We start from the raw sequence: 57,671 nt of genomic DNA on the forward strand, positions 1-57,671 counted from the left end.
TATACCGACATCGTTAGAGATAACAATGTTTTGCAGTAAGTTGGGGATACCGCTTACTACGCTATTTGAACACACACCCGATTGGCTGTTTGACGGTGCCGATGAGGTTGACCCTAACAACTGGCTGATAAAAGGCCGCGGCGGGGCGATGTTTAAAGAAAAGTTATTGATCAGGAGCAGTCCGCTGAATTATATAATTGTCGACGACAGCAAACTGGTATCAAAATTGGGCACTAATTTCCCGGTGCCGGTGGAGGTTTATCCGCAGGCATTATTGCATGTAGAAGCCGAACTGAAAAAGTTGGGTGCCAACAGTATTGCTTTAAGGCCGGCAAAAGGCAAGGACGGCCCAATAGTAACCGAGAATAACAATTTGATATTGGATTGTTATTTTGATGAAGTAAAAGACAGCCTGGAGCACGATATAAAAAATATAACAGGCGTAATAGAGAGCGGCCTTTTTATAGGCTATAACTTGCAGATATTAACAGCGGAAAATGACTAATAATTTTTGACGTAAGCTTAACATAATAAGGAGATTAAGATTACACTATCCGGAGCATTAAAGCTGAGATTTGTGCAACAAAAACTAACACCCTGATCTCTCTGGAAGAGAGGGTTTTAAAAGTCTCCCCTTCCGGGGGAGATTTAAAGGGAGCTAAAACGAATTAAATATTAATACAATTAAAAACCACAATACATACATTTATCATGGCAAACAACGTAAAACAAATACATGATTTCGGCCAAAGCATCTGGCTTGATTTTATTGACCGCGAAATCATCGCATCAGGTAAATTACAAAAACTGATCGACGAGGATGGTGTAAGAGGCGTAACCTCAAACCCCGCGATATTTGAAAAAGCCATAACCAGCAGCTCTGATTATGACGCAGATATAAAAACACTTGGCGCAACCGCCAAAACTACCGAAGAGCTTTTCTTTGGCTTAGCGATCAAAGACATCCAAGCTGCTGCCGATCTGTTTAGTGGTGTATATAACGAAGGTATTAAAGGATCGGACGGTTACGTTAGCCTTGAAGTTTCTCCGTTTTTAGCTTTAGATGCCGAAGGCACTGCCAAACAAGCAGAGTTACTTTGGAAACAAGTCGACCGTAAAAATGTAATGATCAAAATTCCTGGTACTAAACCAGGTTTAAAAGCCATTCGCGAGTCTATTGCAAAAGGCATCAATATCAACGTTACTTTACTGTTCGGTTTAGAGCGTTACGAAGCCGTTACCGAAGCCTACATTTCAGGTTTAGAAGACCACTTAGCTGCAGGCCATAATATCGAACACATATCATCAGTAGCCAGCTTTTTCTTAAGTCGTATTGATGTGGTTATTGACCCGTTATTGCAGGAAAAAGGCGAGAACGGATTAGTTGGTGAAGTTGCCATCGCGTCAGCCAAAAAAGCTTACGAAATTTACAAAAGAGTATTCAGCACCGATCGTTGGAAAGCATTAGAAGCAAAGGGTGGTAAACCGCAACGTTTGCTTTGGGCAAGCACAGGCAGTAAAAATCCTGCATTTAAAGATACCAAATACGTTGAGGCCCTTATTGGCCCGGATACTGTTGATACCGTTCCATTGGAAACCATTGAGGCGTTCCGCGACCATGGTATCGCAGCTGATACGTTGATATTAGGCTTAGACCAGGCTACCGAAACTTTAGCCAGGTTAAAATCTTTAGGTATCGATTTGGATAAGATCACACAAGATCTTGAAGATGAAGGTATCGATAAATTTAACAAGCCTTTCGAAAAATTGCTTAAAGCTATCGAAGACCAAAAAGCTAAAGCATAACCCCTGTGGAAGCTACATCGGTAAAAGTCCTATTTTTTGATATCGGCGGTGTGTTGCTCACCAATGGCTGGGGCCATGAATCCCGGCAAGAGGCTGCCCGGCTGTTTGGGCTGGATTATAAAGAGCTAAGCGAGTTGCATACGTTTATATTTAATGTATACGAAGCCTCTGGTGTTGACCTTGACGAGTACCTGGACACCGTTATCTTTAATCATCCGCGCGATTTTACACGCGAGGACTTCAAAAACTTTATGTTCAAGCAGTCGAAAGAATTGCCTGATATGTTGAAGTGGTTAAAGGAATGGAAAAAAGATTGTGGTTTCCGCATCATAGCCATCAATAACGAGGGCAAGGAACTGAATGACTACCGTGTGAAGAAGTTTAAGCTGCATGAGGTTTTTGACGCTTTTGTGTCATCCTGTGAAGTAAAGATCCGGAAGCCGGACCCCGCCATATTTAAGCTTGCTATGGGCGTAGCCCTTGCTACCCCGCAGGAATGCGTGTATTTTGACGACCGGAAGATGTTTGCAATGGCCGCCGATAAATTAGGTATGGAGGCCCACCAGCATACCTCGTTTGAAGAAACAAAGGAAATATTAGAAAATTTAAAGAAAGAAAACCTTAAATAACATGAGCGCAACAACAGATAAATATGCTTTTGGCATGATAGGCTTAGGCGTGATGGGCCGCAGCTTATTACTCAACATGGCCGACCATGGTTTTGCAGTAGCAGGGCACGATAAAGATGCCGGCAAGGTAGATTCGCTGAATAAAGAAGGCGGCGACCTGAAGGTGAAAGGTTTTTTAGACGTTAAAGAATTTATACAAAGCCTTACCACACCACGCGCTATTATGATGCTGGTACCAGCCGGCAAACCGGTTGATAGTGTAATTGCAGAACTTTCTCCCCTTTTGGATAAGGGCGATATTTTAATAGATGGCGGTAACTCGCACTTTACAGATACCAACCGCCGTGTTGAAGAATTAGAGGCTAATGGCCTACACTTTTTCGGAATGGGCGTTTCTGGAGGTGAAGAAGGCGCGCGCCGCGGCCCAAGCATGATGCCGGGTGGCGATAAAGATGCCTACACGGTTATGAAGCCGATCTTTGAAGCTATTGCTGCTAAGGTTGATGGCGTGCCTTGTGTAACATATATAGGCCCCGGTGCATCTGGCCACTTTGTGAAGATGGTGCATAATGGTATCGAGTACGGTATTATGCAATTGCTTGCCGAGACCTACGAGATCATGAAAAAGGGCTTGAAGCTGGACGGTGATGCCATTGGTAAAATTTTTACCGACTGGAACAACGGCCGCCTACAATCGTTCCTTTTAGACATTACAAAGGATATTTTCGCCTTTAAAGCACCCGGAACCGACCATTTGCTTTTAGACGATATTAAAGACGAAGCCCGCGCGAAAGGTACCGGTAAATGGACCTCGCAAAGCGCGATGGACCTGCAGGCACCTATCCCAACAGTAGACACTGCCGTTGCCATGCGCGACCTATCTAAATACAAAGCCCTGCGTACGAAAGCTGCGGGCATCTACAGTAAAGATGAGAACCAAACTATCGAAGGCAGCGTTGATGAACTATTAACCGCTTTAGAACAGGCTTTCTACTTTACCATGATCATTAGCTACTCACAAGGTATGCAAATGTTATCACTTGCTTCTGCCGAGTACAAATACGATCTGAAGTTTGACGAGATAGCTAAGATCTGGAGAGGTGGATGTATCATCCGTTCTAAATTCCTGGAGAATATTTACGGCGCTTACGGTAAAGATAAAAACCTTGAGCACTTGTTATTGGACAGCGATGTAGCCGAAATAGTTAAAGGTACGCTTCCGGGCATCCGCAAGGTGGTATCATCTGCAGTTAATGCCGGTATTGCTATCCCTGCTTATGCGGCATCGTTAGAGTATTTTGATAACTTCCGTAACGAGCGCATGCCATCAAACTTAACCCAGGCACAACGCGACTACTTTGGCGCGCATACTTACGAACTGATAGGTAAAGAAGGCACGTTCCACACACAGTGGGCACCGGCCGGCGAATAATAGAGAGATACAAGACAACAAGATGCAAGAACCAGGACATTTAAAGAAGCTAATCTTGCTTCATGGCTCCTGAGTTCTTGCTTCAAAATATAAAACATTACTATCATGAGTAATAATAGCACAAAACCAGAACCAACCATATTCATCATATTTGGTGGTACGGGCGATCTAAATTCCCGCAAAATTGCGCCCGCCTTATACAATTTGTTTTTAGATGGATGGTTGCCAAAGCAATTCTCTATCATTGGCACGGGCCGTACAAAACTTACCGACGAGCAATTCAGGAGTAACCTACATAACGATATCAACCAGTTCTCGCGCAACGGTAAAGCCGACGCTAAGAAATGGGCCGAGTTTGAGAAAGGCATCTACTACCAGGTTTCTGACGCTACCGATGCTGAAACATACAAAGAGTTTGGCAAGCGGATAGATGCGCACAACGCCGAATGGAAAACCACCGCTAACGTGCTATTCTACCTTGCCGTAGCACCAAACTTCTTCCCGATAATCGCCTCAAACATATCTAAAGCCAAACTGGCCGAGGATAAACAAAAAGTAAGGATCATTATCGAGAAACCATTTGGTCACGATCTGGAAACTGCCAAAGAACTGAACGAATTGCTGAAAAGCATCTTTGATGAGTGCCAGATCTACCGTATCGACCATTACCTTGGTAAAGAGACCGTACAGAACATTATGGCCTTCCGCTTTGCCAACTCTATTATGGAGCCGCTATGGAACCGTAATTATATCGAACATGTGCAGATCTCGGTTACCGAGCAATTGGGTGTGGAAGAACGCGGCGACTACTACGACGGCTCTGGCGCAATGCGCGATATGATCCAGAACCACTTGCTGCAATTGCTTTGTACCATAGCCATGGAGCCACCGGTAAGCTTTAATGCTGATGAGGTGCGCGATCGTAAGGTTGACGTGCTGAAATCAATGCGCAAGTTTACTGCGGAGGATGTGCGCAACTCGGCCGTTAGGGGCCAGTACGGCAGCGGATGGATGAAAGGCCAGGAAGTGCCCGGCTACCGCGAAGAACCAAAGGTTGACCCACAATCTAACACCGAAACTTTTGCCGCCATCAAATTCTTTGTGGATAACTGGCGCTGGCAGGGTGTGCCGTTTTACCTGCGTACAGGTAAGCGCATGCACCAATCGTCATCGGTTATTACCATCCAGTTTAAGGATGTGCCGCACTTGGTATTCCCAGCCGAAGCTACCGAAAGCTGGCAGCAAAACAGGCTGATCATTAGCATCCAGCCCGAAATGAGCATTCGTTTACAGGTACAGGCCAAACGCCCGGGTATTGATATGGTGCTGAACGCCGTTGATATGGTGTTCGACTATAAAGGCACTTATACCAACCAGGCACCTGAAGCTTACGAAACCCTGATCCTTGACACCATGCTGGGAGACCAAACCCTGTTTATGCGTGGCGATCAGGTAGAAGCTGCGTGGGAACTGGTGATGCCAATATTAAACACCTGGCAAAACAAAAAGAGCCTGAACTTCCCTAACTATAGCGCCGACTCTTGGGGGCCTGAAGCTGCCGAGGCATTGATAGCCCGCGACGGTTACAACTGGTTCACCCTGCCGGTAAGTGGCAAAAAATAATATTGATTTGAAAATAAGATTGGCTCATTTTCAAATCTTCAAATAACCAAATCTTCAAATTGAAGTATGAAACTGAACATATTTGATACGGATACCGAAGTACTGGCCTCATTAGCCAAGTACTTTGCCGATTGCGCTAAAGAAGCCATTGAAGCCCGCGACCGCTTTACCGTGGCACTTAGCGGCGGCAGTTCGCCCAAAAAATTGCACGAGCTATTGGTAAGCGAATACCGCAAAACCATTGAATGGGATAAAGTATTTTTCTTTTTTGGTGACGAGCGCGATGTGCCCCTTACCGACTCGCAAAGCAATTACCTGATGGCCAAGCAAACCTTGTTTGAACCGCTGGGGATAGATCCATCGCATGTTTACGCGGTGCAAACCGCCTTGGGTGCCGAAGAAGCCGCTAAAGATTACACCCGCCACCTGATAGGTTTTTTCGATGGCGAGAACGCGAGTTTCGACCTGATCATATTAGGCCTTGGCGATAACTCGCACACGGCTTCCCTGTTCCCGCATACCTCGGTATTGACGGACGAAAGCGCATCAGTGCAGGCTTTGTATATAGACGAGGTAAAAATGAACCGCATTACCTTTACCGCACCGCTCATTAACAACGCACATCATATCGCGTTCCTGGTGTATGGCGCCGGCAAGGCAGAAGCTGTAAAACACATCCTCGAAGACCCGAAAAACATCCGGGAGTACCCTGCCCAACTCATCACAGGCACCGATCTCCAATGGTTTCTTGATGAACCGGCAGCAAGTAAACTGCAAAATAAATAACCAGAAAGCCTCCGCAATGCGGAGGCTTTCTGGTTAAAAAAAAGAAGTGTTACTACCCCAAATGTTCACGTTCACGCTGGTGAACACACGGCGGATATCTTCAACGCCTTAATAACTAACGTATTAAGAATTTAAGTACTGACAAAACTGCGCCACCATGCGTTATGTAAAAATTACAGTTGTTTTTACGCCCTTGAATGACTTTTAAACGACCTGCTTTCGCAGGGGAATAACTATTTGGTAAGCAAAATAGGGCAGCATAGAGGCCCACTACTTACGCGCTCTGAAATTATGTTTCCGGTTTGGGTTGGGTTGGAGATGTATTGCGTAACGCCACAAGCGGGACGCTTGCGGTAGCGGGGCAACTGTCACATACTTAGCTTAAAAAGCATAGCAGATGTTTTAGGTATGGATGTAAAAGATTATTTATAATTATAATTGATTATTTTAAATTTACTGACTTTTGAGAATAAATTTCTATTGCTATAAAATCTTTGCCATTTTCAGAACCCTTAGATACCGTTAGATTAGATAGTCGTATACCAGTAAATATTGCATATCTACCTTCAAAGTTTTTATATCCGTTGCTGAACATTTGATTATAAATTTGATCTGCAAATTTTAATGCCTCGGTATCTTGAACGGCTACCAAATATCTAATTGTGGTGTTTTTATCGAATAATGGATTTTCAACCAATACTTTAGATAGTCCTTTACTTAGTTCTAAAAAATTATCTTGGGAAAAAACCCTTGGAGGGGTTTCATAATTATTGTTAGTTACTGTTGGGTTTGTGCCAACGGCCGAACCGTTAATTTGCGCTCCTCTTAAATCAAATTGACTTTTAGGTATATCTGTTTTTTTCTGTTTATTGTCTACTAAAGTGGTAGCGGTTGATTTTGATTGGTTCCGCTTAAAACGTATCACTTCTTTTTTTGGAGAATCAACTTTTGTTTGTTGATTTTTTGACGTGACAGGGTTATCAACCTTTATATACACAACCTTAGGTTTAATATCTCCAAAATGAAACTTATTCCATGGCACATAGCATAACCCTACTATTAATACGGAAACTATCAATATTTTAAATTCTATGCTTTTACGAATATCCCGCAATTTCTGCCCTACTACCATATCATATAGGATTTTAAAAAACCCATAAGTACCGGCGATATAGCCGATGATAAGTACAACTTCGAGCATGATTTTTGATTTAGACCACTAATATAACAATCTAAACCACTCGGTGTGATTTTAGCTTTCATGGTCTAACACGTATATAGTCTCCTCTTGATCCAAAAGAAGCAAAAGATCAAGTCATAGCGATGCTTCCACCCGCCCTGCCGGTTCTTAACGCTTTTCTGGATGTCTTCGCTGCGCTCGCATCACGCGAAAAGCTAAACCGGCATTCCCGCCACCGCCGGCCCGCCTGCTCTGACGTTAGAGCCAACGCTTATTAATATTGGTAGCAACACCTTGCCACGAATAAATGCTCCTATTAATTAGTAGTTAATTAAAAACAGGTAGAAATACGTATTGGGCATTCCGGTCATTAATGCTAATTTTCCCTTTAATAAATTCGGATATAAGAATGGTAAGACGTCACACTTATGAAATAGTTCTAAAGTTCAAGAAAGAAGGAACCCCAACAACCTTTTTTATCGGAAATGTTTCGTACACAGGCTCTAGTATATATAAAGATCATGTAAAGATTGATAGCCACATGATTACTATAAGAGCTAATAGAAGTTCTAAAATCGATTTAAATAAAATATTTTATAATCATTCAAGTAGTATATATAAACAGATAATTAAAACCCTTATTTCCTACTACTCGCATTCAGGGAAGTTCACCGCACTATCTGTAATTGAAATTTCACGAAAGCGGGCTAACAAAACTTTAGATAAAAAAATACTTGGGGATAAAGAGTTCCAACAAATTTTAGATAAGTCATTTAAACTTAATTATACGATAGATGTAGTAAGCTTAAATGAAATGTTAGATAAATCAGAAAAAAGCCACGTGCTTTTACTGTCTATTTCATTTCTATTAAAGGCCAATTCTATTGACATACCAAGTTTGAGATTTGAGAGGTTGTGGAAAGCATTTAATGTTTTATACCGATTTATAGGTCAAAAATCAACAGAATCCGATTGTTTAAGAGAATTAAGAGTTTTTATTCTGCAGAATCATATTCGTTTTCCGCTATCATCTGGGTTTGTATCACCAATAACAAAGTTGAATCTGAGAAGTTCTATACGATGGCGCGACATGATATTAAATGATTTTGACACAGAAGCAAAAACTAGACATCTAAATGATTTTATTCTTAGGTATACAGATGTTCGAATAATGCAAATTGTAAAAGAAACTAATTTTCTATATAGAGAAGACTTTTTAAAAAGAGGCAACTTTTTTAATTCTGTTGAAGCGCATGTAGATGGGCATATCAGTTCTAACACTAAAAATGACGTTGAATTGGTAAGTGTTCTTGCGTTAAAATACATGTATTATTTAAGAAACAAAACATTTCATGGTGAACGCATTGATTCGGAATTCAGACTATTAGTCAACAAAGAAATTAAAGAGTTTGAATTCCTAAATAAGGTTTTAGAAATTTTAGTTATTGATCTAATAAATTGTAGCGATTTATATTAACGATTCTATATTTCTCTTGATATTCCCACCCAAACCCGATAGCAGCGGATACTGGCCCCGAGCCTAATGCTTGAGGGCGTATAAGTGCATAGTGGGGCTATCGGTTCCAAAGCACCACCACCATTGCTTTACAAAAACCGCAATTCATCAGCCTGCCGGTAAATTTCAAAGCATCGCAGGTAAAATAAACTAAATCGTTAATTTAGGCCGATAAGTTATGCAACCATAAAATTCACAACATTGTGCACATGTCAAAAACACTCCGGGTAATTATTTATGTAGCCATATACGCTTTCGTTTCTGCAGGCTTCTTGGTGATGAAAATATATTTCAAGCTTGAGGACGGCCATTCGTACAATATAAGCGAATTCAAAGCTGATATTCCCGGGGCGCTAACTATGGGTCTTACACCAGTGTTAATTCCAATAGTATTTTATTACTTAATGTTAAGAAGGAAGAAAACTACGGGAGAATCCGCATAGTAATTTTTTACAAAGAGAAAGCCGCCTTATAATAATGAGGCGGCTTTTTACATGTAAAGTTGGCAAGAGATCATACAATAAGGGGTAAGTTTTAAACCCTGCTTAATAGCAAGAAGCCTTTACTGTAGGCAAGAATGAAATTCGATAGCGAAAGAGTGCCCTTTGTGCTTTAACAGATAAAAAAATCTAAATCTTACGTTAGCATAAACAAGCCTAATGCGTCTGCCAACTTACTTTATGTTTAAAGGTCCTGCCCTTTATAGCCAACATTAAATTTTTAAGCAGGCAAACCTAAATAACCGCAAAATGTTAATTTAGGCAATTACTTGTTTAACAATTACATTATACATATTTACCAAACCATATGCTTACAGACGAACAAATGCGCTACCCTATTGGCAAATTCGTGCCGCCGGTATCTTATACCGACCAGGACATGCGCCAATGGATTCACGATATTGCTACCCTGCCGGGCCGCATCCGCGAAGCCATCATTGGCCTCACCTACGAACAGCTGGACACCCAATACCGCACCGGCGGGTGGTCGCTGCGCCAGGTGGTGCACCACGTTGCCGACAGCCACATGAACGCCCTATTCCGTTTTAAACTGGCCCTTACCGAGGATAACCCTACCATAAAGCCCTACGACGAAGCCGGTTGGGCCATTCAGCCAGATTACCGCCTGCCGGTAGAGCCGTCCCTCAAAATAATCGACGGCATCCACCAGCACCTCGTAGCCCTGTTCGAAAGCTTCACCGAAGACCAGTGGAACCGCACGTTTACCCATCCCGAAAGCGGCAGCGTGATCCCATTGAAAAAGAACCTGGCTACCTATGCATGGCACGGCAACCATCATTTAGCGCATTTAACAGAAACGGTGAAGAGGTTGAAGTAAGCCTAACGTAAACTGGTATGCAAGGAGACGCGAAGTATCGCGTCTCTACGAGTGGCTGTAATGTAGAGACGCGATACTTCGCGTCTTTCACCGGTAATTTGTCTGAACCTGCATTTATAGAATTAACATCCTACCTTTGCCATTATGGAAACCATAACCTGGAGCGATTTTGAAAAGGTGGAACTGCGTGCCGGTACCATTTTGGAAGTGGCCGATTTCCCGGGGGCGCGTAAACCCGCTTACAAGCTGACGGTAGATTTTGGCCCGCTGGGGGTAAAACAAAGCAGCGCGCAGATCACTAAGCACTATACCAAAGAAGAATTACCGGGCAAACAGATCTTGGGAGTAATTAACTTCCCCAAGAAACAAATAGCTAATTTTATGTCGGAGTTTTTAGTGACCGGCCTTGCGGATGAGCATGGCGACATTGTACTTACCGCTATTGACAAACCGGTACCAAACGGCAGCAAACTGATATGATATTTGTAAACTGGGTAGTGGGCCCGCACCTTATCGGTTTGATATTTATCCTGGCCGGGCTAATACAAAAACGCTATCCGCCCAAAGAGATCAACCCTATGTATGGCTACCGCACTAAACGGTCGATGAAAGACCAGCAAAACCGGGACGAGGGGAATAAGTATTCTACCCAATTGATCACTAAATGCGGGATGGTTTTATTCATAGTCGGGATCTTCATCACCATAGGTATGGCACTTTTACATATCACGCCAGAATTAAGGACGCTGATCAAAGTGATCATCATGCTGGCAGGGGCGGTCGGCACGGTTGTAGTGCTTTTTACGGCTACAGAAAGACATTTAAAACGAACATTTCCTGATACCATATAATGCGATATTACAATTTTGGCGATGAGCAGCCAGCCATTTCTCCTGATGAGCTTTTTATGAACGAAGCCCTGAAGGAAGCCCGCCAGGCCCTGGCCGAGGACGAGATCCCTATTGGTGCCGTGGTGGTTTGCAAGGGGCAGATCATCGGCCGCGGCCATAACCTTACCGAGCGCCTTAATGATGTTACCGCCCATGCCGAAATGCAGGCCCTTACCGCGGCAGTAAACTCGATGGGTGGCAAATACCTGCCCGAGTGTACGCTGTATGTTACCATGGAGCCCTGCGTAATGTGCGCCGGTGCAAGCTACTGGTTCCAGGTGGGCCGGATTGTTTTTGGCGCTTATGATGTGCAGCGCGGGTTTGGCAGGCTTAACCAAAGCATCACCCACCCCAAAACGTTAATTACCGGCGGCATCCACGAAAATGAGTGCTCGCAGCTGATGAAGGACTTTTTTAAATCAAAGAGGAGATAGTTAATAGATCATAGTGAACTTGGGCCATTATCCATGAACTATCAACCATGAACCAATCGCCACTTAACAAAAACTTGACATTGATATAGAACAAAAACATACCTCAACGCTTATATTTGTTCTATCACGAAACGTTTAACCTTTAATTTTAAATATTATGGCATTTACACTACCGGCGTTATCTTACGCTACCGATGCTCTGGAACCACACATTGATAAACTTACTATGGAAATTCACCATGGTAAACATCACCAGGCTTATGTTACCAATTTAAACAAAGCTTTGGAAGGTAAACCAGAGGCTGATGGTAAAATTGAGGATATTATCAAAAACATATCAAAGTTCCCTGCTGCTGTGCGTAACAACGGTGGCGGCCACTTTAACCACACCATGTTCTGGACGTTGCTTTCACCAAGCGGTGGCGGCGAGCCTACAGGCGCGTTGGCCGATGCTATCAAAAGCACATTCGGTTCGGTTGCTGATTTCAAAACTAAAGTGAACGAAGCAGGTGCAACCCGTTTCGGTTCTGGCTGGGCATGGCTTATTGTTACTGCCGATAAAAAACTGGCCGTTACATCAACCCCAAACCAGGATAACCCTTTAATGGATATCGCCGAAGTAAAAGGCACCCCAATTTTAGGTATTGACGTATGGGAACATGCTTACTACTTAAAATACCAGAACCTGCGCCCGGCATACCTAACCGCTATCTGGAATGTAATTAACTGGAACCATGTTTCAGAATTGTATACTAAAGCTATCGCTTAATTAGCCTCATCCAAACCTTCTCCAGGGGAGAAGGCTTAAAAATACAAAGCGGCAGATTGGAAACAATTTTGCCGCTTTTTTATTTTTACAAATACGATATACACCACGTCATTGCGAGGAGCGTAGCGACGTGGCAATCTTCGATAGAAAAGTGTACTACATACCTATCGAAGATTGCCACGCTATCGCTCGCAATGACGTTAACTAACACGCATTGCCCATGAAAGCCATCGTCCTCGAATCCGCAGAAAACCCTTTGGTTATAAAAGAAGTTGCCAAACCCATACCCGCCCCGGGCGAAGTATTAGTGCAAATAAAGGCCGCAGCCCTAAACCGCCGCGACTACTGGATAACTATAGGTAAGTACGCCGGCATAAAATACCCAACTATTTTAGGTTCCGATGGTGCAGGTATTGTTTCCGAAGCAGGCGAAGGCGCAAGCGAATGGCTAAACAAAGAGGTCATCATTAACCCATCCCATAACTGGGGCGAGCACCCGGAATTTCAGGGCAAAGAGTTTAAAATATTAGGCCTGCCCGATGATGGTACTATGGCCGAATATGTACTGGTTAAAGCCGAATATCTTTACCCCAAACCTGCCCACTTAACGTTTGAACAAGCCGCCGCTTTGCCTTTGGCAGGGATAACCGCTTATAGGGCCTTGTTCACCAAGGCGCATATCAAAAAAGGCGACAAGGTTTTGGTGGTTGGTGTTGGCGCGGGTACAGGTTCATTTACCTTGCAATTTGCCGTAGCAGCAGGCGCGCAGGTTTTTGTAACATCCGGCACGGGTGAAAAAATTGAACAGGCTAAACAACTTGGCGCATCTGCAGGGGTAAATTACAAAGCGCAGGACTGGGCGCAGGAGCTTAAACACCTTAGCGGAGGCGGTTTTGATATTGTGGTGGATAGCGCCCTCGGCCCCGATTTTAATAAGATCCCCGATCTGTGTAACCCCGGTGGGCGCATAGTTTTCTTTGGCGGCACGGCGGGCAATATTCCCGAGCTGAATGCAAGACCTTTATTTTGGAAACAGCTGCAGCTATTAGGCACCACCATGGGCACGCAGGTCGATTTTAAAGCCATGCTTGCCTTTGTAAACGAGCATAAGATTGTCCCTGTTGTTGATGAGGTATTCCCGCTGGCGGATGCTAAAAAGGCTTTTGATAAGATGGGCGCTGCAAAGCAGTTTGGGAAGATCGTGATAAGCCTCACCTAAATCCTCTCCAAAGTAGAGGACTATAAAATCTTTTGCCCCCTTTCCAAAGGAGGGGGCTGGGAAGAGGCTATAGTCATATAATACTCAAATTTCACACTCACACCACTATTAATTTAACTTTAAATAATAATCTACTAATTTTGTGGACTTTATTTAAGCATGATCAGAAAATCCATAGAACTTCTACTGAAAGAATCTGAAGAGGTAGGAGAAAACTCACTCAAACGTTCGCTTGGCCCCGTTAACCTTATCCTCATCGGGATCGGTATCATCATTGGTGCGGGCTTGTTCTCTTTAACCGGCATCGCCGCGGGCCAGCATTCGGGCCCGGCGGTTACCATATCTTTTTTAATTGCCGCCTTAGGGTGTACGTTCGCCGCGTTGTGTTATGCTGAGTTTTCGGCCATGATACCGGTTGCAGGCAGTGCCTACACGTATTCATACGCCACCATGGGCGAGCTTTTCGCCTGGATCATCGGCTGGGACCTAATGCTGGAATATGCGGTTGGCGCGGCAACGGTTGCCATCAGTTGGTCGCAGTATTTGACTAAGTTCTTATCATGGTTCGATCTTTACCTGCCTCCGCAGCTTATCCTGTCGCCGTTCGAAACTTCTAAAGCGGCCAATGGCGATGTGGTGCGCGGCATTATTAACCTGCCTGCGGCTTTAATTGTGGTGCTGGTTACCAGCATTATCATCCGTGGCACAAAAGGCTCTGCGCTCATTAACGCTATTATCGTAAGTTTAAAGGTTGGCGTGGTATTGGTATTCATAGCTGTGGGATGGTCATTCATTAACCCGGCAAACTATCACCCTTATATACCGCAAAATACGGGCGTGTGGGGCGATTACGGCTGGTCGGGCATATTGAGAGGGGCCGGGCTGGTATTCTTCGTGTTCATCGGCTTTGATGCCGTATCTACCGCCGCGCAGGAAGCTAAGAACCCGCAGCGCAATATGCCAATAGGTATTATAGGTTCATTGGTAATATGTACCATCCTGTTTGTGATCTTCGCCCACGTGATGACAGGGATGGCCAACTATAAAGAGTTCATCGGCTCGGGTGCGCCCGTTGCCATCGCTATCGAAAAAACGCATTACCAATGGTTAAGCAAAGCTATTGTATTGGCGATTTTGATTGGCTATACCTCGGTGATATTGGTTGATCTGTTGGGCCAGTCGCGGGTGTTCTTCTCCATGTCGAAAGATGGTTTGCTGCCTAAAGTGTTTTCGGAGATTCATCATAAATTCCGCACACCGTGGAAATCAAATATGCTACTTTGCGGGTTCATATCCATATTCGCGGCATTTGTGCCTATCCGCGTGGTTGGCGAAATGACCAGTATTGGCACTTTACTTGCTTTTGTGATGGTATGCGCCGGAGTGCTTATATTGCGCAAGCAACAGCCTAATGTACACCGCCCGTTTAAAACACCGCTGGTGCCTTTGGTGCCGATACTGGGTATTTTAACCTGCTTCGCCATGATGACGTTTTTGCCGGGCGATACCTGGTTAAGGCTCATTATTTGGCTGGCGATAGGTTTGGTAATTTACTTTACCTATGGCAAAAAGAACAGTGTACTGCGCAAAGCGATGGCTGCAAAAAAAGAATGATAATAAATGGCAGACTTACTGCAATTACGTGTTGATGAAATAAAATGGGAACTGCCCGACACGGCCACTTTTTATTTAGTGAGAGCCGTCGGCTACAAGCCGGTTTATAAAGCCGGGCAATTTATTACGCTGGTATTTGATCACCATAGCCAAGAAGTGAGGCGCTCTTACTCACTAAGCTCTTCGCCGGATGATGAGCGGCTTACCATTACCGTAAAACGCATCAGCAACGGTGAGATATCGCGCTTCCTGCTCACCAAAGTTAACGTAGGCGATATCCTGAATGTAGTAGAACCTGCCGGAGTTTTCACCGTTAAAGAGTACGAGGCCGAGAAAGACCTAATATTTTTTGCGGCAGGTAGTGGCATTACCCCGATATTTTCGCAGATAAAATATGTGCTTAACCGACCGGGCAAAAGCAAGCTTCACTTGATCTATAGCAGCCAGAACAAGCAAACCATTTTGTTTAATAATGAGCTGAACGAGTTGCTATCAAGCTATCCCGATAGGTTTGCGGTTACCCATTTACTAAGCAGCGAAGCCAACCGCCTCACCAATATCCGGGTAGAGCAGTTGGTAAATGAGCAATTAAACTTCGATAAAAGCGAAGCCGACCTTTATCTGTGCGGGCCATTCGTGTACATGCGCATGATCCGGCTTACGCTGATGTATATGGGGATCCACTCACAACAGATTCACAAAGAAAACTTTGTGTTGGAAACGGTACCCGTTACCGGTAGCCAAACCAATTATCCGCCCAAAAACATCCGCATCAATTTTGAGGGAGCGGTACATAATATTGTTGCAGGAGAAAATCAGTCTATCCTGCAAGCGGCCTTACAAAACAAGATTAAGCTGCCCTACAGCTGCCGAAGCGGCATCTGCTCGGCATGCGTGGCTTTCTGTAAAACCGGCAAAGTAGAAATGGCGAAGAACGAGGTGCTTACAGATGAAGATATCGCCAAAGGCTGGATATTGACCTGCACCGGGCACGCGTTGACAGATGATGTGGATGTGCAATACTTGTAGAGACGCAATACCTTGCGTTTCACGCTTGTATAAAGGAGCCCTTGCGCTTTTACCTGCCTAAGGGAAACGCGAAGTATCGCGTCTCTACGGTTGGCGGATGTTGTGTGGGCGTTAACACAACGGCCAAAAAAGAAATGTCATTTCAAACGATCGATAGCGAGGAGAAATCCTGTTGTTAAATGCATGTTGCCGACTTTGTTTATCTAACAAGATTTCTCCTCGTACCTTGTTCGAAATGCTTATACTAAGCACCCTGTACCGCACGCCTGTGCGTTTTATGATGAACGGCGCCGCGTACTTTGGTAGTTTTTGATTTGTTCTTTTTGCGTTTGCCCAACCAGATAATAAAGCCGGTGACAGGTAAACTGGCGCAGATCAAACTTACCAGAAACGCGATGATCTTGGTGGCGAGTCCGAAGATCTGCCCTACGTGGATATCGTAATTCATCTCGTTCAGCTTTAGGCCCGGGCTTTTCTTATCGTAAGCATAGGTTTTTAGTAGTTTGCCATTGTACTTGTCAAACTCGTAACCACTTGCACTGGCATAATGCATCGACTCAGGATACGCACCCACACCTATTGCACCCGAAACAGCCGGATCGTTATGGATCAAAAACATTTCGGCCTTTGGCGATTGCTGCCTGGCATGCGCGAATGCGATATCGATAACAGGCTGTTTGGCAAGTCCGGCTTTCTTAAGCGAATCCGACTTGGGTTCGCTTACTTCATCTTTGTATTTAATATTAGTGCCAACGTTTGCGGTGGCGTAAATGGCTTTACTTACCGGTTCAAATGCTATGGCAAGCCCGCTTATGGCTAATATCATCGCGATAGCGGTAGCATAAAAGCCCAGTACATTATGCAGATCGTAATTAACCCTCCGCCATCGGCCACCCCATTTAATGGTAAAGCTGCGCTTGCGGTCGGTTTTACGTTTGGGCCACCAAAGGATAAGCCCCGTAACCATAATCACCATAAAAATAATAACCGATACGCCTACTATCCACTTACCAATGGCCGGCGGCAGCAGCAGGTAAAGGTGAATGTATTCTACAATGATAAAAAAGTTGGTCTGTGGTTTTTCGTGGTAAGTGATCTTGCCAGTGTATGGGTCTAAAAAAACGTATTCATAACCTTCTTTACCCAAGTTAGCCAAAACACCGGCCGGGCGCCCGGCACCGTAATAATAAATAAAATCGGGGCTTGCCTTGGGGTAGGCCTTTTTAACCTCGTTTATCAGTTGCGATGGCTGTACGTATGGCTTGCCTGTATTTTGTACGGTACGGTAATCGTAAATGGCATCCTGGATCTCGTCCTGGAAACAGAAGATACAACCCGTTATGCTTACAATAAACACCACAAGCCCGGAAATTAACCCGAGCCAGCGATGGCAAAAAAGTAATGCTTTTTTAAATGGCGCCATGCTTATAACTTATACGATGCACTTAACACAAACTGGCGTAACCTTTGCGGATTAATGGTTGTGAAACCTGTGTAGTAATGTTTATCAGTAAGGTTATTGCCGCTTAAACCAAAGCGGTATTTAGGCCTATCCAAATATACCGATGCATTAAGCAATGTATATGAGGGCAATTCAAAACTACCCTGGCTAACGCTGTTGATCACTTTGTTAGCGCTTGCGTAGTTACCACCAAAGCCAACACCTAAACCTTTAACCAAGGTTTGTGGTAAACGGTAGCTTACATAAAGGTTAGCTAAGTATGGCGAACCTGCGGTGTTTGGGCGCAAGCCTAAAACGTCAGGGTCGCCGGCGGTGAATTTAGAATCGTTATATGAGAAACCGGCTACTATGTTAATAGCTGATACCGGGTTTGCAACAAACTCCGCCTCGAAACCTTTACTGGTTTGTGTACCATCCTGTATCGAACCAAATACCGGCGAGTTAGGAATAGAACGGATAGTGTTGATTACCTTAATGCGGTAAACACTTAAGGTACCGTTTAACTTACCATTAAACAGTGCCATTTTTACGCCACCTTCGGCCTGGTTTGCATTTTGTATCTTTGGTATAACAGCGGTACCGTTACCATCGGTAAATACATCAGGGTTTTTAAAGCCATTTTGGTAGTTAGCAAAAATAGAAAGGACTTCTTTTATTGGCTGATAGATCAACCCTAATTTTGGTGAAAAGCCTGTTTGGGCAAATGGTTTCACCGTTTGTAAACCATCAAGGTTGTATGTTCCTTTATTCTCAAAACGGTCTGCACGTGCACCAATAGAAGCAATTAACCTATCGGTGATGTTTATTACATCAGCCAGGTAAACACCGTAAGTATTTTTTTTGTAGATGTATGGGTAAGTGTTGGCAGATGTAAGCGGGTTAGCTGCGTTTGTTTGGTCTACCAACAATTTGTTAAATACGCTGTAATCATAACCGGGTTGGTTAATTGGCGCTATGCCGTAAGCATTACCGAAGAAGATCTGGTTTGAGTTTTGGCGTTGAAAATCTAAACCAAACACAAAGCGGTGGCGGATAGACCCTGTTTTGAAATCACCATTGATGTTTTCCTGGATCTCTGTAGCGCCAAATTTACTGTTAGAGGTCGATTGGTCGTTACGGAAGATGTAGTTGTTGTTGCCCGGAGGATCTTGTATGCCCGGTGCAATTGCCTGCGCGGTAGCATCGGTAATTAAGTAATAGTAAGGGCTTGGGCCGTTAGAGAAACTGTTTGAGTTAGAGAAGATTGTTTGTGAAGTAAACCTATCTGATATTTTGTACTTAGCCTCGGCAAAGTAGTTGATACTGCGTGAGTATGAAGTAATGTCGCCGGCTGAATATGCGTTCATGTAATCGATATTCAGATCGCTAACCTTGCTTACGCCCATAGTTTTTGGCGAATCGTAGAAGAAGAAAAATGGCTTAGCCGAGTTGCGGCCGTAAAACATTTCAGCCTCTACTAAGAACGACAATTTGTCGTTTGCTTTTATAGATAAACTTGGTGCGGCAGCAAACGTGCGGCTTTTACCATAGTTTTGGAAGCTGCCTTCGTAGTTGTAAGCCGTGTTTAAACGGAACGCCACCTTTGAACCAAGCGGGGTGTTCAGGTCAAGCGTGGTGCGGTTTAAATCATAGCTGCCTACTGTGTGGCCAATTTCGGCACCAAAGGTTTCGTAAGGTTTTTTGGTTACCCTGTTTATCAAGCCCCCAAATGAAGTTACCGCACCACCAAATAAGGTAGATGACGGGCCTTTTATTACTTCAACTTTATCAACGTTAACGGCATCGATACCGCTGGTAACAATACCGGCTACACCGTTACGTACACTTATTTGGGTTACAAAACCACGTTGGGTAAAGTAACCGCCACCATCGCCTGCGCGGCTGGTAGCATCCCACATTTTCTGGATGCCGGGGGCATTCCTTAATGCCTCGTCTACACTAAAGATCTGTTGTTCTTTAATAAGTTCGCTGCTTATGGTGGTATAGCTTTGCGCGTTTTCCAGGTTATCCAACGGGATCCTGCCAACGTCGGTACTAACCTTGCGGGCAAAACGGTTAGATCTGTTCGCGATAACGTTAACCTCATTTAATTGCGAAAGATTTGCGTTAATGATGATAGCAGGCACTGTAGTTACCTGGTTGGATACAACAGTTACAGGCACTTCAACACTTTGTACACCTACGTATGATATTACAATGGTGTAAGAACCTGCTGGTGCTTTAAAAGAGAAATCGCCGTTATCTAAAGTGCTGGTACCTATCCTGGTGCCGCTAAGCCCTATTGACACGTTGCCGGCGGCCTCGCCTTTATTGGTTGTAACTTTGCCTTGTATAGTTCCCCTGTTTTGCGCAAACAGGCTGGCGGGGTTTATCAGGGTGAGCAGCACGATGCCCGCTAAAAATATTTTAAATAGATTAGGTTGTGATTTCTTCATTCTTATTAAGACTAATTATAAATAATGGCGCAAATGTATAAGATAACATCATGCTACACAAGTTATTTAGAATAATTATAAACAACTTGCTGGTTTAAAGGGGCTATATTTGTGTATAATAGACACAATATGAAAAGAATAGCTATTGACATGGATGAGGTTGTTGCCGATGCCCACGCACGTTTTGCTGAATGGTACACACGTGATTATGGCATCCAATTTACGCCAGAACAACTTCACACCCACACCTTTGAAGGCCTGATAGACCCTATCCATCGCGGTATTTCCAAGAAATATGTTTTCCATGACGATTTTTTTAAAGACCTGGCTGTCATCCCCGGCTGTAAGGAAGTAATTAAAGACCTGCACGAGCAATACGAAATATTTTTCACCACAGCCGCTATGGAATTCCCCAACTCGCTGTTACCAAAACTGGCCTGGCTTGGCGAACATTTCCCTTATATCTCCTGGACCAATATTGTTTTTTGTGGCGATAAAAGCATCATAAATGCCGATTACCTGATAGATGATAACGTTAAGCATTTTAAACGTTTTATAGGGCAGGGCATTTTGTTTACAGCAGCGCATAACCACCATGTGGAGTGGGATGTACGGGTAAACAACTGGGATGAAATACGTAAGATGTTGCTGTAAATGATTTACAGATACGCGGATATTTATAAGCTATCTTAGGCCTAAACCACAATTAATAAATATGAAATATAAGCGATTAAAAGGTAACGAAATCGAAGGACATTTAGATATATGTATTAGCCATCAGGAAGACGAGTTCGAAGGAGAAATAGAAAAGTGGGACGAAGTATTGATCCATGGAAATCCGGAAGGATTAAGATCTTTTGCTAAATTATTAATCGAAATTGCAGACCTAAATCAGGAAAAAGTAAACGATAAATATTTACCAGTTGGAGCACGAGAACATTACCATTTAAGACGTGATATTGAGTTGTCAAATAGTTCTGTTTCGCAAGTAATTGTAGGAAGACTTGATGCAAAAGGTACAGGCGAATTTTATAAAGGGTGGATTCCAAAAGCTAAATAAAGCTCAAAATATTATTTACCCGCCCCTTTAACCACCCTGGTGCTGTTATCTTTCACAAAAGCTTCCCAGCCCGAGTGGCTTTTTTTGCTGGTTACTTTGCCACCACGTGCAACCTTTATCTTTTGGAATGAATGGCAAACGGCAACAGCCAAACCATCGGTAGCATCCAAAAATTCGGGCGTTTCGTTAAACCTCAGTATGGTTTGCAGCATGGCAGATACCTGCTCCTTAGTAGCGCTGCCATTCCCGGTGATGGATTGTTTTATCTTGCGGGGGGCATATTCGGTTATGATGATGTTTCGGGATAGTGCTGCGGCCATACACACCCCTTGTGCACGGCCAAGTTTGAGCATTACTTGTATGTTTTTACCGTAGAATGGTGCTTCAATAGCCAGGCAATCGGGTTTGTAATTATCTATTAGGGCAACGGTTTTCTCGAAAATACGCTGCAGTTTAAGCATGTGGTCGTCAATCTTGTCCATCTTCACTACACCCAGGCTTATCAGTTCAATCTTTGGGCCTTTCTCCAGCACCAGGCCGTAACCCATTACAGAAGTGCCGGGGTCGATACCTAATATGATCCGCTCTTTGTGGTTTGCCTGCTCTATCATCTCTATTTACAAAACTAATGTTTAGGCAATGGTTTTTTGCAGTATGGCAATATATTCTTCGCGGGGTATCATCCGGGCGCCCAAACTCTCCAAATGTTCGGTGTAAACCTGGCAATCTATCAGCAGGTGTTTTTTGGCGTTACAAAGGTGAATTAAAGCCGTTTTTGAGGCGTTGCTTGCCGTGCTAAACATGCTTTCGCCACAGAAAACTTCACCCACTTCCACACCGTATAATCCCCCCACCAATTTATCATTTTGCCAAACCTCTACTGAATGCGCATGACCTTCGTGGTGTAGTTTTGAGTAAGCGGCTTTCATATCATCGGTGATCCAGGTGCCATCCTGGCCTTCTCGCTTAACGGCAGAACAGGCTGCAACCACCTCGTCGAAGCAGGTATCGGTAGTAATCGTAAATATATCCGAACGCAAAACCTTAGCCATTGATTTAGAAACTCTTAACTCCTCAGGGTCCAACACAAAGCGCTCATGCGGCGAATACCACAGGATCGGTTCATCCTCGCTGTACCAGGGAAAAATACCGTTTTGGTAGGCCAATAACAATCGTTCGGTTGATAGGTCGCCGCCCATGGCTAATAACCCATCTTCCTCCGCAAGGGCGGGGTTAGGGAATAGCAAACGATCATCAAGCCTAAATATCATCGGGGGCAAAATTAAGGTTAAGCAGGCTTTGTTTCAGAAAAATATTAAACCATAGCTAAAAACACTTGTCATACTTAGGCTATGGATAACACAAACAGGATTAAGCATTTATATGCAAGGGCTGGTTTTGGCCTTCGCGTAGCAGATCTGCAGCAGGTGAAAGCCCTCACGGTTAAACACTCGGTGGAAGATGTTTTTAAGGCATCGGCCGAAATAAAGCCGCTTACCGTGGTTGCCACCAACGAAAATTATAAAGATGCGGCAAAGGCAGATTCGCTTACCAAAAAGATGTTTATGCAGCAGCAGCGTCAGTTTGAAAAAGACCTGAACATTAGCTGGATAACCCAGATGAGTACCGCTGACATGCAACTGCGCGAAAAGATGACCCTATTTTGGCATAACCACTTTGCGTGCCGTACGCAAAACGCCTTTTATGCCCAGCAGCTCAATAATATACAGCGTACAAACGCCCTAGGTAATTTTAAAACGTTGTTATTGGAAGTTTCTAAATCTCCGGCCATGCTGCAATTTTTAAATAACCAGCAGAACAAAAAGGGCCATCCTAACGAAAACTTTGCGCGCGAACTGATGGAGCTTTTTACCATTGGCCGCGGCAACTATACCGAGCAGGACGTAAAGGAATCGGCACGGGCGTTTACCGGCTGGGGTTTTAATAACGATGGCGTGTTTGTAGAACGCAAGGTTTTACATGACGAAGGGCAAAAGGCCTTCCTGGGTAAAACCGGGGCGTTTACCGGCGAGGGAATTATTGATATATTGTTAGATAAAAAAGAAACCGCCCAGTTTATTTGCACCAAGCTTTACAAGTACTTGGTGAACGAAACGCCGGATGCGGTAAACGTAAATACCATGGCCAATGTATTTTATAACAGCGGGTACGATATTAGTAAGCTTTTAAAATTTGTTTTTACTGCCGATTGGTTTTATGCCGATAAAAATATAGGCAACCTTATTAAATCGCCCGTTGATTTTATTGTGGGGCTTAACCGCCAGTTTTACATCGACTATAAAAACCCCGATGTAATAATGCAGTTTGAGCGCGCTCTTGGGCAGGTGCTGTTTTATCCCCCAAATGTTGCCGGCTGGCCCGGTGGCAAAAGCTGGATAGACAGTTCATCGCTGATGTTCCGCTTAAAAATCCCATCTACCGTTTTAAATGATGGCGTAATAGATTTTAAAGGCAAGGCCGACCCGGAAGATGAGGCCTTTTTGGCCATGAACATTAACAAACGCAAAGCTGTAAATACGCAAGTGCAATCGCAACCCAACTGGGATAAGTTTTTAAGCGGTATCCCGGCACATACATCCAAAGCAAGCATAGCAGGTGCAATATTGGCGCCCGCGCTAAATAGCAATATAATGGCCATAGTAAACCGCTCTACAGATATAAGATCGATGGTGATAGAGCTGGTTTCTACACCCGAATATCAATTATGCTAAATCAATAATTGACTTATGAAAAGAAGAGATTTTTTAAAAAGCACCACACTGGCATCAGGTGCGTTCCTGATCCCATCGTTTCTGAAACCGCTTGAAGCCATGGCCTCGGGGCAGTTAACAGGCTATAAAAATTTGGTGATCATCCAGTTATCCGGCGGTAACGATGGGTTAAACACTATTGTGCCTTACGGTAACGACATATATTACCAAAAACGGAATACCATCGCCATAAAACAGCCCGACATAATCAAACTGAACGACATGCAGGGGCTAAACCCCAATTTGTCATCGCTTAAAGAGATCTACGACCAGGGGTGGATGAGTGTGATCAATTCGGTGGGTTACCCCAACCCGGACAGGTCGCATTTCCGTTCGATGGATATCTGGCAAACCGGCAGCGAATCTAACCAGTTTTTAACCACGGGCTGGATTGGCCGATACCTGGATGCCAACTGCGCCATTAACAAAGACCCCTACACCGCGGTTGAAGTGGATGATACCCTTTCGCTTGCTATGAAAGGCGCTAAAATGAAAGGCATAGCGGTGCAAAACCCCGCAAAACTCTATCAATCTACCCGCGAGCCTTTCTTTAAAGAGTTAGTTAACGAGCATGATGCAGCACATCTGAGCGAGGACAACCTGGGCTACCTGTACAAAACCATGATCGAGACATCATCGTCTGCAAACTACATCCAGCAAACCAGCAAAACGTACAATACCAACGCGCAATACCCTCAATCAGCCTTTGCAGGGCAGTTAAAAAGTGTGGCTAAGTTTATTAATTCGGGGTTAAAAACAAGGGTTTATTATGTCTCATTAAGTGGCTTTGACACGCATACCCAACAGCAAAACCAACAAGGCCGCCAGCTTAAAATTTATGGCGATGCAGTAGCAGCCTTTGTTAAAGACCTGAAACAAACCGGCAAACTGGATGATACCCTGGTGATGACCTTCTCTGAATTTGGCCGCCGGGTAGAACAAAATGCCAGCAACGGTACCGACCATGGCACCGCTAATAACGTAATGATATTTGGTGGCAAGCTAAATAAGCCGGGCATTTATAACAACGCGCCAAACCTATCTGCCTTAGATAACGGCGACCTTAAGTACGAGGTGGATTTTAGGGATGTGTACGCCACCCTGCTTGATAGATGGCTTAACGTTAACAACAGCCAAATCTTGAATAAGAATTTTGTGGGATTAAACTTTGTATAGCTAACTAGCGTAGCGCTAACAATTATATATTGCCAATTAATTGTATATTGGGTTACCGTTAATAATACGCAATACACTAATTAATGGAGAACATTTATAAGATAATCCTGGAGGAAACCCTTGCCGGTTATTGGGACTGTTATCTGCAGGAAGATAAGGTAATTTTAAGTGCTGCCTTTAAGGCCATGTTTGGCTACCAGGACCACGAACTTGAAAACACCACCGCAACATGGGCCCGGCTTATTGTTCCCGGGGATGTTCCCCGTATGGATGCCTGCCTTAAAGAGCATTACGACAGCCACGGCAAAAAACCTTTTAACATTGATGTAAGGTACACCCACAAAAATGGGTCGATAGTTTGGATAAACACTACAGGCCGGGTTATTGAATGGGAAGGTAACACGCCCATTCGCATGGTGGGTTGCCACATTGATATCACCGAGAAAAAACATACCGAGCAAACGCTCGAAATAAGCGAAGAAACTTTTAGGAATGCTTTTGATTACTCGCCCATTGGTGTGGTGCTGGTATCTACCGGAGGTAAATTCCTGAAGGTGAATAAAAGCATCTGCGAGATGCTGGGTTATTCGGCCAACGAATTAATGGCTAAAACCTTCCAGGAGATAACCCACCCCGATGACCTGGAGGCCGATCTTACCCTGCTGCAGCGTACCCTTGATAAAGAGATAGACTCCTACAAAATGGAGAAGCGTTACATTAAAAAGGATGGGGGCATTATTTGGATCGTACTAAATGTGGCGATTGTACGTGATAAAGCCGAAAAGCCCCTATACTTTGTATCGCAGATAAAAGATATTACCGAACGCAAACATGCCGACGAGCTATTGAGAGAAAGCGAGCGCCGCTGGATCTTCGCGTCCGAAGGATCGGGTGGGGGTATTTGGGACCTCGACCTGGTAAATAACACCATCTTCCACTCCAAACAATGCCTGAGCATCATAGGGCTGGCGGAGCACGCGTTTAGCAACGTACCCGGCCAGTGGACAGCACGTGTACATCCTGAAGACAGGGAGAAATACGTTGCAGATGTTAATGCTTATATTGCGGGGAAAACAGAAATATACTCTAACCAGCATCGTGTACTATGTAAGGATGGTACTTACAAATGGATCCTCGACCGGGGGAAGGTTATTGAGTATGATAAGGATAACGAACCAACCCGCATCATTGGTACCCACACCGATATTACCGACCAGAAACAAAAGGAACAGCACTTGCGCGAAACGCTGGACGTGGTAAGCGGACAAAATAACCGTTTGTTAAACTTCGCCTATATTGTATCGCATAACCTGCGCACGCATGCCAGCAACTTTAAAATGATAATGGATGTACTTGCCGACCCTGCTATCACCGAAGATGAGAAACAGGAACTATCAGGTCTCCTAACAAAGGTATCCTACCAATTGAATGATACCATTACCAACCTGAACGAGGTGGTATCGATACAAAGTAACATAGATATCCAGACATCCGAACTTGACCTGCTTAGCTATTTTAACCGTGCCACCGAATTGCTAAACAACGATATCAGCCTTTGGAAAGTTAACATCGATAATCAGATCCCTAACGATAAAACATTAATTTATAGCCCCGCTTATCTGGAGAGCATAGTGTTTAACCTGATAAGTAATGCTATAAAATACCGCTCGGTAACAGAGCATCCTACAATAACCATAAAGTATTTTGAGGAAAACGGCAGGCAGGGCTTTACAATTGTTGATAACGGCATAGGCATCGACCTGAAAAAACACGGTAGCGACTTATTTGGCATGTACAAAACCTTCAATGGTAACCTTGATGCCAAAGGCATGGGCCTTTTCATCACTAAAAACCAGGTAGAAGCCCTTGGCGGTAAAATTGACGTAGAAAGCAAGCCGGGTAAAGGCACAACGTTTAAGGTGTTCCTTACTTAAGGCTCTATTTCTTAACCCTTTTCAAAATATCATTTACAGATAGCTTTTCCTGCTCGCCGCTTTCCATGTTTTTGAAGGTAAGCAGACCGCTTTCCATTTCGTCGCTGCCTATTAATACGGTATAGGGGATCTGCTTGTTGTTGGCATACTCCATCTGCTTTTTAATTTTAGCACCTGCGGGGTAAAGCTCGGCATTGGTGTTTTGGTTGCGCAGGCTTTGCAACAGTGGCAAGCCGTATTTTTCGCCCTGCTCATCAAAGCAGCAAATAAGCACCTGGGTACTTTGCTCTGCCGATTGCGGGAACAGGTTTAATTCTTCTAAAACGTCGTAAATACGGTCGGCACCAAAGGAGATCCCGGCACCGGTAAGCCCTTTAAGTCCGAACATGCCCGTAAGGTCATCATAACGGCCACCGCCACCAATACTGCCCATGGCAACCTCGTTGGTTTTCACCTCGAAGATGGCGCCTGTATAATAGTTTAACCCGCGTGCAAGGGTAATATCCAATTCCAGTTTTGCTGTTAGCGGTTTGCAGGCGGCAACATAATCAAACACGGTTTGGATCTCATCGCATCCCTTTAGGCCGATCTCGGAATTTTGCAAAGCCGAACGCAGACTAGCCAATTTTTCATCATTGCTGCCTTCTAACAGAATGATGGGTTTTATAGTATCGATATCTACCTGCGTAAAGCCACGCTCAAGCAGTTCCTTTACCACGCCATCAAAACCTATTTTATCAAGTTTATCGATAGCCACGGTCATGTCTATAATGTTGTCGTGCTTATCTATCACCTGGGCAATGCCCGATAGTATCTTGCGGTTATTTATTTTAATGCTGAAATCTTTTAAACCCAAAAGGCTCAAAGCTTCGTCGTAGATCATGATAAACTCCGCCTCGTTCAATAACGATGGTGAGCCAACAACATCTGCATCGCACTGGTAAAACTCGCGGTAGCGGCCTTTCTGTGGCCTGTCTGCCCGCCATACCGGCTGCACCTGGAAACGTTTAAAAGGGAAGGTTATTTCGTTTTGGTGCTGTACAACGTATCGTGCAAAAGGCACGGTAAGATCGTAGCGAAGAGCTTTTTCGGAGATTTGAGGTAATAAATTCTTAGTTGAAAAACGTTGTTTATAGGCTGCAATTAAATCATTTGATGCCTGTGTTGCAATTGCCACTCCTCCAGTCGATACCGACATCATACCTGCAAATTTTAATGGAGATGCAAGGGCGCTTAATGTCCCCTCAAACTCTTGAACACTTTTTGCCTTTTCAATTGCTTCCCCACTATCCAAAATCTTAAATATCAACATATCCCCCTCATCACCATATTTGCCGGTAAGGGTGCTTAGGTTTTCCATCGAAGGGGTTTCTATCTGTTGATAACCGTATTTGCGGAATACACCTTTTATGGTATCGAAAATAAAGTTACGCTTTGCCATTTCGGCGGGAGAGAAATCGCGGGTGCCCTTAGGTACAGATGGTTTGATGGATGCCATGCGGCAAAGGTACAAAAAAGCAGGCCTCACCCAAACCTGCATTAACGGAGACGGCTTAAAAAAGGAAAACGCCCCCCGATGCATCGGGGGGCGTTTTCCTTTTTTAACTATTAAATTATCTTAGTATTAATTAGTGGCACTTTTAGCCTGGTTTTTCATGGCATCGTTTGCTACGATAACAATCTCAACCCTGCGGTTTTGAGAACGACCCTCAACTGTGTTGTTATCACCAATTGGCTCGCTTTTGCCTTTACCACTTGTGCTTAAACGCGAGTTACCTACTTTGTTTGCAGCTATATATCCTTTTACAGATTCGGCACGGCGTACAGATAAATTTTGATTATACGCGTCGGTACCGGTGTTATCTGTGTGGCCCACAACAAGGATGTTGGTTTGCGGGTTGTTTTGTAATGATGTAGCCAGGTTTGCCAGGTTTGTACGTGCAGCCGGTTTTAACTCTGATGAATTGGTATCAAACAGAATACCTGAATCAAATTTCACTAAAATACCTTCGCCTTCGCGGGTTACAGTTGCACCCGGTACAGTATTTTTAATCTCAGCAGCTTGTTTGTCCATATTACGGCCAATAAATGAACCGGCTGTACCACCAACGGCACCACCTATAATTGCACCTAATGCGGTATTACCTGCGGCTTTACCAATAAAAGCACCAATGGTACCACCGGCACCTGCGCCAATTGCGGCACCTTTTTGTGTTTTGGTAAGGGAATCACAGCCCGAGGCTAATATGCCTAACGAAGCTAATGCTATACTGTATGTAGCAATTTTTAATTTTAGTGTTTTCATGTTTAAGTTGTGTGTTTGTTTAATAGAATATTTGCAAAGCGAGTGCCAAAAACTAAAACTGCACATTATTATACCAAAACCGATATTTTGAAAATCAATAAATACTATAACAACATATTTTTAAGATTTGAGAAAATAATCCTCCGTTTAACACAAGCCCTAAAATAGGGCGTTATGCACTGCTGCCTTTTTTTAGTACAGCACTTAGTTAACAGACGAATTGCCGGTAACTTTTACGGGGAAGATTAAGGTAAATGTACTGCCAATCCCTTGCTCGGAATTTACAGTGATCCCTATTCTATGGAAAGACGCGATAGACTTTACAATAGGCAGCCCCAGGCCAAAGCTATCTTGCGAGAGCGACTGCTTCATCTTTTTAAACCTGTTGAATATAAACGGCATTTCCTCATTAGGGATGCCTATGCCGGTATCTGCAATGCTAATGGTGTAGCTATCTTTAACCCATAGCGCGGTAACGGTAATATCACCATCGGGCTTGTTGTATTTAATGGCATTATTGATAAGGTTAAAAAGCAGGTTAAATAGCAGGAACTTGTTTACGCCCGTTAACTCAACATCATCGGTTATTACAATATTAAGGCTGATGTTCCTATCCTGTAAACGAATGGAGATCTCCTCGTTAACGTCTAGTATCAGTTCTTTAACGGTTATCTTATCTTCTTTCAGGAACTGGTCGTTCTCTATCTGCGATATCAGGAGCAGGGTTTTAGTGATGCTTTTTAACCTGTTCAGGATCTTTTGCATCTCCATAAGGCGCAGCTTTAGCTCGTCGGCAATATCATCCTGCTCAAACATGTTCTCTATTTTAGATTGCAGGATAGAGATGGGCGTCATTAATTCGTGCGACGCGTTCGATATAAATTCTCGCTCTTTCTGGAAAGCCGTTTCAATGGTTTCTACCATCCGGTGGATGCTGAGATCGAGTTGTTGAAAATCCAGCGTACTCGTTTTTACCTCCTTATACACCGTAAACTTCGGGAACTTATTCCCTATCAGCTTGGTGCGAATAATGATGCTTAACGGGCGCAGGATATAGGTAGAGAAGAGCTGATCGGCAAGGATGGTCAGCAAGATCATCCCCAGTAAGATCTGAAAGGCGATGTTTTGCAGCGGGCCGGTGGTTTCGCCAATGGTTTCGGTACTCTTGCCAATCTCCAGCAGGTAGTTTTTTTTTCCGGAGTTAAAGGTGTGGCTTAGTATGCGATAACCGATGGTGTCGCGCTCTACCAGGCGCTGCTCGTTCTTAATAGTATCTAAATGGTAGTCGGGCTGGACTTCCTCAAGGCTAATAAATTCCTCTTTTAACGGGAGGTAGCTACCATAGCTTTGGCCATCTTCGATATAGTTTTTTATGCCTTCGTTTCGTACCTGCTGTAAAAATTTATCTTTCTGTTTTATCAGGCGGTTATCTGTATAACTTTTGTTGATGTTTTCGATAATATTGGGCAGGAGCAATATAAACAAGGTTACAATAACCAGTTTCGATATCGCATTAAACAGCGTTAATTTGGTCCTGAGTTTCAAATATCTAAACGGTTGATTTTATCCTGTAGCCAAGCCCGCGTACGGTTTCCAACCAATCGGCAGGGGCAAAAAAACTTAATTTTTTACGGATGTTTTTAATGTGGGCATCAATAAAGTTAGAGTCATAATCATCGTTAATAAGGCTGCCCCAAATATGCTCGCTCAGTTGGGCGCGGGTAAGCGTGCGGTTCTTATGCAACAGCATGTAGGCGATCAGGTCAAACTCTTTTTTGGTAATGGTGTTAACGGGGTTAACATGGTACATAATGGTACGGTCGGTAATGTTCACCAAAAAACCATCCAGGTCAATAATATTTTGCAGCACGCCAAACTTCCTGCGGATGATAGCCTGCATCCGGCTCTGCAGCTCTAACAGCGAGAATGGTTTAGCAAGGTAATCATCGGCACCAAGGTCAAGGCCTTTAACGCGGTCGTTAACCTCCGCACGGGCGGTGAGGATAATGCAGGCAACTTCGGGATTAGCTTTCTTGGCTTCGCGCAACAGATCAAGGCCTTCATAATCGGGCAGGCCAAGGTCAAGCAAAATAAAGTCGTAAAGGTTTACGGCCAATTTCTCTGACGCGGATGCGCCGTTATAACAGATCTCGCAGATGTAGTTATTCTTTACCAGGAAAAGTTCCAGTTCGTGGGCAAGCGCCTTTTCGTCTTCTACGATCAGTATGTTCATCTTAATAAAAGACGTAATAAAAGGTGAAATTAAAAAATGATTCGCGGCGGTTTTTTAAAGCGCCTTCCACATTAACCGGGATAGAGTACTTGTATGAGGCCTCCAAAGTATAATGGGGCATGTTATAGGCCAGCGGGATCTTAAAGCTATAATTAAGCATGTTAAACTTAGCGTTTGCCCGGGCACGGCGGCCGTTCTCGTTTTCTACGGAAATGTTATCAATTTCGGGCCAGTATTGGTGGTCTAAAGTATAACGCTGCACAAAATTTTGCGTGCCAAATATCAGGTTTACCGATGGATTGATAGATAGGAAATCCTGATCGTTAAAAATATTAAAGCTGCTCTCAAAATATTTGGAGTTACTGATTGTGGTAAAAATATCGTACGATTTACCAAAAAGATAATCTACAGTTGCGCTGGTCTTCAGGTATTTCCAATCCAGCGTGTTTTTCCAATTGATGTCGTTAGATGCCGATGACTTAATAATGTTGGCTTCTTTATTAAATATAAAACGGGTATAGCTTACCGTACCGGTGAATTTTTTAGATAAGCGGTAATAGTAACCACCACCCAAATCTATCTCATCAACCAACGGTTTATAACCCAATACCTTTAGTGCCGAGCCGTAAATGAAAAAGCCAGATTTAGTATTAAAAATAATATCGGTAGTCATAAACGGATACTTGATAGGCCCGGTACGGCCAAAGAACAACGCATCGCTGCCGTAAGTTACCCCGGCCGATACCGAGTTTTTGCGTACAACCGAATCTGTATCCGAAATGGCACGGGTATCCAAGTATGCAATTAAATCCGGCTTAGGTGTGGCCGCATTTACTGCATTGCAGGTAAGTATAAATATCAGGGCGCTAAGGTATCTCATTAGTCGTTTCTCCTTGGTATTTCTGGCGGGCGTTCCAAACCTTCAGGCCTGCGCTGGCGTTTTGGTTTAGCTTTTGCCGGGTCAACATTTTCTATTTTTTCGGGCTTGGGCATTTTTTTGGCCCTTGCAACCTCTTTAATTTTCTTCTTGTCTTCTTCAGATTGGCGTTGCTTACGTTTTGTTACAGTTGTATCACGTTGTTGTAACGTAAAATTGGCGTTAACTGATACAATATTAAAGGCGGGTGAAGATTTATCGCGATATGCGAAATTATTTTTAGCGTATGACAGGCGTGGCGCTGATATTATCAAGAGTACAATATACAAAAACCACTTCGTCATTTTAGAGGAAAGAAACGCTAATTATCTGCAAAGATATGCCGGCGGCATTTACTTGCAATGCAATTAAAAATAAATCTATATAAAGTGCGCAAAATACAGGGGGCTTTATCCCTTTTAGCTGGCGCGGTAAAAATTATAATAGGTTATGGCTAAATATAAGCAAAAGCTTACATCATCAAACTAATATCTTTTGAAGTATAAACGCGGGCCTGGTCGTCAACTATAATACAAGCTATTTGGTTTAGTTTGTTTATTAAGTATAAGCCGCTGTTTATGCCCATGGCAATAACAGGGTTTGCCATAGCATCGGCCAGTTCTGCACCCGGGGTAATAATGCTTACGCTCTTAATTTTGCTAACCGGGAAACCATTCTCCGGATTTATATCGGCAGCTTTTTTATTAAGGCTGGTGTATTTATCGCTGTTGTACGATGTAGCTACCGCCATGTTGCTGATGTTTAAATTAGCATAAGGCTGGTTTGTCAACAACGGATCTGCAGATGCGATGGTCCACGGGGTATTGTCTGGCTGCAAGCCCCAGGTAAGCAAATTGCCACCGGCATTAATAACGCCGTTGCTAATGCCTTCCAATTGTAATATATATTTAGCCCTGTCGGCAGCATAACCGCGGCTTACAGCGCCAAAACCAATACGCATGCCTTTGTTTTTAAGGAACACGGTTTGGGCAACCTGATCTAACACAACGTTGGTATAGTTGGTTAAGCTGATTTTCTTTTTTAGTGTTTTAACAGCAACAACTTCAACGCCCGCCCTTTCATCCAGGCTAATGGTGCTTGCTGCCGCGTAAGTAATATCAAAAGTGCCGAAAGTAAGTACCGAGATCTGCAAGGCCCTGTCAATTAAACGGAAAACCTCCGCATCAACACGTACCGGTTTAATGCCCGCGTTGCGGTTAATTTGGTTAAGGATGCTGTCTTCAGGGAACGCGCTCAGAAGTTTTTCAATACGGCTTATCTCGGCAAAGGCGCTGTCTATACGTGCAAGTGCCCATACGGCATCGGTAGCTACTAAGATTATTTCAAACCTGTTGCCCATTAAGCGCGTTTCGCGGCTGATAATGGTTGATGCCCCTGTTAAATTTTTTACTGCCAGCATAAATAATTAGCGTTACGTAATTTAAACCTATTGTATCAAAACATTACGCAATGTAATGCCCGAGTACAACTCCACAAACGCTAAATTAGTTGGGCAACATGAAATTGGCATGAAAAGCCATTTTCAATAAATGAAAAAAGCACCATAAAGGTGCTTTCTAATGTGTGCTTTTTTAATAAAACCTTAAGCAGCAGTGCCTTCCTTCAACCTTTCAGCGTTCTCGGCAAATTGTAGGGCTTCCATTATCTCTTGCAGATCGCCGTTCATAACGCCTGTAAGGTTGTAAATAGTTAAGCCAATACGATGCTCGGTTAAACGGCCTTGCGGGTAGTTGTAGGTACGTACTTTCGCACTTCTGTCACCGGTGGCAACCATGGTTTTACGTCTCTTAGATGTTTCTTCCAAGTGCTTTTGTAGCTCCATTTCGTATACTCTGGAGCGTAAAACGCCTAATGCCTTATCATAGTTTTTCAACTGCGATTTTTGATCCTGGCACTGGGCAACAATTCCTGTAGGGATGTGTGTCAAACGCACGGCAGAATACGTGGTATTCACCGACTGGCCGCCCGGACCAGACGAGCAGAACAGATCCTTACGGATATCACTTACCTGCAGATCGATATCAAACTCATCAACCTCGGGCAATACCACTACCGATGCGGCAGATGTATGCACACGGCCCTGTGTTTCGGTATCGGGCACGCGTTGTACACGGTGCACACCACTTTCGTATTTAAAGTTACCGTAAGCATCCTCGGCGTTTACGCTGAAAACAATCTCTTTATAACCACCGGCAGTACCTTCTGTATAATCAACCAGTTCGGTTTTCCAGCCGCGGCGTTCGCAATACCGCATGTACATGCGGTAAAGATCGCCTGCAAAAAGCGAAGCCTCATCACCGCCCGTACCACCACGAATCTCTATCATGGCGTTTTTAGAATCCTCAGGATCTTTAGGTATCAGCATCAAACGGATAACTTCTTCCATCTCATCCTGTTTAACCAAAAGCTCATCCAATTCGGCTTTAGCCATTTCGCGGAACTCATCGTCCTTCTCGGTAGCTAAAATTTCTTTGTTGCTATCAATGTTGCTCATAATATTCTTGTAAATATTATACTGATCAACAATTTTGGCAAGGTCTTTATATTCCTTGTTCATCTGGGCAAAACGCTTCATGTCAGCCATGGCGTCAGGGCTGCTCAGGTCGCCTTCTACGGTTTTCCAGCGTTGGTATATTAACTCTAATTTCTCTAACATCTTCTTATTTGAAAATCAATTGCAGCGTAAATGGGTGCTGCAGCCCCGCTTTTCATTCCAAGCTTTTTGCCCGGCAATATCCAATCACACAAAAGCTTTTTATTACAATCGGGTTTAGGCTTGTTACTGCACTGCAAAAAACATGCAAAAATACGCATTTATCGGCACATAATAAATTCAGCTGATTGTAAAGAGATGAGGCCTCTGATATATCGAATATTGAACACCCTATTCGAATGTCGAAATTCACTTCGTCCCATCATTAGATATTTAACATTCGGTGTTCGTTATTTCCCGTCCTTTTCAAACCACTTCAACTCCAAATCAACTCCGTCAAACATCGCGTAGGTATTGTAATTTACCCATTCGCCAAGGTTTACATAGCGGCTGTTATTGGCCAGGGATATATCAAGTGGCAGGTGCCTGTGCCCAAAAACAAAGTAATCGAAATGCTGCGTTTTAAGAACCTCGAGTGAGTACGCCTCTAACCATTCCTGCTGCTGTTGGATCTTGTCGGTGTCCGTAGCGCCTGCAATACGGCTTTTTTGCGACCATTTATTCGCGATACCCAGACCTAAATTAGGGTGTAGCCTTGCAAAAAGCCACTGGCAAACCTTGCTGCGAAAAAGCTTTTTCAGAAACTTATAAAGCTTATCACCGGGGCCAAGGCCATCGCCGTGGTGTAGGTAGAATTTTTTGCCGCCGCGCTCAATCTCCAACTCGTTAGCAATGATGGTTGCGCCAAGTTCCTGTACAAAATAATCGAACATCCACATATCGTGGTTGCCCTTGAACAGGTACAGCTTTACCCCGGCATCGGTCAATTGTGCCAGTTTACCCAGGAAACGGATGTAACCCTTGGGCACCACCGTTTTATACTCGAACCAAAAATCGAACACATCGCCCATTAAAAACAGTTCGGCAGCATCATATTTGATCATATCCAGCCAGCGGATGATCCGGTCTTCCCGCTCACGTGATGACGCGTAGCTGTTGGCACCTAAATGAAAATCGGAAGCAAAGTATAAGTTTTTACCCGTTGGCATATTGGTTCAAAAGTACGGGAATAATTGGCAGATGGCAAATGGATGTTTACCGCCATAAAATACAAATTGTCAGTCTGAGCCAGTCGAAGACTTCTGCGCCTTGCCTCTAATTGGCAAATGGTTCGACAAGCTCACCATTACATAGTTTTATATAATTCAGCTTATAAGCTTGCATTTTCCTGCGGCATAAATTGCAGACGCTTGGCAAAATAAATATCCCAGCTGCATTGCTGCTGTTTATCTACCATATGCTGTGTGTCCTCGTCGTAGTTACTATTAAGCTGTTTATACTTGGCATCAATTCGGTTAAAGATATTCATGGCCTCGTACTGGTAGTTTGCCGTAAAACGGGTGCGCTCTATCGCCCTCAATACTTCCTGTTGCTCTAAATAGGCGATGGTGTAATGGCCCTGTTCGTGTTTTAATATTTCCTGTAATTGCTCATTACTGTTTATCCTCGAGCGGTCTATCCACGATTTATAGTTATTCATAGACAGCCTTACATTGGCGTGTAGGATGTAATTGCCATCGCCGCGACTGCTCTGGTATTTAAAATCGATAGTGCAATTGGTGTAGGCGATAACTCCCCTGCCATTTGGCAGGGGAGCCCCCTGGAAATCGTTGACAGTTAGCAGCCTATGAGGTTGCGTCGAAGCCGGATTGGATGCAAAACACAGCAAAGCAATGGCGCAAAAAGTGCGTAAATAGTTGAATATCATTTATGCCAATGGTAAAGTAAAACTTTATTTTTTGACTTTATCTGACTGCAAAAGGTTTAAAGCCATCATTTCTTTCATGGTATGCTGCATACCCTCGGTTGAGCCATCCAGGAAAATAACGTTACCGTTAGAGTTTTCGGCGAAATGTTTGATAGATTCCGTCCACATGGTGAAGAGGATTACAGAGGTATCCATATTGGCTTCCTTCATCTCTTTGGCGGCAACCGTCATACCCTTGGCCACCTCCTCACGGAACAGGGCTATACCTTGCCCGCGTAATTGTGCCGCCTGGCGCTCGGCCTCGGCAGAAATTTTGATGGCATTACCCTCAGCCTCAGCGGCTTTGGTTTTGGTGATCAGTAAAGCCTGGCCTTCGTTCTCGGCGGCGGCTTTCAGGTTATTTGATGCCACCACCTGGCTCATCGATTTCATGATGATGTCGTCGAACGTAATATCGTTCAGTTGAAGATCCTGCAGGTGGTAGCCCCAGCCTTCCAGTATGGTATCTAACTGTTCTTTAACATGTTCCACAATATCGCGGCGCAATATCAACACCTCGCTTTGGCGTTTTGTAGCCACAAATGCACGGATAGAACCTTCTACAGTACGGATCAGCGCTTGCATCAGGTTACGCTCATCCACAAATTTGAAGGCTACATTTTTGATGCTTTCTTCCTGCTGATCTAGCACCGAGTATAGCAGCATAGCCTTGAAATACACGTTGGCCTGATCAAATGTAACTGCCTGAAATTCAAGCTCTACAGAGCGGTTTTGGATAGATATTTTGGAGTAGATCTGCTCTACCAATGGGATTTTAAAGCTCAGTCCCGGCGTAAGAATGCGGCGATATTTACCAAATATGGTGACTACCGCTATGGTACCCTGCTTTACGGTAACAAACGAGGAGAGCACTACAATGATGATAAAGAATACAACCAGGTAGGCTACAATTGATGATGCTGTCATTAGGCTAAATATTTTTAATAAATATAGGCTTAATAACAATAGGTGCAACAGGCAATTTTAAACGCAAAATCCGCGCATTTTTTTCACCAAAAAACGGCCTTGAATCACCATTTTTCGACAGCTAAGTAGCCCGAAAAATCTATTTTTTAATCCGCTATCCAAACCGCATCCACAAACCATTTTTTGCTATCAAAAAATTGATCAAATGGTTTAAAGCCCGACTTGCCGGCCATCTCATTCACCTGCTCCACCGCATATTTTTGCGAGATCTCCATGTAGATGTATTCATCCTTTTGGAACGATATGGTTTCCTGACCGATCTTCACATTCTGGTCGGCGAGACTAATGAGGTAACTTTTGCATGAACCGGTTTCCGGGTCGTACATGGCGTAGTGGTCAAACTGGCGGGTGTTAAAATCGCCGCCAAGCTCGCGGTTAATGCGCTCCAGCAAATTGATGTTAAAACGTTTAGTAATGCCTTCGCTATCGTTATAGGCAGCCAAAACAGTCGCGGGGTTTTTCTTGAGGTCGACACCAATCAGCACCATATCACCCGCTGACAAATTGTTGCGCAACTCCTTGCAAAAAGCTTCTGCATCGGCTACCTGCATGTTACCGATGTTCGATCCAAGGAACATTACCACTTTGCGCTTATCTGAAATGGCCGCCGCCTTTTTAAGCATGTCAAAATACTCGCCGTTAAGGCCTTCTATTTTGATGCCGGGCAGGGTTACGGGTAACGTAATATTGAGGTACGAGATCACATTATCTGATATATCTATCGGCAAATAAGTAAAATCGGCTTCGTTGTCTATCAGGTATTTTAGTAACTGGGTAGATTTTGTGGCATCACCGGCACCAAGCTCTATCAGGTCGAAGGCATCTCCATCGGCAATTATCGCTTTACAAATTTCTGCCGTTTGCGAGGTAAAGATCTCCATTTCGCAATTGGTGGGATAGTATTCTTCGCAGTTCATAAGTTCCTGGAAAATCTTATCGCCCGGGGCATCATAAAAATATTTCGACTCCAGATGCTTTGGAGTGGAGGTTAAACCAGCCACAACGTCCTGTAAAAAACGGTCGTCGGTTGGTGTATTTGCTGTAGTTTGTTGTATTGCTGTATTGGTGTATTCCATATTGTTGTATTGTGAGCTTACTTAGCAAGACGGATGCCAGTAAATTGCCAGCGCAACTCCGGCTGGAAGAAATTACGATATGTAATGCGGCTATGGTTTGGCGAGGTTACTTCTGATGCCCCGCGCAGCACTTTTTGCCCTACCATAAATTTACCATTGTATTCGCCAATGGCGCCCGGTGCTTTCGCAAAACCAGGGTAAGGCAGGTAGGCGCTTTCTGTCCATTCCCAGCACTTGCCCCATTTAAATTGGGTTGCCGCGGCTTCCCACTCAAATTCGGTGGGCAAACGCATACCTTTCCATGAGGCGTAAGCGTACGCCTCATAATAACTAATGTGGCGCGCGGGCTCGTGCAGGTTTAGCTTCTCTAAACCATTGTAGGTGTAGTTGTGCCATTCGCCATCGATGCTATGCCAGTACATTGGGGAATCCGCTTTATTGGTATTTACCCAATCCCAGCCGGCGGCATGCCAGTGGCGGAAATCGTGATAGCCGCCATCATTTATAAATTCTAAATATTCGGCATTGGTTACCAGGTCCGGACTTATCTCAAATGCATTCAGGTACACCTTGTGGCGGTTTAGTTCATTGTCAAATGAGAAACCTTCGCCCTCAAAACCTATCTCGTAAACGCCTTCTTCTAATTTGATAAACGGCGCGCCTGTTTTCTCTGACTTTGGCGAAACGTAACCATGCGAGTACGCCGGGAACAGCGGGTTATTACCCAATATAAATTTTATATCGGTCAGTAACAATTCCTGGTGTTGCTCCTCATGGTTAAAACCAAGGATCAGTAATTCTCTCACATCATCACTTACATCGCCACAGGCCAAAAAGTTGTACATGGCATCATCCACATACTTTCGGTAGCGCTTAATGTCTATCACCGTAGGGCGACTTAAATTACCACGATCTGTGCGGATAACGCGGTTGCCCACGGTTTCGTAATAGCTGTTAAAAACGTAATTGTAGTTAGGGTCAAACTCCTGGTATTCGGCAAAGTAGGGTTTCAGGATAAAAGTTTCGAAAAACCAGGTGGTGTGCCCGATATGCCATTTAGGGGGGCTAACATCCACCACTGGTTGTACCACATAATCTTCGGTTTGCAGGGGTTCGCAAATGTCGTCGGTACGCTGGCGAACTTTTTTGTAACAGTCGGCTAAATCAATCATAATTACTTCCTTTCCAAATACCCCTTAAGGTCTGATATTGTTTTAATGTGCAGCTCATTTGCCTGCTTTTGGCGCATCATTAATGCATACGCATTATTAAACCCAATTGGTTTTAGCCATTTTATATGGTAGCGCTTCGCAAATTCCTGCTGCACGTAGTTGTAGGTACTATCCTTACTCACCTGCAGCCGGGTAACCGTTTGGGGCGACGCCTGTAGAATAGCCAATAAACCCGTGCCGGTATACTCCGGGTAAAAGTCTATCTGGTCGTTCGTCATGGCGTCAAAAACTATTTTGGTTCCGCCCAAGCCTGTTTTGGTAGCTACGTTGTAATTCGTATAACCTTTAATCAGCATGGTGTACATGCTGGCTAAAATATATTGCTCACCAAAAATTTTTGAGCCTATGCGCACCGTACCTTCGTTGCCGCCACGCTCGGGTCTGTACAGTTTTTTTGAAACCAGAAAATCTTTAGCCACCCGCTCCGGCGTTTGGTGAAGGTAGTCAGTCCTGTAATTTAAATCCGTCATTACCGAGTCAGTAATTGTGCCGGCCAGCAGGTTCAGCGTTTTTTCCAGTTCAGGAAATTTGCGCAGCGCATCTTCCCTTACAATAGACGCGGCGTAATATGGCGGGAAGATCTTTTTATCATCATCCAAAACCACCAGATCGTAAGCTTTCAGGCGTCCGTCCGTACTGTAGCCGCTTATCACGTCCAGTTCCTTTTCCTGCGCGGCCTTGTACATTACGGCATCGTTTATCACAATGGTGTGGATCTTTAGCCCATACTTGCTGATGAGGCCCAGGTTACCATCCTGTCGCCCCATAAACTCGGGGGTGAAACCCGCGGTTAACTTACTGCCGTAGGCAGATGGGATAAAGTACAGGCACGATAACAATACCAGTATCACAGGTGCAACCTTCACCGCGCCCTTTATCTTTTTAAAATTCAGCTTTTGCAATCGCGACAGCAGGAAATCAAACAAAATAGCCAGCATGGCCGCCGGGATAGCCCCCGCCAATATCATGTTGGTATTGTTAAGCGAGATGCCGCCGAAAATGAACTCGCCCAAGCCGCCTGCTGCGATGTAGGATGCAAGTGTTGCCACACCTACGTTGATAACCGTGGCTGTACGAATGCCCGCTAATATCACCGGCATAGCTAATGGTAATTCTACTTTAAACAATACCTGCCACTTGCTCATACCCATGGCAACAGCGGCTTCTTTGACGACCGCATCAACCCCGGTAATGCCGGTGTAGGTATTGCGGATGATGGGCAGCAAAGCATAAAGCAGTAGTGCCACAATAGCAGGCTTAGCGCCGATGCCTAAAACCGGGATCATAAAACCAAGCAGGGCAATACTCGGGATGGTTTGCAGGATGCCCGCGATGCCCAGCACAATGCCCGACAGTTGTTTTTTACGGGTGATGTAAATACCTAAGGGCAGCCCCACTAACACAGCTATGAACAGCGATATAAACGTTAGCCCGATATGCTGCATGGTTTGCACGCCAAGCTTATCGGCCTGTTGCTGCATAAATTCCCATAAAGTTTGCTGATGCTCATTCATGGGATTGATGATTTTTATATTTTGAAAACGCGGCCATCAACTGCTCGAACGTTATGGGTCTTACTTCTTTATTTTGCTGGTTTAGCACGTTAATGTTTTCCCGTGGGTAAAATTTAAAGTTCTCTAAAGCCTCCCAAACGCCGGATGATGCCGGGATTAGCGAGGTGTTTATTTTTTTACCGCTCTCCGGCAGGTGCTCCCAAATATCGCTTAGTTTAATGGTTTTAAACTCCAGCTGCAGGTGCTGCTCTTTCAGGAAATTGCGCACAAAATCGTTAACCGGGTTAAACAACAGATTGGCCGGTGAGCCTATCTGTATAATTTTACCTTTATCCATCAAGGCAATGCGGTCGGCCAGTTCAAAGGCTTCCTGCACATCGTGGGTTACCATAATAATGGTTTTGCGTTTCAGTTCGTCCAATGCTAAAAATTCGCCATGAATTTTTGAACGGGTAACGTTATCTAAGGCGCCGAAAGGCTCGTCCATTAGCAACACGGGCGGGTCGGCCACCAAAGCCCTTGCCAGGCCAATACGCTGCTGCTGGCCACCGCTTAGTTCGTTGGGGTAAACGTTTAAATAATTTTTATCGAGGTGGAGTTTTTCCAATAGTTCCTCAATCCGCTTTTGCGTTTTAGCTTTATCCCATTTAAGCAGGTTGGGCACAATGGCAATGTTTTCAGCAACGGTGTAATGCGGGAATAGGCCGTTGTTTTGCAGCACGTACCCAATGCTACGCCGTAAGATCTCGGCAGGTTGGTCGAGGATATTTTTGCCGTCGATAGCAATTGTCCCGCTGTCGGGTTCTACCAACCGGTTAAGCATTTTTAGCGTAGTGGTTTTGCCGGAGCCGCTGGTACCCAAAAGCACCATGTTCTCACCCTCGTTCACCTCAAAGGAAATATCATCAACCGCGTGTGTTGTGCCGAAGGTTTTTACAAGATGCTCAACTTTTATCATCGGGCGTTATTCATCTAAAGTCATGAATAAATTATTCAGCGACTCCGAATAGGTGGGGTGCGCGAACACACAATACCTGATCCTGTCGTAAGTGATGCCACCTTCCATAGCCATTTGCAGTACGCTCATGATCTCGCCGCCTTCGGCACCTACTACCGCTACGCCTAAGATCTTTTTGGTTTTAGCATCAACCACAGCCTTCATCATGCCACGGGTGTCTCCGGTCTCAATAGCGCGGGCAACGTGCGCCATGGGCAGGGTTGCTATTTTATAATCCAGCCCTTGCTCTTTAGCCTGCGCTTCGGTAATGCCTACGCGGCCCAGTTCGGGGTCGGTAAACATACAATAGGGTACTGGCCTATCGTTAATATTCAGGTTTTGTTTTTCGATGAGGTTACGATAGACAATAGTGTAATCGTTATAGGAGATATGGGTAAATGCCGGGCCGCCCTTAACATCGCCAAGGGCATAAATGCCTTTAACATTGGTTTCCAGCTTGCTATTTACCTTGATATTGCCTTTATCGTCCATCTTAACGCCGGTTTTATCCAGGCCAAGCGTATCCGTTTGCGGCGCGCGACCGATAGCGATGAGCACATGGCTGCATTTGATCTTTTGATCTTTGCCGCCCACGCTTACCGTAGCGGTAATTTTGCCTTTGCCCTTTGTTTTAAATTTGGTGGTTTTGGCGTTGGCATGAATGGTAATGTCTTCCTCTTCGAGGATCTTAGTGATCTCGGCAGAGATGTCCTCATCCTCGCGGGATAATAACCTGCCCGATTTTTCCAGAATGGTAACCTTGCTGCCAAACCTGCGAAACATCTGCCCAAATTCCAGCCCTATGTAGTTACCCCCAATAATGAGCAAATGCTCGGGCACTTTCTCCAGGTCGAGGATAGTGGTTGATGTCAGGTAATCTATTTCATCCAGTCCCTCAATATCATCGGGAATGATGGTTTTAGCACCGGTATTGATAAACACCAGAGGGGCTTTAAACTCCTGCGCTTTGCCTTTTTTATTAGGCGTTACACTGATGGTTTTTTTATCGATAAAGGTAGCGTTGCCAAAAAGCAGATCAAGGTTTGGGGTTTTCTCTACCGCCGCTTGCCCGCCGTTGCGCGATTTCATAACGATATCGTCCTTATGTTTTTTAACCTGGCGCATGTCAACCTTGTAACCTTTTATAGTTACGCCCATCTCGTTGCATTTACCTGCCAGATACGCTACGCGCGCGCTGGCAACCATGGTTTTGGTAGGCGTACAGCCATCGTTAACACAAGTGCCGCCGATGAAGCGCTTCTCTACAAGCAGCGTTTTTTTACCGGTAATAGCCAGTTTTTTTGCCAGCGGCATCCCCGCCTGGCCAGATCCTATTACTATACAATCGTATTGTTTCATTATTGGGTTATTTTAACACCTTTCCAAAAGGCTATGTAATTGGTGATATTGGCGGCTGCCAATTTTGGCTTGGGGTAATACCAGGCCGCATCTTTGTTTTGTTGCCCATCCACCTCAATAGTGTAATAAGAGGCAATGCCTTTCCAGGGGCAGGTGGTGTGGGTACTGCATTCCCTCAAAAATTCGGGCTTTACGCTGTCTTTAGGGAAATAATGATTGTTTTCAACTACAATGGTGTCATTGCTTTCTGCGATGATCTGGTTGTTCCAAACGGCTTTCATAAGGCTAAGTGTTTATATAAAGGTACTTTATAAGTATTGGATTTATAAATAGCCAAACAGGTTTTTTGTTTGCCATATTCTGAATTGATGTGCTAATAATTAATAGTCGCGCGGGGTCGAAAAACCTTTCTAAAAATTTTTGTGAAAAAATATTTTTAATTTATCGGGAAACGTATATCTTTGCAATCCCAAAATAAGGGGAAATAAATCTGAAATATCGGGTTTATCACTCTAAAATGGCCCGTTCGTCTAGGGGTTAGGACGTTAGATTTTCATTCTAGAAACAGGGGTTCGATTCCCCTACGGGCTACCAAAGGGGAAAGATGCAAGTTAGTGTATCTTTCCCCTTTTTTTATGCAACTTAACTGACTGTTAATCTGCAATATAAGTCCAAGTGCTGTGTTTAAATGCGGGGTTCGATATCCAATTCCATCAAAACACAGATTTTTAGGGTATATCGAACCAATCAATTTTCTCTTTTCAATTATACCGGCAGATTTATAGTGTACATGTATGTCTGAATACTTCTGTATCACGATATCAAGTAAGCCTTCAACCGTTTTTAAGCTATCTCCATTACTCGGCATATCTGCAAGCTTAGCTTCTAACACCCTTAATAAAGCCGTGCATTCTCCCTTTATCGCCTTGAAGTCTTCGGCATCAATATCCTCTGTCATAAAGCGTCTACGCGCATTAGAAAGAATTTTCTCTTGTTGATCAATTTGTTCTGCCAATACCAAACGTTCGTTTGAACCGCCCGCACGTTCTGCCTTAAAAACATCTACTACGATTGCTTTAAAGTGATCGGCAATAGCAGGTGATAGTTTAAAATTTAAAAGCTCATTTTCAAAATACTCGTTTACCGTTGCTGCTTTGAACCTGCATTTGCAACTGCCTGCGCAATGGTAATAGTGAAAATAGTTTCCATGCCGGCCTCTTGATGCACTCCCGGTAAGCATCCTATGGCAGTCTGGGCATTCTAAAAAGCCTCTTAGAGGCAACATTTCACTTGAGACGAACTTGGTTGTAGGTTTCTTTTTATTGCCGTTTAAAACGTCTTGTACTTCGTAAAATAAAGCCTCTGTAATAATTGGCTCGTGCTGTGCCTTTACGAATTGTATCTCTTCATCTTCGTAAGGAGGCACAACGATTATGCCACAGTAAATAGGATTTCTAATGATTTTCCAGAAATTGTTCCGTTCGCATGCCAATCCTTGTGTCTTGGCCATTTTCCTTACTTGTTCTGCATTATGCGTGCCAGTTGCCAATTCTTTAAAAACCCATTGCATTATACTCGCTTCCGGTTGCTTTGGTGCGATATATTTCCTGCCGTCGGCGTGTGAAAGATTGATATATCCTTTGGGAGCGGTTGAGACACAGCGCCCAGCTTTCCTTGCCCTGCGCATACCCGTAAGCGTGTTGAGTGCACGCCTTGTATTTTCGGATTCAGGAACCGCAAGATACACAGCCAGCATAACTGTGCTTTCAGGTATCTTAAAGTCAATCGGCTGGTCAATGGCCATCGCCTGAACGTTTATGCCACGTAAAATTCCTATCATCTGATAAGCGAACTCAATATTTCTGCTGAAACGGTCCCATTTGATAAATAGGATATTTTCCTGGTCTTTTTTCTTCCTTGCCTTAACTATAGTTAACATTTTTGTCCATTCCGGCCGATTGAAATTCTTAGCAGAATAGTCTTCCCTGAAAATTCCCTTAACCTCAATGTTATTTTGTTCACAGTAGCGCAATAGGCGGTCTTCCTGTTCAGGTAATGAGTAACCCTTTCTTTTTTGTTCATCGGTGCTGACACGCACGTATAGATAGGCAGAATTCATAATTAGTAAGTTTAAAGCCAGCTAAGACTTCACTTATCCAGCTTGTTATTAACGTATTGATTTACAGTTAATTTAGCTAAAAAATACAAGAAATCCAAAATTTTTTCGGCTTCTTTTTCGGATATTTCAATGCCGTCCTTTTGGAGGGCTTTGATCGTATCTTTTGTTGTAACAGATTTATTTTTGAGCGGGCTCTTACACATCACGCGGCGTTAAGCCGCAATATTGAGCAAAGCAGATATTTACTTTTGACAAGCTTTTCGGTACTACCGATTAATAAACATTGATTAAGACCCTTTCACACAAGTAGCCATTGCTCCGCTTAAACAACCGGGAGTGCTAAGCCGCTAAATTGTCAAGGGTGGCGCAAACAACCCAAAGGAACAATCGCCATTTACATGCCCTTTACGATTTTGGGGCTGGGCTAATTTTGTGCGTGCGGTGTAATGCAACGATAGGTATTGTGATTGGTTGATCTTATCAGACAAACTAATAAGTTATCAGCACAGCTTTTAGTGAATGTCACTGTAAAAATAATTCATACAGTGTTAGCTTATTTCTATTCTTTTCAGTCAGCTTTCGGGTGTGTAGGTGTAAGGAGGTACGAGTTACTCCTGTCTCCGCAGCGAGGCTGACGGCGAATGAATATAGCGTGTATACGCGTGATGTAATGAGCCGCTTGCCGCAGCTGCTTATCCCCAAAGACCAATTACAAACTACCTCTAAGTAAGTGTTGCTCATAAACCTTTTCAGCTACATTCAACAACTGCTTCACTGTGTCTGATAAGACTTTTACACTGTGCTTTTCAGCTTCGTACCCGTCTTTATACCTTACGTTCACATAAGCCTGTTTAAGCTCGTTAAACAACGCCAGGTTATGTGCATTGTCGAGACCAAAAACTTTGTTAAGATCAGCCGTAAACATTTCAGTAATCGTAAGCAGCCTCGACAGGTTATGATTATTGATATCATAGTTCAATACCGCCCGTATTAAAGCAACTAATACGCATTCCGCACACTGGTGCAGGCAAAAGAGCGCGGCGTTATATGCTTCTTGTTTTAAATGAAACCCGGCACCGTTGTGAAAGTCATTTGCCAAATTACACCAGTGTTTCCATTGTGAGGATGATGCTGTATGTTGAACAGCAGATAATGGAAGGGCGACAGGCATTAACAACTCCCCTGATAAATAAACAGCCGGGCGGCTCAAAGCAGTATTAAAAAACAGGTTACCACGCTTTAAGGCTGTAAACAGAGCAGATGCGTGATGTACCAAGGCTACTACGTTTGCTGTTTCCCTGCAACTGTCTTCTATCATGCCTGCAAGGCTTTGTGCTAATCGTTGTTCCTCGTTATCTGTTAACACAAGCAAATAAAGTTTATCATTAGGTGCAGCCCCCAAATAGAGTATTGCCTGTACCGAACTAACTTTATGAATGATGATGGATATAAGGCTGCTCATCAGTGCTGCTTGTTTGTCACGCAAGTTGCCGTCCAGCGAGTATAATGTAACAAAATGAGCCTCCCGTTCCGCTTGTGAAAGATTAGCGGAAAGCGAAAAAGGCACCCTGCTAACATGGAGATCGCTTTTGAGTGATGGCTTATGAGATAAACGCTGAAAAATAAACCACGATGCGCCGAATAGTTTTTGCAGGTTTTCTTGTACCGTAAGCAAGTCTAACGGCTCTATAAACTCTCGGGCAGGCTGTCTGGATAGTCCATGCTCCAACCAGTCGTAAAGCATTGCACGATATTGCGGCAGGTTATAGTGATTAAAAAAATCTTCCAACTGCAAATAAGGGTTGAGCTGTTGTTCTTTGTTCAGCGATACTGGATAATAACTCCATTCCCTTTGTTCATACGATAGGTCATTTGCTGTTACCGTTACATTAGGTTTGTCGGGCAGGTCTTTAATAAGACTCGCCGCTTCCACCAGGCAAAGCGTAAGCTTGTGAAAGTAAAGCAGTCCCGACGGGCTACCTTTCTCATCACGGAAAAAGTCCGGCTTCAATACAGAGAAACACCAATTTTGCAACGTTTCTAAATGGCCCGGTAAACTATCGTGATCAAAAAAGGTAGTGATGACGCTTAGCGGGTTTATAACCTGCTCGGGTGTTAGGTTAAGGGGGTAGAAATCCCAGTGGTTAAATTCTTCAGCCTGCATAAAATATCTTTTTCACCTGTCGGCATTGGCAGGTATTCAAAATAAATACACGAAGCTTCCGTACCGAACCAATTTGCTTTGTATTTTACAATGGCACTCTTGTTTTGTACATTTACATTTATTAATACATTTAGCTATGGCAGAAACTACTTTACATATTGGCAGGAAAATAAGTCGCATTCGCGAACTACGAGGTATGAAGCAGGAAGCACTTGCGGCTGAATTGGGTATCAGCCAACAAGCGATTTCTAAAATTGAGCAGAGTGCGGAGGTAGAAGATAGTGCATTAGATAAGATAGCCAAAGTACTTGGCGTATCTGCGGAAGCTATAAAAAACTACAGCGACGAAGCAGTAATTTATAATATCCAAAATAATTATGAGGGGTCGAATCATGGAGCATCGAATTTTGGTCCAGCGAATTATATGAATTACCAATGTACTTTTAATCCTATTGAGAAATTAATGGAAGTTGTTGAGGAAAACAAAAAGCTATATGAGCGGCTTTTAGCCAGCGAACGTGAGAAGATTGAATTATTGAAAAATAAGTAATTCACCTATTTTCTAATATTTAATTACGAAGAGTACCTGATTAGGTGCTCCGTTTTTATGGCAAAAATAAAGCCTCCTTACACTCGCTGTTTGGAGGCTTCAACCTAAACCTTATCACAATCGGGCAAAGAATCGCCCTTTTCGATGTGTCAAATTTAATAGATTTTTTCGCATTACGGATTGCAGCGGCATCCTTCGCAGAAGATACAGCTTAAAGCCGGGGCCCTAGGCAATGCCAGTTTAAGGCGGCTATTACTTACTACCTGCCTCTTTTCCTCCTTCGGTATTTAACATCATCCTCGTCGTCACTTATTTGAATACCACTATTATCGCTAAACCAACTATCGCAATGGTCAGCGGTATTACCAGCCAGTAGATCAGCATCCTGATCTGTTTCCAATGGCCTTCCTCCATTATCGCCATTTTCTTTTTCAGCTGGGCTGTGTTCTGATACACCTGCTCCAGCGTTTGGAGAAACCAGGCCAGTTCCTGATCTGGGTTGTTCTTCGGCGGCGGTGTATGTTCCTGCGGAGGTTTGATCTCCGTATTTTGCTGTTGTCCGGCTGTTTGCCTCGCTAATTGCTGCGCTGTCTCTAACTTGTTCATAGTTGATTACTTTAATGAGTTCTGCCCATTTATACCTATTGCCTAAAGCCTGGCCTTTCGCTTTGAAACCGTTGTGAAAATAACTGATGCCTGAAACCTTGCCGGTAGTTGCCTGATTGAAAAGAAAATTGATTCCGATTTTTTCGCCCTGGTAGATCATATCGGGTAAGGTTAAATCCCGTTGGTTCAATAAACTGTTCATCAATTCCTGCAATACCATTCTTTCAGATGCCTTGCCGGTTCTTGCGATCATTTCTATCTCGTCCTTTGTTGGGGCCTTCCTTGGGACATTGCTGCTCGGTTCAACAGATACCAAGTTGTACTGCTTTTCCAGTTTGCGGATAACCGCTTCGCTTTTCTTGTAGTTGTTACTGTCAGACACCACACTACCATCAAAGCCGATCCGGTTGACCAAAAGATGAATATGGGGATGATCAGAATCGTGGTGGCGAAAGATCATATATTGATTATTGATAAATCCCTGCGTCTTTAAATAATCGTTGGCAATTTTCACCAATGTTTCATTATCTAAAATTTCGTCTTTTGAAAAATTAAGACTGGTGTGGTATACATACCTGTTCAGGTTCGGCTTAAGGCTTCTAAGCAGTTCTACTTCTTTCCTGACTTGTAAAATATCCAGTGAGGAGAAATTAGTTTCCAATAACTCTGCTGTATATTCCGGGGAAATGGACCATGTGATTCCGTGGCAAACTGACCAGGGGATTAGCTGGCGAACGTATGTAGCGAATGGTGTAAAAGCGTTTTCAAAAGTAGTTATTTAAAAGTGTTTATTGCAGGTCAGTATTTGAATCAGGATTTCGTTTTTTCCTCATCGATTCTCCTTTAAGTTCTATGCGGTGGGCATCATGAACGATCCGATCCAATATAGCATCAGCAATTGTTTTTTCACCAATAACCTCATACCATTTACTAACTGGTAATTGAGAAGTGATGATCAGAGAAGTCTTACCATGCCGGTCTTCGATAATCTCCATGAGTGCTGCTCTGCTCTGTGCATCAAAAGGCTGGATACCGAAATCATCCAATATGAGTAACTGCTGACGCTCGATCTTAGCGACCTCTTTAATATAGGAGCCATCTGCTTTGGCCATCTTCAATTTGGCGAATAGCTTTGGTGTGCTGGCATACAGCACCCTGTAGCCCAGTATACAGGCGTGGTGACCAATGGCAGAAGCTATGTAACTTTTGCCGATGCCGGTGCTGCCTGTGATCAGCAGGTTCTCATTACGGTCAATAAAAGTACAATCAGCCAGACGCATGATCTGATTTCGGTCAATGCTGCGATCAGCGTGATAATGGACATCTTCTACTGAAGCTTTATAACGGAAACGGGCATAAAGCAGCTGCCGGTCGATCCGCCTGTTCTGGCGGTATTCCCATTCCAGATCTACCAGGTGTGCAAGAAGCTCATCAGCCGTGTAGTCATTAGTTTTGCCAGTTTCCAGGCTACTTTTAAAGGCATGGAACATACCGAAGAACTTTAGCTTCCGTAGTTTGTCTAACGTGTTTGTGTTCATTTATTTGTTGGGTTTAAAGGGTTACTTGTAATAATCTTCTCCTCTGATATTATCATGATTGGGCATTGGCAGCTCATCGGCAAACAAGCTATCTTCATAACTGTCCATCTTGTTTTCCAGGATTGATTGTATCGTTTTATAGTTATAGATCCCATAACCGAGCGCTCTCCTGCAGGCAATGGTCAGGCGTTCATTACCCGCTTTTCGTGAAAAGCCGAGTATGCCGACACAGGATTTATAGGCCTGCTCGGGATGTTGCTTACGTTCAAGGATCTTTAGGATATATAGCCGGACGTCTTCATGAATGGAGGCGGCCCAGCTAAGAAACTTATCTGGTGTCCATTCAGCAACAAACTGGTGGGTGGAGGCCATATGGTCTTTATCCGTGGTATAGTTATAAGGGCTTTTAATGCGCTTATGCATTGCAATACGCTCATAGTGATAGAAGGCCTCCACCGAAGTGCTGGAATACAGCAGCTTGATCTTCCTGCCAATAAAGCGGTAGGGTACGCTATAGTAATGTTTATCAGGCCCCAGGCAGACGTGCCCGTTCTTCATTACCGTGGCATGGAACTGTTTTTTAAACTCATAACGCAGTACTGGCAAGGGTGTAAGCGCTCCGCGTTCCACTTCTTCAAACTGTAATCTTCTGCTGTAGTTCCGCCCTTTGAGCAACTGGCTGTTGTGGACTTCAAGGGCCAGCCTGATGGCCACATTCAGTTCTGTTAAGGAATGGTAGATCGTCTTTCTTAACGGGGCGTATATACGTGTATACATAATCTTAACGGCACCTTCTACCAAAGCTTTATCGCGTGGCCGGTAAGCTCTTGCAGGCAACACAGTGGTTCCATAGTGATCTGCAAAGTCCGCGAATGTCTCATTCAGTGTAGGCTCGTAGCGGCTGCTTTTGGTCACTGCCGCTTTCAGGTTATCGGGAACTATGGCATCAGGGACGCCTCCGATATAATGCAGCGTATTCTCGCAGACGGCAATAAAGTCTTCTTTCTGCTGGCTTAATACCGCTTCTACATAAGTAAGCTGGCTGGCACCCAATATCGCTACAAAGACCTCTACGGTGATGATCTCACCGGTTTCCTTGTCTGTAAAGCTTAACTTTTCACCTGCAAAATCCACATACAGCTTATCGCCGGCCTTATGCTCCATGTGCATCACCGGGTTCACTCGGGCTTTCCACTGGGTATAGTAAAAACAAAACTGGCTGTACTGATAACCCTCAGGAAACTCTTTACGATAGGCTTCCCATAGCATATGCCGGTTAACACCCGTACGCTTGAGTTCTTTATCAACGTGTGGGAAACACCTCAGCATTGACTGCATGCGGCTATTGGGTGGTGCTTCTTTGCTTTTACCAAAGAAGTCTTCCAGCTCCTTATCATTCAAAGCATTCACCTCTTCGAAAGTAAAGCCGCTGGCTTTATAGGCGGTCAGGTACCGCTTTACGGTATTCCTGGATGCATCCGCCTGGGCCGCTGTGGACATTATGCTACGCCCCTGATTGTACATCCTAAGGATCTGTCTTATCTTACTCATGCTGATTGTCGAATTGGCCATGCTTCTGGGTGGTTGTCTTTAACCTCCAAAAATATGGTTGCCTCTACAGCATCTACTACCCGTTCAGGGTGGTCAGTTTCCCCCGGAATACCCTGGTCAGTTTCCCCCGGAATGCCTGGTCAGCTTCCCCCGGAATCAGGTGGTCTGTCTCGTCCTGGTTTTACTTGTCGTGTCTCGTCCTGGTTTTACTTGTCGTTTTTGAGTAGTAATACTGGAATCGGTTTACACCGATATTTCATTAGTCCTGCTTTTACTTTACAAGGGTACGCCTTTTATTTTCTTAATAGCTGAAAGCTTACCTCTTATTGTTATTATTAGCGTGTTAGGATGTGGGAAACTCCTTCAGTTTTCCATATCCTAATGCGTTTTTCTTTTTTGCTTCTTTTTTTCTTTTTGCCAGCACGGTCTTAAATGCCAGTAACCTGATTTTCCTCCTTTCCTTTTTTGGGGCGTGGATATCCCTTCCAACGCTTTTTGATTTCACCGGACATGCCATGAGCCTGCTCCGGTGTATGGTAATTTAAGCTTGCGTGTGGACGCCTATCGTTATAATGACCAATGATTGCTACAATGCATTTCTTTGCTTCCTTGTGGTTCTGATAAACCTTTTTAGGAAAGAACTCATTCTTGATAATTCCGTTAACGCGCTCGGCAAGTGCATTTTCATAAGGACTGCCGCTTTGAGTCATACTAATGGCGATCCTATCCTGGTTTAGCAGTGCTGTATAATTCTGGGAGCAGTATTGTATTCCTCGGTCAGAATGATGTATCAGGATAAATGGAGATAGCCGTTTCCTTCCGTCTACTGCCATTTCCAGGGCTCCAATACATCCAACTGCTTCCAGGCTGGGATGCAGGGCATATCCAACGATTTTTCTGGAATAGGCATCTGTGATCAGGCTCAGGTAGCTGAAGCCTTCCAACGTACGGATATAAGTTATATCACTTACCCAGAGCTGCTCTGGTGCTGATACGGTTAGGTGCGTGATCAGGTTAGGATATTTTCTTAACCAGTGATGAGAATCTGTTGTTTTCACCATGCGTCTTCTTCTGCGAATCAATAAGCCGTGGAAACGTAGCAGGTCATACAGCAGGTCCCGGCCCATCTTTATATCATGTTTTTCCATCTCCGGAATGAGCATATGTAATAGTTTTCTGGTTCCAAGCATAGGAACAGCAGCACGGAACTCACCAACCAATGTTAACACAACCATATGTGCTATGCTTGTCCTTGCAGCCTTATGATGAGCTAAATAGTAAGCCTGACGGCTTACACCAAACAGTGCACAAATAGCTACCAGGGTATACTCTGGCCGCTTTTGCCGCATTCTTAAGACTGTTTGGTACCACGCTTTTTTCGGATCTTGATATGTAGGTCACTTTCAGCTACCTCGATCATCGTTTCCAAGGCAAGGTTCTTTAATTGAGATAGCTCTAATGCCTTAGTAAGCTCATGTATCTTCTTTACGAGTAACTTTGATTCCTGACTTTGGGTCATCCCGGGAAGCGCTGAGGAATTGTTGACATTCAGCAAAGTAGTCAAATTAAGCTTACCTGCCCATGCCTTTATGGTGTTTCTTGGAACCCGGTATTTTCGGCTTGCCCCAAGGCAACTGATCATCCCAGTTTTTATTTCTTCGACAATCTTTATTTTGGTCTGCTCATCGACCTTATCAAATGGCTTCCGCCTAACAACAATTGCGACTTTCTTCTTTTTTACTGATACTGCTTTCATTTTCTTGTCTTTAGTGACAAGCTATATCAGGACAAGACAGTCAACATCAGCGGAATCTCCAGCCTGGGGCCTGATAAACATTACTATAGCGTACCCTACCGCTTTATTGGCAGGAAGATCAAGCTGCTGTATTCCAGCACTTCGGTGGAGGCCTTCTATCACTATGAGCGTATTGCAATGCATAAGCGCATTAAAAGCCCTTATAACTATACCACGGATAAAGACCATATGGCCTCCACCCACCAGTTTGTTGCTGAATGGACACCAGATAAGTTTCTTAGCTGGGCCGCCTCCATTCATGAAGACGTCCGGCTATATATCCTAAAGATCCTTGAACGTAAGCAACATCCCGAGCAGGCCTATAAATCCTGTGTCGGCATACTCGGCTTTTCACGAAAAGCGGGTAATGAACGCCTGACCATTGCCTGCAGGAGAGCGCTCGGTTATGGGATCTATAACTATAAAACGATACAATCAATCCTGGAAAACAAGATGGACAGTTATGAAGATAGCTTGTTTGCCGATGAGCTGCCAATGCCCAATCATGATAATATCAGAGGAGAAGATTATTACAAGTAACCCTTTAAACCCAACAAATAAATGAACACAAACACGTTAGACAAACTACGGAAGCTAAAGTTCTTCGGTATGTTCCATGCCTTTAAAAGTAGCCTGGAAACTGGCAAAACTAATGACTACACGGCTGATGAGCTTCTTGCACACCTGGTAGATCTGGAATGGGAATACCGCCAGAACAGGCGGATCGACCGGCAGCTGCTTTATGCCCGTTTCCGTTATAAAGCTTCAGTAGAAGATGTCCATTATCACGCTGATCGCAGCATTGACCGAAATCAGATCATGCGTCTGGCTGATTGTACTTTTATTGACCGTAATGAGAACCTGCTGATCACAGGCAGCACCGGCATCGGCAAAAGTTACATAGCTTCTGCCATTGGTCACCACGCCTGTATACTGGGCTACAGGGTGCTGTATGCCAGCACACCAAAGCTATTCGCCAAATTGAAGATGGCCAAAGCAGATGGCTCCTATATTAAAGAGGTCGCTAAGATCGAGCGTCAGCAGTTACTCATATTGGATGATTTCGGTATCCAGCCTTTTGATGCACAGAGCAGAGCAGCACTCATGGAGATTATCGAAGACCGGCATGGTAAGACTTCTCTGATCATCACTTCTCAATTACCAGTTAGTAAATGGTATGAGGTTATTGGTGAAAAAACAATTGCTGATGCTATATTGGATCGGATCGTTCATGATGCCCACCGCATAGAACTTAAAGGAGAATCGATGAGGAAAAAACGAAATCCTGATTCAAATACTGACCTGCAATAAACACTTTTAAATAACTACTTTTGAAAACGCTTTTACACCATTCGCTACATACGTTCGCCAGCTAATCCCCTGGTCAGTTTGCCACGGAATCACATGGTCCATTTCCCCGGAATATACAATTCAAGGGTAAAACGTATCAAACAGGATGGAGGAACATATTCCTATTACCTAACCAAAAATGAACAAAACATAGACTCTGACATTTTGAGCGGAATATCAAGTGAGGTGATTCAACCTATTGCGAAAGAAAACAAGGTAAAGAGTTACGACGAACGATCTTTACATATACTATTGAGTTCGTATTTAAAGAACAGCTCGATTTATTCCAAGACAATTTTTCATGAACAATCAACCTATGGCAAGGACAGCAATCAAATTTGGACTCATCCAGATATGGTTGGCATCAAATTTTTGAACCTCCAAACAAAAGCAAGTCAAAGCTTTATGAAGTCAATTAACAGCGTAGAGACTGTTAAGCTAAGCTCTTACGAGCTAAAGAAAGAAATCAATAGCGATGCTGATTTAAAAAAAGCTTTTTTTCAAGCTGTGTCAAATTCAAGCTGGGCAAATTATGGATACTTAGTTGCTTTTGAATTTAGCGACAATTTAACCGAAGAAATGGAACGTTTAAACCAGTCATTCGGCATTGGAATTATTCAATTAAACGCTAATCCTTACAAAAGCAAAATTTTATTCCAGCCGAGATATAGAGATTTAGATTTTAAAACTATCGACAAGTTGTGTAGAATAAGTCGGGATTTTGAAAAATTTATACAACAAGTAGATAATTTAATAACTGCCGAAGAACGTTATTACATGTCTACTGAAAAAGAATTGAATGAATTTTGCGACAAGTACTTTCTCAATGATACAGAAATTGAAAGCTACTGTAAAGAAAAACTTATTCCGATAGAAATAGACAAGGAAGCAAATCAATAAACTTTAAGTTTTCAATTTAAACTGGCTTAATTTGTGTTTAATTTCTTTTTTTTACTACTCATTCCTATACAGCCATGTTATGCGAAATTAATTAGTTTACACCAACTTTAAATATTTTAACTTCCGTGGTTCCCTTTGGCGTTTTCATCATCATTATACTTTTTTACACAGGTAGATAAACACTGGATAAAACTCAATAAAATGCCCCCATCAGACCGATTGAAGAAGTACCCTTTTGCCGCGTGATGATGACCCCACTTCGCCAAAGCAAAGTGACCCCTCTCGCCACGCGAAAGTGACCCCCTAAAAGAGCTCGAAGTTTTTGTATTGACGGTACCTGCGGACAAAGTTTTTGTTTACTTTTTAGATAAACGAAAACCAGCGAATACAATGTCCAATAAACCGATCAAGATGAATAAACTAAGGCAGATCATTCGATTATACTGTCAGGGTACCGGGGTCAAAACGATTCACGGGATGGTAGGTATTTCCCGTAACACCATTAAAAAGTACGTACGTGTATGGCACGATTTGGGCATAAGCCACGAGGCATTTGGCGCCAGGAGCGATAGCGAGCTTGCCGTGCTGTTCACTACCCCGGTTGGCAAGACCGAGAACAATCCCCGTATGCAGACGCTGGAGGCCTTGCTTCCCGAGATATGCAAGAAGCTCAAAAAGAAGGGCGTAACCCGCGAGATGCTGCATAATGAGTATATCGAAAAGTATCCTGATGGCTATGGCCGTTCGCGGTTCAATAATGCGGTCCACACTTATCTACAACTCTCGCGGCCGGTCATGCACATTGATCACAAGGCCGGCGATAAGATGTATATTGACTTCACAGGAAGTAAGCTGCAGATCACCCTATCCGAAGGTAGCGTACAGGATGTGGAGG

The 57,671-nt window shown here is 43.8% G+C and carries 55 protein-coding genes and 1 tRNA gene (2 of these 56 cut by a window edge); 27 read left to right on the plus strand and 29 right to left on the minus strand.

Annotation, left to right across the window (positions count from 1 at the left end):
- The 6 genes from rpiA to pgl all read left to right on the plus strand — a co-directional run.
- On the plus strand, positions 1 to 505 hold the 3' portion of the coding sequence (gene rpiA / locus RHM67_RS00510; RefSeq protein WP_322229537.1) for a ribose 5-phosphate isomerase A. The gene continues 194 nt to the left of window position 1, outside the view; 505 of the gene's 699 nt are visible here — the last part of the coding sequence; its start codon lies beyond the left edge, outside the window; it ends in the stop codon at positions 503 to 505.
- 206 nt (positions 506 to 711) lie between these two features.
- Positions 712 to 1,806 carry a transaldolase gene (gene tal / locus RHM67_RS00515; RefSeq protein ID WP_322229538.1) on the plus strand — a complete coding sequence of 365 codons (1,095 nt, stop codon included), beginning with the start codon at positions 712 to 714 and terminating at the stop codon, positions 1,804 to 1,806.
- A 5-nt stretch (positions 1,807 to 1,811) separates the two neighbouring features.
- Positions 1,812 to 2,435, plus strand: coding sequence for an HAD-IA family hydrolase (locus RHM67_RS00520; RefSeq protein WP_322229541.1), 624 nt, complete (start codon positions 1,812 to 1,814; stop codon positions 2,433 to 2,435).
- Between the two features lies 1 nt (position 2,436).
- Positions 2,437 to 3,867: an NADP-dependent phosphogluconate dehydrogenase gene (gene gndA, locus RHM67_RS00525; RefSeq protein WP_322229542.1), complete on the plus strand. Its 1,431-nt coding sequence runs from the start codon at positions 2,437 to 2,439 to the stop codon at positions 3,865 to 3,867.
- A gap of 105 nt (positions 3,868 to 3,972) precedes the next feature.
- The gene (gene zwf, locus RHM67_RS00530; protein WP_322229545.1) at positions 3,973 to 5,490 is read left to right on the plus strand and encodes a glucose-6-phosphate dehydrogenase; all 1,518 of its coding nucleotides are present in this window, start codon (positions 3,973 to 3,975) and stop codon (positions 5,488 to 5,490) included.
- Positions 5,491 to 5,556: 66 nt separating this feature from the next.
- Complete coding sequence (pgl, locus tag RHM67_RS00535) at positions 5,557 to 6,276, plus strand: 6-phosphogluconolactonase (RefSeq protein WP_322229547.1); 720 nt, start codon at positions 5,557 to 5,559, stop codon at positions 6,274 to 6,276.
- Between the two features lie 442 nt (positions 6,277 to 6,718).
- On the opposite strand, the gene RHM67_RS00540 is transcribed toward pgl, so the two are convergent.
- Positions 6,719 to 7,477, minus strand: coding sequence for a hypothetical protein (locus RHM67_RS00540; RefSeq protein ID WP_322229549.1), 759 nt, complete (start codon positions 7,475 to 7,477; stop codon positions 6,719 to 6,721).
- 388 nt (positions 7,478 to 7,865) lie between these two features.
- Between RHM67_RS00540 and RHM67_RS00545 the strand changes: the two genes are divergently transcribed.
- The 10 genes from RHM67_RS00545 (at position 7,866) to RHM67_RS00590 (ending at position 16,265) form a co-directional block, all read left to right on the plus strand.
- The gene (locus RHM67_RS00545) at positions 7,866 to 8,933 is read left to right on the plus strand and encodes a hypothetical protein (protein WP_322229550.1); all 1,068 of its coding nucleotides are present in this window, start codon (positions 7,866 to 7,868) and stop codon (positions 8,931 to 8,933) included.
- A gap of 248 nt (positions 8,934 to 9,181) precedes the next feature.
- Positions 9,182 to 9,415, plus strand: coding sequence for a hypothetical protein (locus RHM67_RS00550; RefSeq protein ID WP_322229552.1), 234 nt, complete (start codon positions 9,182 to 9,184; stop codon positions 9,413 to 9,415).
- A 364-nt stretch (positions 9,416 to 9,779) separates the two neighbouring features.
- Positions 9,780 to 10,310, plus strand: a complete 531-nt coding sequence (locus tag RHM67_RS00555; RefSeq protein ID WP_322229554.1) for a YfiT family bacillithiol transferase — start codon at positions 9,780 to 9,782, stop codon at positions 10,308 to 10,310.
- A gap of 144 nt (positions 10,311 to 10,454) precedes the next feature.
- Positions 10,455 to 10,790, plus strand: a complete 336-nt coding sequence (locus RHM67_RS00560; protein WP_322229557.1) for a tRNA-binding protein — start codon at positions 10,455 to 10,457, stop codon at positions 10,788 to 10,790.
- Positions 10,787 to 11,161 carry an SdpI family protein gene (locus RHM67_RS00565; protein WP_322229560.1) on the plus strand — a complete coding sequence of 125 codons (375 nt, stop codon included), beginning with the start codon at positions 10,787 to 10,789 and terminating at the stop codon, positions 11,159 to 11,161. The genes RHM67_RS00560 and RHM67_RS00565 overlap by 4 nt, the downstream gene beginning before the upstream one ends.
- On the plus strand, positions 11,161 to 11,634 hold the full coding sequence (locus RHM67_RS00570; protein WP_322229562.1) for a nucleoside deaminase: 474 nt from the start codon (positions 11,161 to 11,163) through the stop codon (positions 11,632 to 11,634). The genes RHM67_RS00565 and RHM67_RS00570 overlap by 1 nt, the downstream gene beginning before the upstream one ends.
- Before the next feature lie 157 nt (positions 11,635 to 11,791).
- Positions 11,792 to 12,403 carry a superoxide dismutase gene (locus RHM67_RS00575; RefSeq protein ID WP_322229563.1) on the plus strand — a complete coding sequence of 204 codons (612 nt, stop codon included), beginning with the start codon at positions 11,792 to 11,794 and terminating at the stop codon, positions 12,401 to 12,403.
- 220 nt (positions 12,404 to 12,623) lie between these two features.
- Positions 12,624 to 13,622, plus strand: coding sequence for a quinone oxidoreductase family protein (locus tag RHM67_RS00580; protein ID WP_322229566.1), 999 nt, complete (start codon positions 12,624 to 12,626; stop codon positions 13,620 to 13,622).
- 159 nt (positions 13,623 to 13,781) lie between these two features.
- Positions 13,782 to 15,236 (plus strand): amino acid permease, encoded by a 1,455-nt coding sequence (locus tag RHM67_RS00585; RefSeq protein ID WP_322229567.1) that lies wholly within the window; start codon positions 13,782 to 13,784, stop codon positions 15,234 to 15,236.
- A 6-nt stretch (positions 15,237 to 15,242) separates the two neighbouring features.
- Complete coding sequence (locus RHM67_RS00590) at positions 15,243 to 16,265, plus strand: ferredoxin--NADP reductase (protein WP_322229569.1); 1,023 nt, start codon at positions 15,243 to 15,245, stop codon at positions 16,263 to 16,265.
- 244 nt (positions 16,266 to 16,509) lie between these two features.
- Here the strand turns inward: RHM67_RS00590 and RHM67_RS00595 are convergent, their stop codons facing one another.
- Both RHM67_RS00595 and RHM67_RS00600 read right to left on the minus strand, forming a co-directional pair.
- Entirely contained in the window at positions 16,510 to 17,688 is a 1,179-nt protein-coding gene (locus RHM67_RS00595) for a PepSY-associated TM helix domain-containing protein (RefSeq protein WP_322229571.1), read from the minus strand.
- A 2-nt stretch (positions 17,689 to 17,690) separates the two neighbouring features.
- Positions 17,691 to 20,162 (minus strand): TonB-dependent receptor, encoded by a 2,472-nt coding sequence (locus RHM67_RS00600; RefSeq protein ID WP_322229572.1) that lies wholly within the window; start codon positions 20,160 to 20,162, stop codon positions 17,691 to 17,693.
- Positions 20,163 to 20,291: 129 nt separating this feature from the next.
- Here RHM67_RS00600 and RHM67_RS00605 point away from each other — a divergent pair, with 129 nt between their 5' ends.
- Entirely contained in the window at positions 20,292 to 20,816 is a 525-nt protein-coding gene (locus tag RHM67_RS00605; protein WP_322229574.1) for a 5' nucleotidase, NT5C type, read from the plus strand.
- Between the two features lie 61 nt (positions 20,817 to 20,877).
- Positions 20,878 to 21,222: a hypothetical protein gene (locus RHM67_RS00610; protein WP_322229575.1), complete on the plus strand. Its 345-nt coding sequence runs from the start codon at positions 20,878 to 20,880 to the stop codon at positions 21,220 to 21,222.
- Positions 21,223 to 21,233: 11 nt separating this feature from the next.
- Here RHM67_RS00610 and ruvC read toward each other — a convergent pair whose 3' ends face one another.
- Together ruvC and aat are read right to left on the minus strand one after the other, a co-directional pair.
- Positions 21,234 to 21,833, minus strand: a complete 600-nt coding sequence (gene ruvC / locus RHM67_RS00615) for a crossover junction endodeoxyribonuclease RuvC (protein ID WP_322229577.1) — start codon at positions 21,831 to 21,833, stop codon at positions 21,234 to 21,236.
- A gap of 21 nt (positions 21,834 to 21,854) precedes the next feature.
- Positions 21,855 to 22,493, minus strand: coding sequence for a leucyl/phenylalanyl-tRNA--protein transferase (gene aat, locus RHM67_RS00620; protein ID WP_322229578.1), 639 nt, complete (start codon positions 22,491 to 22,493; stop codon positions 21,855 to 21,857).
- An 81-nt stretch (positions 22,494 to 22,574) separates the two neighbouring features.
- Here aat and RHM67_RS00625 point away from each other — a divergent pair, with 81 nt between their 5' ends.
- From RHM67_RS00625 to RHM67_RS00635, 3 genes are all read left to right on the plus strand, one after another.
- Complete coding sequence (locus tag RHM67_RS00625; protein WP_322229580.1) at positions 22,575 to 23,954, plus strand: DUF1800 domain-containing protein; 1,380 nt, start codon at positions 22,575 to 22,577, stop codon at positions 23,952 to 23,954.
- Positions 23,955 to 23,969: 15 nt separating this feature from the next.
- The gene (locus RHM67_RS00630) at positions 23,970 to 25,169 is read left to right on the plus strand and encodes a DUF1501 domain-containing protein (protein ID WP_322229581.1); all 1,200 of its coding nucleotides are present in this window, start codon (positions 23,970 to 23,972) and stop codon (positions 25,167 to 25,169) included.
- A gap of 83 nt (positions 25,170 to 25,252) precedes the next feature.
- Entirely contained in the window at positions 25,253 to 27,103 is a 1,851-nt protein-coding gene (locus RHM67_RS00635; protein WP_322229582.1) for a PAS domain S-box protein, read from the plus strand.
- A gap of 4 nt (positions 27,104 to 27,107) precedes the next feature.
- Here the strand turns inward: RHM67_RS00635 and hisS are convergent, their stop codons facing one another.
- The 17 genes from hisS to RHM67_RS00720 form a co-directional block, all read right to left on the minus strand.
- The gene (gene hisS, locus RHM67_RS00640; protein WP_322229585.1) at positions 27,108 to 28,601 is read right to left on the minus strand and encodes a histidine--tRNA ligase; all 1,494 of its coding nucleotides are present in this window, start codon (positions 28,599 to 28,601) and stop codon (positions 27,108 to 27,110) included.
- A 126-nt stretch (positions 28,602 to 28,727) separates the two neighbouring features.
- Positions 28,728 to 29,408, minus strand: a complete 681-nt coding sequence (locus tag RHM67_RS00645; RefSeq protein WP_322229587.1) for an OmpA family protein — start codon at positions 29,406 to 29,408, stop codon at positions 28,728 to 28,730.
- 204 nt (positions 29,409 to 29,612) lie between these two features.
- Positions 29,613 to 30,953, minus strand: coding sequence for a HAMP domain-containing sensor histidine kinase (locus RHM67_RS00650; RefSeq protein ID WP_322229589.1), 1,341 nt, complete (start codon positions 30,951 to 30,953; stop codon positions 29,613 to 29,615).
- 4 nt (positions 30,954 to 30,957) lie between these two features.
- Positions 30,958 to 31,641 carry a response regulator transcription factor gene (locus RHM67_RS00655; RefSeq protein ID WP_252758609.1) on the minus strand — a complete coding sequence of 228 codons (684 nt, stop codon included), beginning with the start codon at positions 31,639 to 31,641 and terminating at the stop codon, positions 30,958 to 30,960.
- A gap of 1 nt (position 31,642) precedes the next feature.
- Positions 31,643 to 32,521 carry a hypothetical protein gene (locus RHM67_RS00660; protein WP_322229591.1) on the minus strand — a complete coding sequence of 293 codons (879 nt, stop codon included), beginning with the start codon at positions 32,519 to 32,521 and terminating at the stop codon, positions 31,643 to 31,645.
- Positions 32,521 to 32,832 carry a hypothetical protein gene (locus RHM67_RS00665; RefSeq protein WP_322229593.1) on the minus strand — a complete coding sequence of 104 codons (312 nt, stop codon included), beginning with the start codon at positions 32,830 to 32,832 and terminating at the stop codon, positions 32,521 to 32,523. Before RHM67_RS00665 ends, RHM67_RS00660 begins: the two co-directional genes overlap by 1 nt.
- Positions 32,833 to 33,029: 197 nt before the next feature.
- Complete coding sequence (locus tag RHM67_RS00670) at positions 33,030 to 33,977, minus strand: FAD:protein FMN transferase (RefSeq protein ID WP_322229595.1); 948 nt, start codon at positions 33,975 to 33,977, stop codon at positions 33,030 to 33,032.
- A 183-nt stretch (positions 33,978 to 34,160) separates the two neighbouring features.
- Positions 34,161 to 35,234: a peptide chain release factor 1 gene (gene prfA / locus RHM67_RS00675; protein ID WP_252758613.1), complete on the minus strand. Its 1,074-nt coding sequence runs from the start codon at positions 35,232 to 35,234 to the stop codon at positions 34,161 to 34,163.
- Between the two features lie 287 nt (positions 35,235 to 35,521).
- On the minus strand, positions 35,522 to 36,280 hold the full coding sequence (locus tag RHM67_RS00680) for a UDP-2,3-diacylglucosamine diphosphatase (RefSeq protein WP_322229597.1): 759 nt from the start codon (positions 36,278 to 36,280) through the stop codon (positions 35,522 to 35,524).
- Positions 36,281 to 36,441: 161 nt separating this feature from the next.
- Positions 36,442 to 36,999, minus strand: a complete 558-nt coding sequence (locus tag RHM67_RS00685) for a DUF922 domain-containing protein (protein ID WP_322229599.1) — start codon at positions 36,997 to 36,999, stop codon at positions 36,442 to 36,444.
- Between the two features lie 24 nt (positions 37,000 to 37,023).
- Positions 37,024 to 37,965 (minus strand): SPFH domain-containing protein, encoded by a 942-nt coding sequence (locus RHM67_RS00690; RefSeq protein WP_322229601.1) that lies wholly within the window; start codon positions 37,963 to 37,965, stop codon positions 37,024 to 37,026.
- Positions 37,966 to 38,111: 146 nt separating this feature from the next.
- Positions 38,112 to 39,101 carry an L-histidine N(alpha)-methyltransferase gene (gene egtD, locus RHM67_RS00695; RefSeq protein WP_322229603.1) on the minus strand — a complete coding sequence of 330 codons (990 nt, stop codon included), beginning with the start codon at positions 39,099 to 39,101 and terminating at the stop codon, positions 38,112 to 38,114.
- 17 nt (positions 39,102 to 39,118) lie between these two features.
- The gene (gene egtB / locus RHM67_RS00700) at positions 39,119 to 40,273 is read right to left on the minus strand and encodes an ergothioneine biosynthesis protein EgtB (RefSeq protein WP_322229604.1); all 1,155 of its coding nucleotides are present in this window, start codon (positions 40,271 to 40,273) and stop codon (positions 39,119 to 39,121) included.
- 2 nt (positions 40,274 to 40,275) lie between these two features.
- Positions 40,276 to 41,847, minus strand: coding sequence for an ABC transporter permease/substrate-binding protein (locus tag RHM67_RS00705; RefSeq protein ID WP_322229605.1), 1,572 nt, complete (start codon positions 41,845 to 41,847; stop codon positions 40,276 to 40,278).
- Positions 41,840 to 42,805 carry an ABC transporter ATP-binding protein gene (locus RHM67_RS00710; protein WP_322229607.1) on the minus strand — a complete coding sequence of 322 codons (966 nt, stop codon included), beginning with the start codon at positions 42,803 to 42,805 and terminating at the stop codon, positions 41,840 to 41,842. The genes RHM67_RS00705 and RHM67_RS00710 overlap by 8 nt, the downstream gene beginning before the upstream one ends.
- A 6-nt stretch (positions 42,806 to 42,811) precedes the next feature.
- Positions 42,812 to 44,203 carry a mercuric reductase gene (locus tag RHM67_RS00715; protein WP_322229609.1) on the minus strand — a complete coding sequence of 464 codons (1,392 nt, stop codon included), beginning with the start codon at positions 44,201 to 44,203 and terminating at the stop codon, positions 42,812 to 42,814.
- Positions 44,203 to 44,484, minus strand: a complete 282-nt coding sequence (locus RHM67_RS00720; protein WP_322229610.1) for a DUF427 domain-containing protein — start codon at positions 44,482 to 44,484, stop codon at positions 44,203 to 44,205. The genes RHM67_RS00715 and RHM67_RS00720 overlap by 1 nt, the downstream gene beginning before the upstream one ends.
- 238 nt (positions 44,485 to 44,722) lie before the next feature.
- Here RHM67_RS00720 and RHM67_RS00725 point away from each other — a divergent pair.
- Positions 44,723 to 44,797: transfer RNA gene (locus RHM67_RS00725), tRNA-Glu, on the plus strand.
- On the opposite strand, the gene RHM67_RS00730 is transcribed toward RHM67_RS00725, so the two are convergent.
- Both RHM67_RS00730 and RHM67_RS00735 read right to left on the minus strand, forming a co-directional pair.
- Positions 44,757 to 46,322: a recombinase family protein gene (locus RHM67_RS00730; protein WP_322232161.1), complete on the minus strand. Its 1,566-nt coding sequence runs from the start codon at positions 46,320 to 46,322 to the stop codon at positions 44,757 to 44,759. The genes RHM67_RS00725 and RHM67_RS00730 overlap by 41 nt on opposite strands.
- Before the next feature lie 709 nt (positions 46,323 to 47,031).
- Positions 47,032 to 48,486, minus strand: coding sequence for a HEPN domain-containing protein (locus RHM67_RS00735; protein WP_322229611.1), 1,455 nt, complete (start codon positions 48,484 to 48,486; stop codon positions 47,032 to 47,034).
- Between the two features lie 136 nt (positions 48,487 to 48,622).
- Here RHM67_RS00735 and RHM67_RS00740 point away from each other — a divergent pair, with 136 nt between their 5' ends.
- The gene (locus RHM67_RS00740) at positions 48,623 to 49,036 is read left to right on the plus strand and encodes a helix-turn-helix transcriptional regulator (protein ID WP_322229613.1); all 414 of its coding nucleotides are present in this window, start codon (positions 48,623 to 48,625) and stop codon (positions 49,034 to 49,036) included.
- Between the two features lie 259 nt (positions 49,037 to 49,295).
- Here RHM67_RS00740 and RHM67_RS00745 read toward each other — a convergent pair whose 3' ends face one another.
- The 5 genes from RHM67_RS00745 to RHM67_RS00765 form a co-directional block, all read right to left on the minus strand.
- Positions 49,296 to 50,303: a relaxase/mobilization nuclease domain-containing protein gene (locus RHM67_RS00745; protein ID WP_322229614.1), complete on the minus strand. Its 1,008-nt coding sequence runs from the start codon at positions 50,301 to 50,303 to the stop codon at positions 49,296 to 49,298.
- Between the two features lie 127 nt (positions 50,304 to 50,430).
- Entirely contained in the window at positions 50,431 to 51,180 is a 750-nt protein-coding gene (gene istB, locus RHM67_RS00750) for an IS21-like element helper ATPase IstB (protein ID WP_322229616.1), read from the minus strand.
- 21 nt (positions 51,181 to 51,201) lie between these two features.
- On the minus strand, positions 51,202 to 52,752 hold the full coding sequence (istA, locus tag RHM67_RS00755) for an IS21 family transposase (RefSeq protein ID WP_322229617.1): 1,551 nt from the start codon (positions 52,750 to 52,752) through the stop codon (positions 51,202 to 51,204).
- Positions 52,753 to 53,159: 407 nt separating this feature from the next.
- Entirely contained in the window at positions 53,160 to 54,080 is a 921-nt protein-coding gene (locus tag RHM67_RS00760) for an IS3 family transposase (RefSeq protein WP_322227400.1), read from the minus strand.
- A 2-nt stretch (positions 54,081 to 54,082) separates the two neighbouring features.
- Positions 54,083 to 54,487: a hypothetical protein gene (locus tag RHM67_RS00765; protein ID WP_322227398.1), complete on the minus strand. Its 405-nt coding sequence runs from the start codon at positions 54,485 to 54,487 to the stop codon at positions 54,083 to 54,085.
- Positions 54,488 to 54,550: 63 nt separating this feature from the next.
- Here RHM67_RS00765 and RHM67_RS00770 point away from each other — a divergent pair, with 63 nt between their 5' ends.
- The 4 genes from RHM67_RS00770 to istA (RHM67_RS00785) form a co-directional block, all read left to right on the plus strand.
- Positions 54,551 to 55,066 (plus strand): Mu transposase domain-containing protein, encoded by a 516-nt coding sequence (locus tag RHM67_RS00770; RefSeq protein ID WP_416182869.1) that lies wholly within the window; start codon positions 54,551 to 54,553, stop codon positions 55,064 to 55,066.
- Positions 55,067 to 55,087: 21 nt separating this feature from the next.
- Positions 55,088 to 55,837, plus strand: a complete 750-nt coding sequence (istB, locus tag RHM67_RS00775) for an IS21-like element helper ATPase IstB (protein WP_322229616.1) — start codon at positions 55,088 to 55,090, stop codon at positions 55,835 to 55,837.
- A gap of 204 nt (positions 55,838 to 56,041) precedes the next feature.
- Positions 56,042 to 56,776 carry a hypothetical protein gene (locus RHM67_RS00780; RefSeq protein WP_322229619.1) on the plus strand — a complete coding sequence of 245 codons (735 nt, stop codon included), beginning with the start codon at positions 56,042 to 56,044 and terminating at the stop codon, positions 56,774 to 56,776.
- Positions 56,777 to 57,187: 411 nt separating this feature from the next.
- Positions 57,188 to 57,671, plus strand: the start of a protein-coding gene (istA, locus tag RHM67_RS00785; RefSeq protein WP_322229620.1) for an IS21 family transposase. 1,040 nt of this gene lie beyond the right edge of the window; the window shows 484 of its 1,524 coding nt (coding positions 1-484); the start codon lies at positions 57,188 to 57,190; its stop codon lies beyond the right edge, outside the window.

It is taken from the genome of Mucilaginibacter sp. 5C4 (genome assembly GCF_034345625.1).
GTDB lineage: Bacteria > Bacteroidota > Bacteroidia > Sphingobacteriales > Sphingobacteriaceae > Mucilaginibacter > Mucilaginibacter aurantiaciroseus.

Coding starts and splice junctions, on each gene's coding strand:
- RHM67_RS00710 (WP_322229607.1), bottom strand. CDS start 42,805: ATGATAAAAGTTGAGCATCTTGTAAAAACCTTCGGCACAACACACGCG.
- tal (WP_322229538.1), top strand. CDS start 712: ATGGCAAACAACGTAAAACAAATACATGATTTCGGCCAAAGCATCTGG.
- istB (WP_322229616.1), top strand. CDS start 55,088: ATGAACACAAACACGTTAGACAAACTACGGAAGCTAAAGTTCTTCGGT.
- RHM67_RS00690 (WP_322229601.1), bottom strand. CDS start 37,965: ATGACAGCATCATCAATTGTAGCCTACCTGGTTGTATTCTTTATCATC.
- RHM67_RS00635 (WP_322229582.1), top strand. CDS start 25,253: ATGGAGAACATTTATAAGATAATCCTGGAGGAAACCCTTGCCGGTTAT.
- RHM67_RS00740 (WP_322229613.1), top strand. CDS start 48,623: ATGGCAGAAACTACTTTACATATTGGCAGGAAAATAAGTCGCATTCGC.
- RHM67_RS00630 (WP_322229581.1), top strand. CDS start 23,970: ATGAAAAGAAGAGATTTTTTAAAAAGCACCACACTGGCATCAGGTGCG.
- RHM67_RS00570 (WP_322229562.1), top strand. CDS start 11,161: ATGCGATATTACAATTTTGGCGATGAGCAGCCAGCCATTTCTCCTGAT.
- prfA (WP_252758613.1), bottom strand. CDS start 35,234: ATGTTAGAGAAATTAGAGTTAATATACCAACGCTGGAAAACCGTAGAA.
- RHM67_RS00645 (WP_322229587.1), bottom strand. CDS start 29,408: ATGAAAACACTAAAATTAAAAATTGCTACATACAGTATAGCATTAGCT.
- RHM67_RS00625 (WP_322229580.1), top strand. CDS start 22,575: ATGGATAACACAAACAGGATTAAGCATTTATATGCAAGGGCTGGTTTT.
- RHM67_RS00555 (WP_322229554.1), top strand. CDS start 9,780: ATGCTTACAGACGAACAAATGCGCTACCCTATTGGCAAATTCGTGCCG.
- pgl (WP_322229547.1), top strand. CDS start 5,557: ATGAAACTGAACATATTTGATACGGATACCGAAGTACTGGCCTCATTA.
- RHM67_RS00720 (WP_322229610.1), bottom strand. CDS start 44,484: ATGAAAGCCGTTTGGAACAACCAGATCATCGCAGAAAGCAATGACACC.
- RHM67_RS00705 (WP_322229605.1), bottom strand. CDS start 41,847: ATGAATGAGCATCAGCAAACTTTATGGGAATTTATGCAGCAACAGGCC.
- RHM67_RS00730 (WP_322232161.1), bottom strand. CDS start 46,322: ATGAATTCTGCCTATCTATACGTGCGTGTCAGCACCGATGAACAAAAA.
- aat (WP_322229578.1), bottom strand. CDS start 22,493: ATGATATTTAGGCTTGATGATCGTTTGCTATTCCCTAACCCCGCCCTT.
- RHM67_RS00575 (WP_322229563.1), top strand. CDS start 11,792: ATGGCATTTACACTACCGGCGTTATCTTACGCTACCGATGCTCTGGAA.
- RHM67_RS00540 (WP_322229549.1), bottom strand. CDS start 7,477: ATGCTCGAAGTTGTACTTATCATCGGCTATATCGCCGGTACTTATGGG.
- RHM67_RS00685 (WP_322229599.1), bottom strand. CDS start 36,999: ATGATATTCAACTATTTACGCACTTTTTGCGCCATTGCTTTGCTGTGT.
- RHM67_RS00655 (WP_252758609.1), bottom strand. CDS start 31,641: ATGAACATACTGATCGTAGAAGACGAAAAGGCGCTTGCCCACGAACTG.
- RHM67_RS00560 (WP_322229557.1), top strand. CDS start 10,455: ATGGAAACCATAACCTGGAGCGATTTTGAAAAGGTGGAACTGCGTGCC.
- egtD (WP_322229603.1), bottom strand. CDS start 39,101: ATGGAATACACCAATACAGCAATACAACAAACTACAGCAAATACACCA.
- RHM67_RS00565 (WP_322229560.1), top strand. CDS start 10,787: ATGATATTTGTAAACTGGGTAGTGGGCCCGCACCTTATCGGTTTGATA.
- RHM67_RS00605 (WP_322229574.1), top strand. CDS start 20,292: ATGAAAAGAATAGCTATTGACATGGATGAGGTTGTTGCCGATGCCCAC.
- RHM67_RS00585 (WP_322229567.1), top strand. CDS start 13,782: ATGATCAGAAAATCCATAGAACTTCTACTGAAAGAATCTGAAGAGGTA.
- RHM67_RS00735 (WP_322229611.1), bottom strand. CDS start 48,486: ATGCAGGCTGAAGAATTTAACCACTGGGATTTCTACCCCCTTAACCTA.
- zwf (WP_322229545.1), top strand. CDS start 3,973: ATGAGTAATAATAGCACAAAACCAGAACCAACCATATTCATCATATTT.
- RHM67_RS00715 (WP_322229609.1), bottom strand. CDS start 44,203: ATGAAACAATACGATTGTATAGTAATAGGATCTGGCCAGGCGGGGATG.
- RHM67_RS00600 (WP_322229572.1), bottom strand. CDS start 20,162: ATGAAGAAATCACAACCTAATCTATTTAAAATATTTTTAGCGGGCATC.
- gndA (WP_322229542.1), top strand. CDS start 2,437: ATGAGCGCAACAACAGATAAATATGCTTTTGGCATGATAGGCTTAGGC.
- RHM67_RS00760 (WP_322227400.1), bottom strand. CDS start 54,080: ATGCGGCAAAAGCGGCCAGAGTATACCCTGGTAGCTATTTGTGCACTG.
- RHM67_RS00595 (WP_322229571.1), bottom strand. CDS start 17,688: ATGGCGCCATTTAAAAAAGCATTACTTTTTTGCCATCGCTGGCTCGGG.
- RHM67_RS00545 (WP_322229550.1), top strand. CDS start 7,866: ATGGTAAGACGTCACACTTATGAAATAGTTCTAAAGTTCAAGAAAGAA.
- RHM67_RS00590 (WP_322229569.1), top strand. CDS start 15,243: ATGGCAGACTTACTGCAATTACGTGTTGATGAAATAAAATGGGAACTG.
- ruvC (WP_322229577.1), bottom strand. CDS start 21,833: ATGATAGAGCAGGCAAACCACAAAGAGCGGATCATATTAGGTATCGAC.
- RHM67_RS00610 (WP_322229575.1), top strand. CDS start 20,878: ATGAAATATAAGCGATTAAAAGGTAACGAAATCGAAGGACATTTAGAT.
- RHM67_RS00765 (WP_322227398.1), bottom strand. CDS start 54,487: ATGAAAGCAGTATCAGTAAAAAAGAAGAAAGTCGCAATTGTTGTTAGG.
- egtB (WP_322229604.1), bottom strand. CDS start 40,273: ATGATTGATTTAGCCGACTGTTACAAAAAAGTTCGCCAGCGTACCGAC.
- RHM67_RS00660 (WP_322229591.1), bottom strand. CDS start 32,521: ATGAGATACCTTAGCGCCCTGATATTTATACTTACCTGCAATGCAGTA.
- RHM67_RS00550 (WP_322229552.1), top strand. CDS start 9,182: ATGTCAAAAACACTCCGGGTAATTATTTATGTAGCCATATACGCTTTC.
- RHM67_RS00680 (WP_322229597.1), bottom strand. CDS start 36,280: ATGCCAACGGGTAAAAACTTATACTTTGCTTCCGATTTTCATTTAGGT.
- istA (WP_322229617.1), bottom strand. CDS start 52,752: ATGGCCAATTCGACAATCAGCATGAGTAAGATAAGACAGATCCTTAGG.
- istB (WP_322229616.1), bottom strand. CDS start 51,180: ATGAACACAAACACGTTAGACAAACTACGGAAGCTAAAGTTCTTCGGT.
- RHM67_RS00670 (WP_322229595.1), bottom strand. CDS start 33,977: ATGCTGGCAGTAAAAAATTTAACAGGGGCATCAACCATTATCAGCCGC.
- hisS (WP_322229585.1), bottom strand. CDS start 28,601: ATGGCATCCATCAAACCATCTGTACCTAAGGGCACCCGCGATTTCTCT.
- RHM67_RS00580 (WP_322229566.1), top strand. CDS start 12,624: ATGAAAGCCATCGTCCTCGAATCCGCAGAAAACCCTTTGGTTATAAAA.